Origin of the sequence: Nocardioides sp. NPDC047086 (genome assembly GCF_040643685.1) — a bacterium.
Classification (GTDB): Bacteria; Actinomycetota; Actinomycetes; order Propionibacteriales; family Nocardioidaceae; genus Nocardioides.
In genome coordinates this window covers 1-54,680 of record NZ_JBEYUV010000038.1, presented here as the reverse complement: position 1 = coordinate 54,680, position 54,680 = coordinate 1, and the positions used below count along the sequence as shown (strand labels likewise).

Annotated in this window: 58 protein-coding genes and 3 tRNA genes; 39 read left to right on the top strand and 22 right to left on the bottom strand. The window is 69.4% G+C overall.

Going from position 1 to position 54,680, the window contains the following annotated elements:
• The first annotated feature begins 189 nt into the window (after positions 1-189).
• From ABZ796_RS22925 to ABZ796_RS22910, 4 genes are read left to right on the top strand one after another with little or no spacing between them, the layout of a single operon-like run.
• Positions 190-1,062 (top strand): fumarylacetoacetate hydrolase family protein, encoded by an 873-nt coding sequence (locus tag ABZ796_RS22925; protein WP_357340043.1) that lies wholly within the window; start codon positions 190-192, stop codon positions 1,060-1,062.
• Positions 1,059-2,426, top strand: a complete 1,368-nt coding sequence (gene allB / locus ABZ796_RS22920) for an allantoinase AllB (RefSeq protein ID WP_357340041.1) — start codon at positions 1,059-1,061, stop codon at positions 2,424-2,426. Before ABZ796_RS22925 ends, allB begins: the two co-directional genes overlap by 4 nt.
• Positions 2,423-3,271 (top strand): bifunctional allantoicase/(S)-ureidoglycine aminohydrolase, encoded by an 849-nt coding sequence (locus ABZ796_RS22915; RefSeq protein ID WP_357340039.1) that lies wholly within the window; start codon positions 2,423-2,425, stop codon positions 3,269-3,271. Before allB ends, ABZ796_RS22915 begins: the two co-directional genes overlap by 4 nt.
• A complete protein-coding gene (locus tag ABZ796_RS22910) occupies positions 3,271-4,005 on the top strand; it encodes an SDR family oxidoreductase (RefSeq protein ID WP_357340037.1) in 735 nt (244 codons plus the stop codon). Before ABZ796_RS22915 ends, ABZ796_RS22910 begins: the two co-directional genes overlap by 1 nt.
• A 79-nt stretch (positions 4,006-4,084) precedes the next feature.
• Here ABZ796_RS22910 and ABZ796_RS22905 read toward each other — a convergent pair whose 3' ends face one another.
• Positions 4,085-4,579 (bottom strand): GNAT family N-acetyltransferase, encoded by a 495-nt coding sequence (locus tag ABZ796_RS22905; protein ID WP_357340036.1) that lies wholly within the window; start codon positions 4,577-4,579, stop codon positions 4,085-4,087.
• A gap of 145 nt (positions 4,580-4,724) precedes the next feature.
• Here ABZ796_RS22905 and ABZ796_RS22900 point away from each other — a divergent pair, with 145 nt between their 5' ends.
• Positions 4,725-6,728: an FAD-dependent oxidoreductase gene (locus tag ABZ796_RS22900; RefSeq protein WP_357340034.1), complete on the top strand. Its 2,004-nt coding sequence runs from the start codon at positions 4,725-4,727 to the stop codon at positions 6,726-6,728.
• Entirely contained in the window at positions 6,725-7,963 is a 1,239-nt protein-coding gene (locus ABZ796_RS22895) for a class I SAM-dependent methyltransferase (RefSeq protein WP_357340032.1), read from the top strand. The genes ABZ796_RS22900 and ABZ796_RS22895 overlap by 4 nt, the downstream gene beginning before the upstream one ends.
• 24 nt (positions 7,964-7,987) lie before the next feature.
• Here the strand turns inward: ABZ796_RS22895 and ABZ796_RS22890 are convergent, their stop codons facing one another.
• On the bottom strand, positions 7,988-9,319 hold the full coding sequence (locus ABZ796_RS22890) for a hypothetical protein (RefSeq protein WP_357340030.1): 1,332 nt from the start codon (positions 9,317-9,319) through the stop codon (positions 7,988-7,990).
• Between the two features lie 466 nt (positions 9,320-9,785).
• On the opposite strand from ABZ796_RS22890, the gene ABZ796_RS22885 reads away from it, so the two are divergent.
• A complete protein-coding gene (locus tag ABZ796_RS22885; protein ID WP_357340029.1) occupies positions 9,786-10,058 on the top strand; it encodes a hypothetical protein in 273 nt (90 codons plus the stop codon).
• A 16-nt stretch (positions 10,059-10,074) separates the two neighbouring features.
• Here the strand turns inward: ABZ796_RS22885 and ABZ796_RS22880 are convergent, their stop codons facing one another.
• A complete protein-coding gene (locus ABZ796_RS22880; protein WP_357340028.1) occupies positions 10,075-10,461 on the bottom strand; it encodes a hypothetical protein in 387 nt (128 codons plus the stop codon).
• 142 nt (positions 10,462-10,603) lie between these two features.
• Here ABZ796_RS22880 and ABZ796_RS22875 point away from each other — a divergent pair, with 142 nt between their 5' ends.
• From ABZ796_RS22875 to ABZ796_RS22865, 3 genes are read left to right on the top strand one after another with little or no spacing between them, the layout of a single operon-like run.
• Complete coding sequence (locus ABZ796_RS22875; protein WP_357340027.1) at positions 10,604-10,951, top strand: hypothetical protein; 348 nt, start codon at positions 10,604-10,606, stop codon at positions 10,949-10,951.
• On the top strand, positions 10,951-13,383 hold the full coding sequence (locus tag ABZ796_RS22870; RefSeq protein ID WP_357340026.1) for a hypothetical protein: 2,433 nt from the start codon (positions 10,951-10,953) through the stop codon (positions 13,381-13,383). The genes ABZ796_RS22875 and ABZ796_RS22870 overlap by 1 nt, the downstream gene beginning before the upstream one ends.
• Complete coding sequence (locus ABZ796_RS22865; RefSeq protein WP_357340025.1) at positions 13,380-14,006, top strand: hypothetical protein; 627 nt, start codon at positions 13,380-13,382, stop codon at positions 14,004-14,006. The genes ABZ796_RS22870 and ABZ796_RS22865 overlap by 4 nt, the downstream gene beginning before the upstream one ends.
• Before the next feature lie 65 nt (positions 14,007-14,071).
• Here ABZ796_RS22865 and ABZ796_RS22860 read toward each other — a convergent pair whose 3' ends face one another.
• Both ABZ796_RS22860 and ABZ796_RS22855 read right to left on the bottom strand, forming a co-directional pair.
• Positions 14,072-15,352 (bottom strand): ankyrin repeat domain-containing protein, encoded by a 1,281-nt coding sequence (locus tag ABZ796_RS22860; RefSeq protein WP_357340024.1) that lies wholly within the window; start codon positions 15,350-15,352, stop codon positions 14,072-14,074.
• Positions 15,349-16,344: a gluconolaconase gene (locus tag ABZ796_RS22855; RefSeq protein ID WP_357340023.1), complete on the bottom strand. Its 996-nt coding sequence runs from the start codon at positions 16,342-16,344 to the stop codon at positions 15,349-15,351. The genes ABZ796_RS22860 and ABZ796_RS22855 overlap by 4 nt, the downstream gene beginning before the upstream one ends.
• A 176-nt stretch (positions 16,345-16,520) precedes the next feature.
• Here ABZ796_RS22855 and ABZ796_RS22850 point away from each other — a divergent pair, with 176 nt between their 5' ends.
• Positions 16,521-17,759, top strand: a complete 1,239-nt coding sequence (locus tag ABZ796_RS22850) for a sensor histidine kinase (RefSeq protein ID WP_357340022.1) — start codon at positions 16,521-16,523, stop codon at positions 17,757-17,759.
• Positions 17,752-18,387: a response regulator transcription factor gene (locus ABZ796_RS22845; protein ID WP_357340021.1), complete on the top strand. Its 636-nt coding sequence runs from the start codon at positions 17,752-17,754 to the stop codon at positions 18,385-18,387. The genes ABZ796_RS22850 and ABZ796_RS22845 overlap by 8 nt, the downstream gene beginning before the upstream one ends.
• Before the next feature lie 25 nt (positions 18,388-18,412).
• On the opposite strand, the gene ABZ796_RS22840 is transcribed toward ABZ796_RS22845, so the two are convergent.
• Together ABZ796_RS22840 and ABZ796_RS22835 are read right to left on the bottom strand one after the other, a co-directional pair.
• Positions 18,413-19,660, bottom strand: a complete 1,248-nt coding sequence (locus ABZ796_RS22840) for a serine hydrolase domain-containing protein (protein WP_357340019.1) — start codon at positions 19,658-19,660, stop codon at positions 18,413-18,415.
• A 96-nt stretch (positions 19,661-19,756) separates the two neighbouring features.
• Positions 19,757-20,707 carry a metallophosphoesterase gene (locus tag ABZ796_RS22835; RefSeq protein WP_357340017.1) on the bottom strand — a complete coding sequence of 317 codons (951 nt, stop codon included), beginning with the start codon at positions 20,705-20,707 and terminating at the stop codon, positions 19,757-19,759.
• Positions 20,708-20,818: 111 nt separating this feature from the next.
• Here ABZ796_RS22835 and ABZ796_RS22830 point away from each other — a divergent pair, with 111 nt between their 5' ends.
• Complete coding sequence (locus tag ABZ796_RS22830; protein ID WP_357340015.1) at positions 20,819-21,985, top strand: Fic family protein; 1,167 nt, start codon at positions 20,819-20,821, stop codon at positions 21,983-21,985.
• A gap of 115 nt (positions 21,986-22,100) precedes the next feature.
• Here ABZ796_RS22830 and ABZ796_RS22825 read toward each other — a convergent pair whose 3' ends face one another.
• Positions 22,101-22,667 carry a type III effector gene (locus ABZ796_RS22825; RefSeq protein ID WP_357340014.1) on the bottom strand — a complete coding sequence of 189 codons (567 nt, stop codon included), beginning with the start codon at positions 22,665-22,667 and terminating at the stop codon, positions 22,101-22,103.
• A gap of 335 nt (positions 22,668-23,002) precedes the next feature.
• Positions 23,003-23,548 carry a type III effector gene (locus ABZ796_RS22820; RefSeq protein ID WP_357340013.1) on the bottom strand — a complete coding sequence of 182 codons (546 nt, stop codon included), beginning with the start codon at positions 23,546-23,548 and terminating at the stop codon, positions 23,003-23,005.
• A gap of 326 nt (positions 23,549-23,874) precedes the next feature.
• Here ABZ796_RS22820 and ABZ796_RS22815 point away from each other — a divergent pair, with 326 nt between their 5' ends.
• On the top strand, positions 23,875-24,762 hold the full coding sequence (locus tag ABZ796_RS22815; protein ID WP_357340012.1) for a DMT family transporter: 888 nt from the start codon (positions 23,875-23,877) through the stop codon (positions 24,760-24,762).
• Here the strand turns inward: ABZ796_RS22815 and ABZ796_RS22810 are convergent.
• Both ABZ796_RS22810 and ABZ796_RS22805 read right to left on the bottom strand, forming a co-directional pair.
• Positions 24,759-25,010: a hypothetical protein gene (locus tag ABZ796_RS22810; protein ID WP_357340010.1), complete on the bottom strand. Its 252-nt coding sequence runs from the start codon at positions 25,008-25,010 to the stop codon at positions 24,759-24,761. The genes ABZ796_RS22815 and ABZ796_RS22810 overlap by 4 nt on opposite strands.
• Positions 25,011-25,036: 26 nt before the next feature.
• Positions 25,037-26,221 carry a glycosyltransferase gene (locus ABZ796_RS22805; protein WP_357340008.1) on the bottom strand — a complete coding sequence of 395 codons (1,185 nt, stop codon included), beginning with the start codon at positions 26,219-26,221 and terminating at the stop codon, positions 25,037-25,039.
• A gap of 71 nt (positions 26,222-26,292) precedes the next feature.
• Between ABZ796_RS22805 and ABZ796_RS22800 the strand changes: the two genes are divergently transcribed.
• The 11 genes from ABZ796_RS22800 to ABZ796_RS22750 all read left to right on the top strand — a co-directional run bounded on the left by ABZ796_RS22800 (position 26,293) and on the right by ABZ796_RS22750 (position 33,347).
• Positions 26,293-27,324 (top strand): pirin family protein, encoded by a 1,032-nt coding sequence (locus ABZ796_RS22800; protein WP_357340006.1) that lies wholly within the window; start codon positions 26,293-26,295, stop codon positions 27,322-27,324.
• 32 nt (positions 27,325-27,356) lie between these two features.
• A complete protein-coding gene (locus tag ABZ796_RS22795) occupies positions 27,357-28,292 on the top strand; it encodes an ROK family protein (RefSeq protein WP_357340004.1) in 936 nt (311 codons plus the stop codon).
• Positions 28,289-28,678, top strand: coding sequence for a CidA/LrgA family protein (locus tag ABZ796_RS22790; protein WP_357340003.1), 390 nt, complete (start codon positions 28,289-28,291; stop codon positions 28,676-28,678). The genes ABZ796_RS22795 and ABZ796_RS22790 overlap by 4 nt, the downstream gene beginning before the upstream one ends.
• Complete coding sequence (locus ABZ796_RS22785) at positions 28,675-29,352, top strand: LrgB family protein (RefSeq protein ID WP_357340002.1); 678 nt, start codon at positions 28,675-28,677, stop codon at positions 29,350-29,352. The genes ABZ796_RS22790 and ABZ796_RS22785 overlap by 4 nt, the downstream gene beginning before the upstream one ends.
• A 27-nt stretch (positions 29,353-29,379) precedes the next feature.
• Positions 29,380-30,810 carry an amidase gene (locus ABZ796_RS22780; protein WP_357340001.1) on the top strand — a complete coding sequence of 477 codons (1,431 nt, stop codon included), beginning with the start codon at positions 29,380-29,382 and terminating at the stop codon, positions 30,808-30,810.
• Between the two features lie 74 nt (positions 30,811-30,884).
• Positions 30,885-30,957, top strand: a tRNA-Thr gene (locus ABZ796_RS22775).
• Positions 30,958-31,007: 50 nt separating this feature from the next.
• Positions 31,008-31,081 (top strand) — tRNA-Met (locus tag ABZ796_RS22770).
• 46 nt (positions 31,082-31,127) lie between these two features.
• Entirely contained in the window at positions 31,128-31,298 is a 171-nt protein-coding gene (gene rpmG / locus ABZ796_RS22765; RefSeq protein ID WP_091042824.1) for a 50S ribosomal protein L33, read from the top strand.
• Between the two features lie 234 nt (positions 31,299-31,532).
• The gene (locus tag ABZ796_RS22760; protein ID WP_357340000.1) at positions 31,533-31,940 is read left to right on the top strand and encodes a MaoC family dehydratase N-terminal domain-containing protein; all 408 of its coding nucleotides are present in this window, start codon (positions 31,533-31,535) and stop codon (positions 31,938-31,940) included.
• Positions 31,940-32,338, top strand: a complete 399-nt coding sequence (locus ABZ796_RS22755; RefSeq protein WP_357339999.1) for a MaoC/PaaZ C-terminal domain-containing protein — start codon at positions 31,940-31,942, stop codon at positions 32,336-32,338. Before ABZ796_RS22760 ends, ABZ796_RS22755 begins: the two co-directional genes overlap by 1 nt.
• The gene (locus ABZ796_RS22750; protein WP_357339997.1) at positions 32,331-33,347 is read left to right on the top strand and encodes a UDP-N-acetylmuramate dehydrogenase; all 1,017 of its coding nucleotides are present in this window, start codon (positions 32,331-32,333) and stop codon (positions 33,345-33,347) included. Before ABZ796_RS22755 ends, ABZ796_RS22750 begins: the two co-directional genes overlap by 8 nt.
• On the opposite strand, the gene ABZ796_RS22745 is transcribed toward ABZ796_RS22750, so the two are convergent.
• Positions 33,325-33,996 (bottom strand): response regulator transcription factor, encoded by a 672-nt coding sequence (locus ABZ796_RS22745; RefSeq protein ID WP_357339995.1) that lies wholly within the window; start codon positions 33,994-33,996, stop codon positions 33,325-33,327. The genes ABZ796_RS22750 and ABZ796_RS22745 overlap by 23 nt on opposite strands.
• The gene (locus ABZ796_RS22740) at positions 33,993-35,102 is read right to left on the bottom strand and encodes a sensor histidine kinase (RefSeq protein ID WP_357339993.1); all 1,110 of its coding nucleotides are present in this window, start codon (positions 35,100-35,102) and stop codon (positions 33,993-33,995) included. The genes ABZ796_RS22745 and ABZ796_RS22740 overlap by 4 nt, the downstream gene beginning before the upstream one ends.
• A 171-nt stretch (positions 35,103-35,273) precedes the next feature.
• Here ABZ796_RS22740 and ABZ796_RS22735 point away from each other — a divergent pair, with 171 nt between their 5' ends.
• Complete coding sequence (locus ABZ796_RS22735) at positions 35,274-35,639, top strand: DUF6223 family protein (RefSeq protein WP_357339991.1); 366 nt, start codon at positions 35,274-35,276, stop codon at positions 35,637-35,639.
• A gap of 77 nt (positions 35,640-35,716) precedes the next feature.
• On the opposite strand, the gene rlmC is transcribed toward ABZ796_RS22735, so the two are convergent.
• Genes rlmC through ABZ796_RS22710 form a run of 5 tightly spaced genes read right to left on the bottom strand, consistent with a single transcriptional unit; the run spans position 35,717 to position 40,296 of the window.
• Complete coding sequence (rlmC, locus tag ABZ796_RS22730) at positions 35,717-36,844, bottom strand: 23S rRNA (uracil(747)-C(5))-methyltransferase RlmC (protein ID WP_357339989.1); 1,128 nt, start codon at positions 36,842-36,844, stop codon at positions 35,717-35,719.
• A 3-nt stretch (positions 36,845-36,847) separates the two neighbouring features.
• A complete protein-coding gene (locus tag ABZ796_RS22725) occupies positions 36,848-37,246 on the bottom strand; it encodes a DUF4190 domain-containing protein (RefSeq protein ID WP_357339987.1) in 399 nt (132 codons plus the stop codon).
• Positions 37,247-37,249: 3 nt separating this feature from the next.
• Positions 37,250-37,936 carry a DUF4190 domain-containing protein gene (locus tag ABZ796_RS22720; RefSeq protein ID WP_357339985.1) on the bottom strand — a complete coding sequence of 229 codons (687 nt, stop codon included), beginning with the start codon at positions 37,934-37,936 and terminating at the stop codon, positions 37,250-37,252.
• 15 nt (positions 37,937-37,951) lie between these two features.
• A complete protein-coding gene (locus ABZ796_RS22715) occupies positions 37,952-39,001 on the bottom strand; it encodes an adenosine deaminase (protein ID WP_357339984.1) in 1,050 nt (349 codons plus the stop codon).
• 11 nt (positions 39,002-39,012) lie between these two features.
• The gene (locus ABZ796_RS22710; protein ID WP_357339982.1) at positions 39,013-40,296 is read right to left on the bottom strand and encodes an aminotransferase class I/II-fold pyridoxal phosphate-dependent enzyme; all 1,284 of its coding nucleotides are present in this window, start codon (positions 40,294-40,296) and stop codon (positions 39,013-39,015) included.
• A gap of 129 nt (positions 40,297-40,425) precedes the next feature.
• On the opposite strand from ABZ796_RS22710, the gene ABZ796_RS22705 reads away from it, so the two are divergent.
• The 3 genes from ABZ796_RS22705 (at position 40,426) to nusG (ending at position 41,677) form a co-directional block, all read left to right on the top strand.
• Positions 40,426-40,498 (top strand) — tRNA-Trp (locus ABZ796_RS22705).
• Between the two features lie 16 nt (positions 40,499-40,514).
• Positions 40,515-40,790 carry a preprotein translocase subunit SecE gene (gene secE, locus ABZ796_RS22700; protein ID WP_350663303.1) on the top strand — a complete coding sequence of 92 codons (276 nt, stop codon included), beginning with the start codon at positions 40,515-40,517 and terminating at the stop codon, positions 40,788-40,790.
• Positions 40,791-40,852: 62 nt separating this feature from the next.
• A complete protein-coding gene (gene nusG / locus ABZ796_RS22695) occupies positions 40,853-41,677 on the top strand; it encodes a transcription termination/antitermination protein NusG (RefSeq protein WP_357339979.1) in 825 nt (274 codons plus the stop codon).
• A 210-nt stretch (positions 41,678-41,887) separates the two neighbouring features.
• Here the strand turns inward: nusG and ABZ796_RS22690 are convergent, their stop codons facing one another.
• Positions 41,888-43,060: a lytic transglycosylase domain-containing protein gene (locus ABZ796_RS22690; RefSeq protein ID WP_357340051.1), complete on the bottom strand. Its 1,173-nt coding sequence runs from the start codon at positions 43,058-43,060 to the stop codon at positions 41,888-41,890.
• A gap of 237 nt (positions 43,061-43,297) precedes the next feature.
• Between ABZ796_RS22690 and rplK the strand changes: the two genes are divergently transcribed.
• The 5 genes from rplK to ABZ796_RS22665 all read left to right on the top strand — a co-directional run bounded on the left by rplK (position 43,298) and on the right by ABZ796_RS22665 (position 47,072).
• The gene (rplK, locus tag ABZ796_RS22685; protein WP_141802520.1) at positions 43,298-43,726 is read left to right on the top strand and encodes a 50S ribosomal protein L11; all 429 of its coding nucleotides are present in this window, start codon (positions 43,298-43,300) and stop codon (positions 43,724-43,726) included.
• Between the two features lie 62 nt (positions 43,727-43,788).
• Complete coding sequence (rplA, locus tag ABZ796_RS22680) at positions 43,789-44,505, top strand: 50S ribosomal protein L1 (protein WP_357339977.1); 717 nt, start codon at positions 43,789-43,791, stop codon at positions 44,503-44,505.
• Positions 44,506-44,704: 199 nt separating this feature from the next.
• Positions 44,705-45,496: an ABC transporter substrate-binding protein gene (locus ABZ796_RS22675; RefSeq protein WP_357339975.1), complete on the top strand. Its 792-nt coding sequence runs from the start codon at positions 44,705-44,707 to the stop codon at positions 45,494-45,496.
• The gene (locus ABZ796_RS22670; protein ID WP_357339973.1) at positions 45,493-46,305 is read left to right on the top strand and encodes an amino acid ABC transporter permease; all 813 of its coding nucleotides are present in this window, start codon (positions 45,493-45,495) and stop codon (positions 46,303-46,305) included. The genes ABZ796_RS22675 and ABZ796_RS22670 overlap by 4 nt, the downstream gene beginning before the upstream one ends.
• Positions 46,305-47,072: an amino acid ABC transporter ATP-binding protein gene (locus tag ABZ796_RS22665; protein WP_357339971.1), complete on the top strand. Its 768-nt coding sequence runs from the start codon at positions 46,305-46,307 to the stop codon at positions 47,070-47,072. Before ABZ796_RS22670 ends, ABZ796_RS22665 begins: the two co-directional genes overlap by 1 nt.
• An 81-nt stretch (positions 47,073-47,153) precedes the next feature.
• On the opposite strand, the gene ABZ796_RS22660 is transcribed toward ABZ796_RS22665, so the two are convergent.
• A complete protein-coding gene (locus ABZ796_RS22660; protein ID WP_357339969.1) occupies positions 47,154-48,329 on the bottom strand; it encodes an MFS transporter in 1,176 nt (391 codons plus the stop codon).
• Between the two features lie 64 nt (positions 48,330-48,393).
• On the opposite strand from ABZ796_RS22660, the gene ABZ796_RS22655 reads away from it, so the two are divergent.
• Genes ABZ796_RS22655 through ABZ796_RS22645 form a run of 3 tightly spaced genes read left to right on the top strand, consistent with a single transcriptional unit; the run spans position 48,394 to position 50,556 of the window.
• Positions 48,394-48,933: a CGNR zinc finger domain-containing protein gene (locus ABZ796_RS22655; protein ID WP_357339967.1), complete on the top strand. Its 540-nt coding sequence runs from the start codon at positions 48,394-48,396 to the stop codon at positions 48,931-48,933.
• 26 nt (positions 48,934-48,959) lie between these two features.
• Positions 48,960-49,835: an aminoglycoside phosphotransferase family protein gene (locus ABZ796_RS22650; RefSeq protein WP_357339965.1), complete on the top strand. Its 876-nt coding sequence runs from the start codon at positions 48,960-48,962 to the stop codon at positions 49,833-49,835.
• Between the two features lie 10 nt (positions 49,836-49,845).
• Positions 49,846-50,556, top strand: coding sequence for a maleylpyruvate isomerase family mycothiol-dependent enzyme (locus tag ABZ796_RS22645; RefSeq protein ID WP_357339964.1), 711 nt, complete (start codon positions 49,846-49,848; stop codon positions 50,554-50,556).
• Here the strand turns inward: ABZ796_RS22645 and ABZ796_RS22640 are convergent.
• Together ABZ796_RS22640 and ABZ796_RS22635 are read right to left on the bottom strand one after the other, a co-directional pair.
• Positions 50,536-51,765 (bottom strand): MFS transporter, encoded by a 1,230-nt coding sequence (locus ABZ796_RS22640; RefSeq protein ID WP_357339962.1) that lies wholly within the window; start codon positions 51,763-51,765, stop codon positions 50,536-50,538. The genes ABZ796_RS22645 and ABZ796_RS22640 overlap by 21 nt on opposite strands.
• Positions 51,766-51,894: 129 nt before the next feature.
• Positions 51,895-52,884 (bottom strand): aldo/keto reductase, encoded by a 990-nt coding sequence (locus tag ABZ796_RS22635; protein WP_357339961.1) that lies wholly within the window; start codon positions 52,882-52,884, stop codon positions 51,895-51,897.
• A gap of 245 nt (positions 52,885-53,129) precedes the next feature.
• Between ABZ796_RS22635 and rplJ the strand changes: the two genes are divergently transcribed.
• Positions 53,130-53,711, top strand: a complete 582-nt coding sequence (gene rplJ, locus ABZ796_RS22630; RefSeq protein WP_357339960.1) for a 50S ribosomal protein L10 — start codon at positions 53,130-53,132, stop codon at positions 53,709-53,711.
• Between the two features lie 92 nt (positions 53,712-53,803).
• Entirely contained in the window at positions 53,804-54,190 is a 387-nt protein-coding gene (gene rplL / locus ABZ796_RS22625; protein WP_357339959.1) for a 50S ribosomal protein L7/L12, read from the top strand.
• The last annotated feature ends 490 nt before the right edge of the window (positions 54,191-54,680 follow it).

Sequence of the window (54,680 nt, the reverse complement as noted above, 5' to 3'; positions counted from 1 at the left end):
TTCGTGGAGTTCCGCGAGGGAACCGCAACGAGACCGAGGTAGCTCGGTCGGCATCCGAGGAGGCGGCATGAGCGAGCGGCGGAGTGTTCACCGAGGTAACTCGGTGAGCGGTCACTTCTTTCGTGGAGTTCCACGAGGGAACCGCAACCAGACCGAGGTAGCTCGGTCGGCATCCGAGGAGGCCGCGGCATGCGACTGCTGAGTGTGGGACCGGCAGCACAGGAACGCCCAGCAGCGCTCGACGACCAGGACGTGCTGCGTGACCTGTCGACGGTGGTGCCGGCGATCGACGGCGACCTGCTCGGAGACCCCGAGCGGCTCGCTTCGATCCGAGAGGCGGTCGCATCGGGCGTACTTGCGAGAGTCCCCGACGGCACCCGGATCGGACCCCCGGTCGCGAGGCCCGGCAAGGTCGTCGGGATCGGGCTCAACTACCACGACCATGCCGAGGAGGCCGGGGTCGCGATCCCGGACGAGCCGGTCGTGTTCCTCAAGCCGTCGACATCGATCGCCGGTCCCTACGACGCGATCGAGCTTCCACCGGGGTCGACGATGACCGACTACGAGGTCGAGCTGGGTGTGGTGATCGGGCGAAGGCTGTCTCGCTGCCCGGATCCACGACAGGCGCTCGCCGCGGTGGGCGGCTACCTCACCGCCGACGACGTCAGCGAGCGGGCGCGGATCGCGGCCGGGCCGACCTGGGCCAAGGGAAAGTGTGCCGACACGTTCACCCCGATCGGCCCCTGGCTGGTCACGCCCGACACCGCGGGCGACCCACAGGCCCTCGGCCTGGAGCTGTGGGTCGACGGCGAGCGGCGCCAGCAGGGGACGACCGCCCGGATGGCCTACGGCGTCGGCGAGCTCCTCGCCTTCCTCAGTACGCTGATGACACTCGAGCCCGGCGACCTGGTGCTGACCGGGACCCCTGGTGGGGTCGCAGCGTCGCGACCCGAGCCCCGGCCCTTCTTGCGGGAGGGGCAGGTGGTGGAGGCCGAGGTGAGCGGCCTGGGCCGCCAGCGGACGCGGGTGGTGGCAGTCGATGATGCGGAGGTGACGGTGTGACTCGAGATCTCGATGTAGTGATCCGGGCGGCGCGGATGGTGACCCCGGAGGGCGAGACAGCGGGCAGCGTCGGCGTACGCGACGGGAGGATCGTCGCGGTCGAACCGACCGGTCTCACCGCGGCCCGTGTGGTCGAGCTCGCCGACGACGAGGTGCTGATGCCCGGGGTCGTCGACGCGCACGTGCACGTCAACGACCCGGGCCGGACCGAGTGGGAGGGCTTCGCCTCCGCGACCCGGGCAGCGGCCGCGGGCGGGGTCACGACCATCGTGGACATGCCGCTCAACAGCATCCCGCCGACCTGCGATGTGCCGGCGCTCGACCTCAAACGGCGGGTCGCTTTTGGAGGGCCAGCGGCGAGCCAGGCCTTCGTCGACATCGGCTTCTGGGGCGGCGCCGTACCGGGCAACGTCGCCGACCTGCGGCCTCTGCACGAGGCGGGCGTCTCCGGGTTCAAGTGCTTCCTGCTGCACTCGGGCGTCGACGAGTTCCCGCCGCTCGACCCGGAGCAGCTCGAGCTCGCGATGCGCGAGATCGCGACCTTCGACGGCCTGCTGATCGTGCACGCCGAGGACGCGCACGCGATCGAGCACGCGCCCGCGGCGGGTGGTGGGACGTACGAACGATTCCTGCACAGCCGCCCGCGGGGCGCCGAGAACCTCGCGATCGCCCAGGTGATCGAGCTGGCCCGGTGGACCGGCTGCCGCGTCCACATCCTGCACGTCTCCAGCTCCGACGTGCTCGCGATGCTGGCCTCGGCCCGCCGCGACGGCGTCCCGATCACGGCGGAGACCTGTCCCCACTACCTGACCTTCGCCGCGGAGGAGATCCCCGACGGCGCGACGCAGTACAAGTGCTGCCCGCCGATCCGGGAGGCGACCAACCGCGAGCTGCTCTGGGAGGGCCTGCGCGACGGCGTCATCGACATGGTCGTCACCGACCACTCGCCCTCGACGCCCGACCTGAAGGCTCTCGACACCGGCGACTTCGGCGTCGCCTGGGGCGGCATCTCCTCGCTCCAGCTCGGCCTCTCGGCGGTCTGGACCGAGGCCCGTGCCCGCGGGTTCGCGCTCGACGACGTCGCCCGCTGGATGTCCGAGGCGCCGGCCGGCCACGCAGGGCTGACGACCAAGGGGCGGATCGCGGTCGGCCACGACGCCGACTTCGCCGTCCTCGCCCCCGACGACTCCTTCGTCGTCGATGCCGCGAAGCTCCACCACAAGAACGCCGTCACGCCCTACCACGGCCGATCCCTCGCCGGTGTCGTCCGCGCGACCTGGCTGCGTGGCGAGACGATCGACATCGAGGCCGCGCCCCAGGGCCGGCTGCTCAGCAGAGTCACCACAGAAGGAGCCCGACCATGAGCGCAGCACACAACCCTCCTGGCCGCTACTACGCCCCGACCGGCGGACACCCGTCGCAGCGGGAGCTGACCACCGACCGGGCGGTCTTCACCGAGGCGTACGCCGTGCTCCCGCGGGGCACCATGCGCGACATCGTCACCAGCAAGCTGCCGTTCTGGGAGGGGACCCGGCTGTGGGTGATCGCTCGGCCGCTCTCGGGGTTCGCCGAGACGTTCTCGCAGTACATCGTCGAGGTCTCGCCCGGCGGTGGCAGCGACAAGCCCGAGCTCGACGCGGGTGCCGAGGGAGTCCTGTTCGTGGTCGAGGGCGCGCTGACGCTCTCGATCGAGGGGGAGAAGCACGACCTGGCTCCCGGCGGCTACGCCTTCCTCCCGCCCGGCTCCGCCTGGACGCTGCACAACACCAGCGACCAGGTCGCGCGGTTCCACTGGATCCGCAAGGCCTACCAGGCGGTCGAGGGCATCGACGTACCCGAGCCGTTCGTCACCAACGAGGTCGACGTGCCCGGCGGCGAGATGCCGGGCACCAACGGCGCCTGGAAGACGCAGCGCTTCGTCGACCCCGATGACGTACGCCACGACATGCACGTCAACATCGTCAGCTTCGAGCCGGGCGGCGCGATCCCGTTCCCGGAGACGCACGTGATGGAGCACGGGCTCTACGTCCTCGAGGGCAAGGCCGTCTACCTGCTCAACAAGGACTGGGTGGAGGTGCAGGAGGGCGACTTCATGTGGCTGCGGGCGTTCTGTCCGCAGGCCTGCTACGCCGGTGGACCCGACCGGTTCCGCTACCTGCTCTACAAGGACGTCAACCGGCACGCGGTCCTGTCTCGGCAGTTCATCTGATGCCGGTCGCGGTCGTCACCGGCGCCGGCTCGGGCCTGGGGCGAGTGATCGCCCAGGCTCTGGACGGCGCCGGCTTCCAGGTCGCCCTGCTCGGGCGCACCAAGACCTCGCTCGAGGAGACCGCGTCGGTGATGGCGTACTCCCTCGTGCTGCCCACGGACGTCGCTTCCGCCACCGAGGTGGAGACGGCCTTCGCCGCCGTCGTGGGGATGTGGGGGCGCGTCGACCTGCTGGTCAACAACGCGGGCACCTTCGGGCCGAGCGGAGATCCTGACGAGATCCCGGTCGAGGAGTTCGCGGCGACCCTCGCGGTCAACGTCGCCGGCTCCTTCCACTGCGCCCGCGAGGCCTTCGCGCAGATGAAGCGGCAGGACCCGCGCGGCGGGCGGATCATCAACAACGGCTCCATCTCCGCCCACGTACCCCGCCCGGGCAGCGTCGCCTACACCACCTCCAAGCACGCGATCACCGGCTTCACCCGAGCCCTCGCCCTCGACGGCCGGGCTCACGACATCGCGGTCGGCCAGATCGACATCGGCAACGCAGCCACCGAGATGACCGCCGGCATCGCCGAAGGCGCCCGTCAGGCCGACGGCACCGTACGCCCCGAGCCGACCTTCGACCCGCAGCACGTCGCCGACGCGGTCGTCGCCATGGCCCAGCTTCCGCTCGGCGTCAGCGTGCCCACGATGACCATCCTCGCGACGGGGATGCCGTACGCCGGCCGCGGCTGACCCCGCCCGATCTGGGAGGCGCGAACGAATTTTCGTTCGCTGTAGAGCTGCCGATGACGACCTGCCCGTACGTCAGTTGTCAGGCGAGGTCGAGGCTGAGCGATCTCAGCCCTTCGACCGTTCTGAATCCGAGCCGCCGATAGAGGCCGAGCGCGGCTCCGTTGTCGGTTTCGGTCACGAGGGACAGCCGGGTGGCGCCTGCGGTGAGCGCCGCGTCGCGGACGGCGCCGACGAGAGCGGCCGCCGCTCCCTGGCGGCGGGCTCCTGGGAGCACGAACAGGTCACGCAGTTGCCAGAACCGTCCCATGGCCAGGGATGCCGGGACCTCATGGCTGGTCGCCAGACCAATCGGAGGTGAGCCGGCGGGCGGTTCAACGGATGCGGTGAAGACTGTGAGCATGTTCGATCGGACCATCTCGGTAAGCCAAGCGACGGTGCGTTCGCCGGTGTCCTCCGGCGGCACGCCGTAGTGGCGCCGGTAGTGGTCGAACAGAACACCGGCCGCGGCGAGCGCCTCCTCGGTGTCACACGTCGTGACCTGCAGCGTCGCCGTCGGGACTGATCTGTCGCTCATCTCTGCCTCCTCCGGACCCGAAAGACCATGATCCACGCCCTGACGAACTCGTCGGCCTGAAGAACAAATCCGATTCGCCTCGGTGACCGAAGACCGGGTGACAGCGCCTCTGCGCCGATCGCCCCCTTCGACCACGAGGAGCCCGATGAGCAGCCCCGACCCCGAACGCCGCCGGATCGCGGTGGTCGGAAGCGGCGTCGCCGGCCTGACCGCGGCGTACATCGCGTCGCTGCACGGCACGGTCACGCTCTTCGAGGCCGACGACAGGCTGGGCGGCCATGCCGACACCCACCGCGTCACCGCGCCGGACGGGAGCGAGCTGGCGATCGACACCGGGTTCATCGTGCACAACCGGCGTACGTATCCGACGCTGCTCCGGCTCTTCGCCGAGCTCGGCGTGCCGACCCAGGTCTCCGAGATGTCGATGTCGGTGCGTTCGCAGAGCGCCGAGGTGGAGTACGCCGGTGCGCGCGGGCTGCGCGGGGTGCTGCCCGACCGCCGTGCGCTCCGCCCGGCGCACCTGCGGATGCTCGCCGAGATCCCTCGGTTCCACCGGGCGGCCCGGGCGCTGCTCGCCGGCGACGAGCCCGACGATCGAACCCTCGAGGCGTTCCTGGACGAGCACGGGTTCACCGCGCACTTCCGTCGCCACTTCATGGCGCCGCTCGTCGCCGCGGTGTGGTCCTGCGACCCGGCCACGGCGCTGAGCTACCCGGCTCGCTACCTCTTCGAGTTCCTCGGGCACCACGGGATGCTGCAGGTCTTCGGGTCGCCGCGCTGGCGCACGGTCACCGGCGGGTCGGCGACGTACGTCGAGAGGGTCGCCGCCGCGATCCGCGCCCGCGGCGGCCGGGTGCTGACCTCGGCCAAGGTGGTGAACGTGGTCGAGACCGGCGTGGGTGTCGAGATCACCGACGGCAACGGGCGCACGGAGCTCTTCGACGCGGCCGTGCTGGCGACCCATCCGGGACAGTCGCTGGCGATGCTCGGCGCGCCCACGCACGCCCAGCGCGAGATCCTGGGTGGGTTTCCGTACTCCGCCAACCAGGCGCAGCTGCACACCGACACCAGCCTGCTGCCGGACAGCGAGCACGTCCGGTCCTCGTGGAACTACCTGGAGCGCCCGGGCCGCGGCCAGGTCACGGTCACCTACGACCTGACCCGGTTGATGCGGCTGCCGGCTCCCGGCGGCGTACGTCATCTGGTCACGCTCGGCGGGGCCGACCTGATCGACCCGGCGAAGGTCATCGCCACCATGGAGTACGAGCACCCGCTCTACACCCCGGAGTCGGTGGCCGCGCAACAGCGCGCCGGCGAGCTGGACTCCGACGCGCTGGTCTTCGCCGGCGCCTGGCGTGGCTGGGGGTTCCACGAGGACGGCGCCCGATCCGGGGCCCAGGCCGCCCAGCGCCTGGGGCTGCCTTGGACGGCCCCCACGGAACGTCCGGAGACCGCGACCGGGGTGTATCGCACCACGGTCAGCCACACCCGGCGAGGACCGCTGCGGAACCGGTTCGTGCACCGTTCCTCCTGGCAGGTCGTCGACCTGGACCGGCTGCCCGATCACGGGCTCCTCGGCCGCTTCGAGGCACGCGACCATCTGGGCGACCCCGAGCTCTCGATCCGGGAGAACCTCGCCGCGTTCCTGAAGCTCCACGACCTCGACTTGGGCGAGGCACGCGTGCTGATGGCGGCCCAGCCGAGAGCCTTCGGGTTCTGCTTCAACCCGATCAGCGTCTACTGGTGCACGGCGGCCTCCGGGGAGCCGCTGGCCACCGTCGTCGAGGTGCACAACACCTACGGCGATCGGCACGCCTATCTCGTCCACCCCGACGAACGGCATCGGGCCCAGGTCACGAAAGCGATGTACGTCTCGCCCTTCCACGGCGTCGACGGCCGCTACGAACTCACCGTTCCCCCGCCCGACGGACGGCTCGCGGTCGCCGTCCGGCTGACCACCGAGGACGGGACCGTCTTCGACGCCGCCGTCCGCGGCGTCCGGATCGAACCGCGGTTCGGGGCCACGCTCCGGTCCGCTCCGTCCGCGCTCCTCGGCGCGGCCTGGATCCGCATCCATGGCGTAGCGCTGTGGCTACGACGCCTGCCGGTCCACAGAAGGCCGTCGCACCACCAAGAAGGAGTCCGATGAAGACCATCGAAGCCCCCGCCGCCCCCACCCTGGTGGCCGAGCGTTGGCCGATGCTGCAGGAAGCGCCCAACGGCCCGGTGACCCGGGGCACCGCGGCTGCCGCAGCGGCCGTCTTCGGCGCCGCCACGAAGCGGCTCGGGATCAGCGTGAGCCGGGAGGGCAGACCCGCCGACATCGTGCTGCACCGGCCCGAGGAGTTCTACGCCAGACTCGGCCGGCACGGGCTGATCGGCTTCGGCGAGGCGTACCTGACCGGTGCCTGGGACGCCCCGGAGCTGGGGGAGACCCTGACCGTGCTGTGCCGGGACCTCGACGGCCTCCTCCCCGGGTGGGCGCAGCGGCTGCGTGGGGTCTACGAAAGGCGCCGGGGTGCGAAGGACCTGAACACCCCGGAGAACGCGCGCGAGCACATCGGCCACCACTACGACCTGTCCAACGACTTCTTCGCGCTCTTCCTGGACCCGACGATGAGCTACTCGGCGGGTCTCTTCTCCTCGCTGCCCTCGGCGGAGGGCCTGGCGCTCGCCCAGCACCGCAAGATCGACCGGATCCTCGACGAGGCGGGAGTCGGCGCAGGCACCCGTCTGCTCGAGATCGGGACGGGCTGGGGAGAGCTGGCGCTGCGAGCCGCCGCCCGGGGCGCCCAGGTCACCTCGGTGACCCTCTCCGTCGAGCAGGCCGAGCTGGCCCGGCGCCGGATCGGCGCCGCCGGTCTGGACCATCGGGTGGACGTGGAGCTGCGCGACTACCGGGCGGTGGAAGGGACGTACGACGCGGTGGTCTCGGTCGAGATGATCGAGGCGGTCGGCGAACGGTTCTGGCCGGTCTACTTCGCGAAGATCGACGAAGTCCTCGCCCCCGGCGGCACCGCGGTGATCCAGGCGATCACCATGCCGCACGACCGGATGCTCGCGACCCGGAACACCGAGACCTGGATCACCAAGTACATCTTCCCCGGCGGGCTGCTCCCCTCGACCGAGGCGATCACCGGCGTCACCGAGGCGCACACCGGGCTCCGGGTGCGGAGCCGGCTCTCGTTCGGTGCCCACTACGCGGAGACCCTGCGGCGCTGGGACCTCGCGCTGCTCGATCGTGCCGAGGACGTCCGGGCGCTCGGGTTCGACGAGACCTTCCTGCGGATGTGGCACTTCTATCTGGAGTACTCCCGGGCCGGGTTCGCCGCGGGCTACATCGACGTCCAGCAGCTCACGTTCACCCGGGACGAGGGTCGCTGATCCGTGCTGCCGTAGCGCAGGTGATTACTCGTCGGCCCCTTCGTGCCCCAGAGCCCGCTTGCGCTGCTGCTCCTCCTGGCGCTGCCAGGCGACCCGCTTCTCGTACTCGTCGTCGCTGTAGTCCTGGGAGTAGTCGGCCTGGTAGTCGATGGCGGCGTCGGTCTTCTCCTCGTCCCGGCCGCGGCCACCCCGGCCACCAGCCGCACCAGTACCACCGCGCCCTCCCTTCGTCATGCCCTGGCGGCTGCCGGCCCCGGCCATCCCCGACCTGCCACCTCGGCCGCCCATCGCGCCAGCACGTCCAGCCGATCCGCGGGCACCGGCCGCGCCCGCCCTCGATGCCGGAGCGGCCGTACGCGCACCACCGGCCGCACTCCTGGCCGCTGCGGTCGCCTTCGCGGGTGCGCCGGCAGCACGGGCCGCTCCGAGCCGGCTGGCGACCGCCTTGGCGATCCCTGCCCCCAGCGCCAACCCGCCACCGGCAGCGAGCGCGCCGATCCCCGGACCACCCGCCATCGGGGCCAACCCCTGCGCGGTTTCCACCATCGCGTACGACGTGGCCGGAGCGGGGTTGCCGTAGGCATCGATCCACTGCGTGCCGTCCCACTCCGGCTGGTTCGCGGCCTCTTGAGCCTTGATGTTCGCGCGCTCCTGCTCGTGGATCTCGTGGCCCATCCCGTCGGGATACAGGGTGCCGGAGTTGGTCGCCGCGATCCGTGCTTTCGACGCCTGGATCTGGCTGTAGGAGCCTGGCTGCGACGTCGAGGTCCCCGCCGGCTGCGGTCGGGAGTCGGTGCCGTCGTCGTACAGCGCCCGGATCTTCGGCTCGTCCTCGCGCACCGCATCATCGACATAGCCGACCTGCGCGGCCGCCTCGGTCTCGGCATGCGCGATCGCCGCCTCGGCCGCGGCATGCTCGGCCTGCTTCGCCTTGAACGCCGCCTTGTTCGCATCACCATCGACCCCGACGCCGGTGGTCGGATAGTCGGCCTGGTCCGGTGCCGGGCCATGCGTTGCGGGCAGGGTCGCTGCCAGCTTGGCGTACTGGGACCTCGCGGTCGACAACGTGCCGCGGAAATGCATCATCGCCGCGACGGCGTCCTTCAGTACGTCGCTCTTGTCGCTCGTCTTCTCGCCCGCTTCTTGCATACCCCGCCGCGCTGCCGGGCCGGACTCCGACGCCGAGGAGAACCCGTCCTCGACCTTTTTGCCGTTCTCGTGGAGGGTGCGACCTGCGCTACGGAACGTGCGCTCGCCGTCGTTCCAACGGTCGATCACTGCGTCGATAACGCCCTCATCAACCCCTTCGACATACGCCTTGAGTCGCTGCATCCAAGGACCCTGTACGCCACTCATGTCGTGTCTCCTCCCGAGAATGGTTCCAGGGCCGTCGGCGGAGCCCCAATGTCAGCAAGTAGACCGTGCGGCTGTGGGATCTGCCAAGCGAATCCCGAGACCTGCTCTAAGGTCGTGGCCCATGAAGACGTCTCGGGCGATCCCTCTTGCCGCGTTGGCCACCGCATTCAGTATCACCCTTGCAGGATGCGGTAGCGGCGAAAGCCCTAGCACTGACCCCACGTCGACCACCTCCACATCGGGGGCTTCTGCGGGCCCGAGTTCCAGCGCTCCGAGTGTGCCGACGGACTGGCAGGTCGCATCAGTCGACGTCGCTCAGCTCCATGTGCCCGAAGACTGGACCCTTTCGTCCAACCGTAAGCAGTCCCAGACCATGCGTGCACCGAAGAACTCCGTCGGGTTGTCCCCTGGCGCTGGCGGACTCATGGCCGATGCGTACGGCGCTGATGGGGATCTAGAAGATGCCGTGGAGGGCCTTGCGAAACTCGTGAACGACCAGCTCAAGGGCGACTCCAGCCTCGCCAAGCTCGAACGGCTTCCTGACGAGACCATCAACGGGAATCTCTTCTACCACTTCCGTGCCGAGACCGAGTTCACCTGGCAAGACCACTACGGCACCGTCGCATCGACGACTCGCGATCAGGTCACGGTCACCTGGGAGTTCAACAAGTCCGACATCGACCGCAAGGGCGCCGAGGCGCTGATCGCACCGATCATGGCGACGTACGAGGTCCTCTGAGGCCAGTCGGGGGCTCTCAGATCGGCATGTTCTTGCCGATTCCGGTGCCGCTCTTGTTGAACATCACCAACGGGTTGCTCAGCATCTGCAGGGCCTCGGCCATGGTCTGGGCGATCGCGACCTGACCCTCATCGGTCGCCATGATGTCGCTCTGAGCCTTCTCGGTGGCGTCGGCGTACTTGCCCAGGCCCTGGGCCGTCTCCTTCTTCGCCTTGATCAGGTTCGCATGCGCCAGGGCAACCGTCTGCGCCATCCCCTGCGCCAACGCCGACCCGCCGAACACCGCGGCAGCAGGGGCATCACCGAGGTCAAGGCTCTGCACCAGATCCTGCTCCGCCAGCAGGTTCTGGTTGGCCTCTCGCAACTTGTCGAAGTCGGCCCTGATCTCGTCGCTGTCACCCATGAGGATCCTCCCGAGGAGCACTTAGGCGCCCCCGTCCGAGCGCTCCGCGTCAGTACATCACGTTTGCGAATTGGCATGTTTAGGGCGCCGAAATCGGGGTATGAGTGTGGTGACACCACACGCAGCTCTCGGGGGGCACCACATGAACGTGCAGATCATCAGATCAGAGGTGGAGAGGTCGGCCAGGTCGATCAAGTCGGCTGCTGATCAGGTGGCGAAGATCGATTTCGGTTCGCCATTGGTGAAGATCGCGCGTGCTCTGGCCGGCGGAGTCTCCCCGGGTGCTGCCAACGGGTTCAAGGGTGAGTGGAAGGCTGATCAGGACAGGTGGGTCAGGGCCGCGAACGGCCACCATGCCCGAACCTTGGATGATGCCAATCGGATCGTGGAGACGGATGACACCGTCGCCCACCGGGGCTCGGGACAGGTGAATGCACTCAATCAGGACGGCGCGACTCACCTGCCGAGGCGGATGGGCGGACCGCTCTGATGGCGATCACCTACGAGCAGTTGCAGGGCTGGGAGCCGGGTGAGCTGGATGCCGCCGCTGAGGAGCTGAACGCCTCCGTACGCAAGAAGCTCAACGACCAACAAGACGAGATGGACGCGGGCAAGGTCCCCGGATCGTGGGTCGGAGCCTCTGCCGATGCAGCGTCGCTCCGCCACGACAAGCTGACCGAGGAGCTCAATGACATGGCGGCCCCGGTCGCCGAGGTCATCAACGTCCTCGACCAGGTCGCAACGCAGGTCAAGTCCGCCAAGGCTGCGGCCAAGTCGGCCTATGCGGCTATCACGGCCAAGAGCTACAAGGTCGAGGTCGCGACCAGCGCGACGGTGGCGACCTCCCCGCCGGCCAAGACGGACGAGGACATGTCCGAGGAGGAGGCCGACGCGATCAAGCGCCAAGTCGAGGAGCTCCAACGTGATCTCCTGGACGCCCTGCAGAAGGCCGCGGGTGCTGACGCCGATCTGGCTGAGGTGCTGACCTCGGCCACCAAGAACCAGTTCGACGGCGGCACCGGCTCGATCCAGCAGGCCGGTCTCCCGCCCGATCTGCGCGGTCTCTCGGATGAGGAGATCGCGCAGAAGATGGTGGATGACCCCAAGGCGTACGATGGTTATCTCGGCTCCCTCAGCCCCGAGCAGCAGGCGGTTCTCGGGCAGGCGATCGGCGAACGTGGGAACGACATCCGTAACGACACCGACGGGATCGAGACCGACCAGATCGAAGACTTCACCGTTCTCCTGAAGGCTTACGGTGAGGACCCGGAGGTCTCGACCGGGTTCCTCAACAAGGTCGGACCCAGGGGCCTGCTCGAGCTCAATGCACGCGCGGCGCTCGAGGGTGAGGGTGATGGCGACGAGGCGTACGCAACCGTGATGCGTGACCTCCAGCGAGGTCTTGGTGCGACCCTGGCAGCCGGCACTCACAACATCGGCGCCGCCGACCCAGGAAGCCTGAGCAACGTCTCCCATGACTGGCAGCAAGACCTTCTGAGCGCGGGCGAGAAGGAGATCGAGCTCGGCGACGGCGCCACCATCCGCGGGTTCCAGGCACTTGCCCCGCTGTTGTCCGACGGGAAGGCGTACGACCCGGAGTTCCTCTCCTCGACGGGTGAGGCGATGCTCGACTACGAGCGGAACTGGGACTGGGAAGAGGACCGCAACGGCCCGTGGCGCTCCGGAGGCTTCAACAGCACCGCCCGCCTCGACTACACCGACGGCTGGGGTCCCAAGGACACCCTCGGACGCGACCCGATCACCGGCCTCATGCGCGGCCTGGAGGACAACCCGGAGGCCTCGCGGCAGTTCTTCTCCGACTCGGCCACCGACAAGGACGGCAAAGGCACCAACCTCGACTATCTCCTCTACGAACGCAACGACGAGAACCGCTGGATCCCCGACGGCGAGCACCCCAGCCACAAGTCACCTCTCACCGGTCTCGACAGCCTAGGTGGCGCCCTCGAAGCCGGCACCATCGGCGAAGGCGCCGACGAGCGGTCGGTCAGCATCGTCGAAGACCTCGTCAACAGCAGCTACGAGAACTTCAAGAACGCCGACCCCGGCGACAAGTTCTCGACCACCGACTTCATCCCCAAGGAACTCCGTGAGGACTTCGCCAACATCACGAGCCGATACATGGGGTCGGTGCATAACGAACTGGGGGTCAACCCAGGCGGAGGCGATTCCACAGATGGCTATATCTTCGACGATGCCCGCTTTACCTCAGGCGACCCAGGCGATGCCAGTCGCTCTGCCCGCTTCTGGCTGGCCGAGTTGGCGAAGGACGACGTCGGGAGAGAGCAGTTGCGAGTAGCGTCCAACTCTTGGATGGCCGACCAGCTCACTCGAAGCCTCGACGGTATCCACGACCCTAACGAGGCTCGCGACGAACTCCTGCCAGCGGTCACCGCGAACTACAACGCGCTTGGAGCAATCGACTTCGGCGCGTCCTCGGCTGTAGCAGAGGAGGCACTCTCAGCGGATGAGCGGCACAACGCACGAGTCGATCTTGGCGTAGGAGCCGTCTCCAAGGCCTTGGGCGCGACGCCCGTAGGGGCGAACCCTGCCGGTGGATTCTTGCTCGATCAAGTATTGGGAGACATAGGGAAGAGTCTCCAGCAAGACAGCACGGGGCAGATCAACAGCGAGGTCGGCGACTTGTTCTCGGACAGCGATGTCACAGTCAAGCAGTTGATCCGTGACGCGTACTGGCACAACCTCCCACCGGATGCTTATCCGGATGGTCTGGGCCCCGAGACGAACCTGAGTGACCTCAGCGCCGACCAAGCAGATGTGTACCGAGCCTGGCTGGACGACAGCCCCTGGGGCGAAAAGTTGGCGACAGAGCTTGCTGCCATTTCAACGAGCCACGAAGGAAGCCTGGACCGGGCCCGACAGGAGCTGGAGCACATCAGGTGAGATCTGGAGATCAGAAGAAGGCTCTCGGTTGCCTGCTCAGCGTGCTGGGCGGGGCGCTGCTGACTGGTTGCTCGAGTGAGCCTGAAGATCCTGGCTTCATCAATCAAAGCGAGGTATCCGGCAGTCTCACACCAGTCGGTGGCTTCGAACCGGAGGCCGGTCCACCTTGCGACCTGGAGTCCGCGACGGTGCTGCGAGATCGCAAGGCTACCGATTTCAAGGCTTGGACCCGCGTAGTCGATGGACACGAGGAAGAGGTCGTTGTCGGGATCTGGAGGGTCGAGGAGGCGTCTGCTGACGATGCGTTCGACGAGTTCCAGACACAGATGGGTTCCTGCGAGACATCGTCCGCCGGTCGCGCCGCGCGCATCACTCCCATTGCCACGGATGGTGATCGGTCTGTCGGATTCACGGCGGAGAGCAGCGACCCTGAGGGTTACTCGATTGCGCGAGCATACGCATGGGCGCAGGCACACGAGGGGACTGACGATGGCCTCCGCGGGAGGCCGTTGGATTATGGATACATGGCCACCGTATGGCTCGAGCGCGCGGATGGAAGCTCGGTGTCGAGCGACCTGAAGGAGATCATGAGCGCCCAACTCAGAGAGATCCCAGGGTATTGAGCAACGCGAGTCGAGGCCCCGGCCGGCGGGGGAACCGGTCGGGCCCAGAGCTGGGAGCCCGCGGATCAGCCGCCGTGCTGTTCGATGATGTAGGCGATCTCGGTGAAGCCGCGGTTGCGGGCGTGCTCGAGCGGGGTGACGCCGTCGCGGTCGGCGATGCCCGGGTTGGCACCGTTCTCGAGCAGGCTGGTCACGACGCGCTGCCAGCGCTCGGACCCCTCGCCCAGGATCACGGCCTCGAGGAGCGCAGTCCAGCCGAGGTCGTTGACGTGGTCGAGGTCGATGTCGGTGCGGGCGACCCGCTCGACGTAGTCCGCGTGGCCGCGCTCACTGGCGGGGATGATCGAGAGGCCGCCGTAGCGGTTGCGTACGGTCAGGTCCGGGTCGACGCTGAGCAGCAGCTCGGCCATCGGGACGCTCCCGGTGACCCCGGTGACCAGCCAGGGGGTGTCGTGCTGGCCGTCGAGCGCGTCCGGGTCGGCGCCGAGGTGGACGAGCAGTCGAGCGGTGGAGAGGTGGTCGCTGGTGACCGCGAGCAGCAGCGGCGTACGCCGGTTGCCGTCCCGAGCCTCCAGATCGGCGCCACCGCGGAGCGCTGCCGCGGCCGAGTCCGCATCACCGGAGGACGCCGCTCGCAGCAGCTGAGCGTCACCATCGGCGACCTCGGAAGAGGCCGTACGCAGTGTCGACACGATCGCGTCGAAACCCCGTTCCTCGGCGTGCTCCAGGGCGGTCTTCCCGTCCCGGCCGGCCTCGATCGAGACGTCCACGCCGGCCGCGACGAGCACCCGCACCGTGCCCGCCGCGTCCGCACCGTCGTCACCGAGGACGATCGCCTCGTGCAGCGCGGTCCAGCCCAGGTTGTTGACGTGGTCCAGGTCGATGCCTGCCTGCACCAGCCGCCCGACGATGTCGGCGTGACCGCGCTCTGCGGCGCGGATCAGCGCCGTCCCGTCGTAGGAGTCCTTGGCGTTGATCTCGGCACCATGGCGGAGGGTCAGGTCGAGCAGGTCGACATAGCCCTCGCTCGCGGCGATGAGGTACGCGCTCTGCCGGGTGTCGTCGGCGTAGTTCACGTCGGCGCCCGCCTGGACCAACTCGCGCGCACGGGCGACGTCGTTGTCCCATGCGGCTTTGATCAGCTGCTCGTTCATCCGCTGTTGCTCCTCGGGGTCGGGGGTGTTCTTCGGCGCCTCGGAAGCGGAGGCCGAACCCGAGGGAGAGGTCGTCGGAGACGGTTGGGCGGTCTGCGACGGCGCCGCGGCGCAGCCCGCCAGAAGCACGGCCACCGCCGCGGCGGCCATCGACCACCGCCGCTGTGGCCGCGCTGATGTGGACAGCGTCATCGGGGCATCCGGGCGGTGACGATCTCGTACGGCCCCTGCGCGGTCTGCTCGTCGAAGTGGCTGTCGACCAGCAGCAGCCGGCCGCCGAGCAGCTTGCCGGTGGTGAGGACGCGGTCGGGGTCGGTCGCGCGTGAGGAGACGTGGTCGGCGGAGGTGGCGGACCGGTTGAGCTCGAGGTGCACGATCTGCTTGTCGAAGTTGCGGATCACGACGAGGTCGCGGCCCTGCCGGATCAGGCCGTCGGCGTTGCGCAGGTCGGTGCCGTCGGCGTCGATCGCGCTGACCGCGCCGGTCGCGGTCGAGAAGCGCCACAGCTGCCCGGTGTTGCCCTGGGCGACCACGAAGGCGGAGCGGTCCTGGCTCAGCACGATGCCGCCGAGGTTGAAGCCCTCCTGCCGGGTGATCAGCGAGCTGCCGTCGGCCCACTCGGTGGCCGCCCAGCCGGAGGCACCCTCGGCGACGCGGATGATTGTGGGGTCGTTGGAGTTGGTGAAGTACGCGGCACCGTCCGGCCCGATCGCGACATCGTTCAGGAACGCGTCGTTGTCGGGCACGCGGAGCGCGGTCAGCAGCTCGCCCGAGGGGCTGTAGACCCACAGGTCGGGGCGGTCGTTGCCGGTGCCGTTCGGGCCGCCGGCGATGTAGACGCGGCCCTCGTCGTCGACGGTGATGCCGCGGGCGGTGTAGCGGCCGTCGGTGCCGTCGCCGGCCAGCCACTCCTCGGCCTGGACACGGTCGGCGGAGCCGCGTTGGATCTCGCCCCCGGTGACCTCGCTGACGTAGAACCTCCCGGACTCCCGGTCCACGCCGATGCCCTCGAACTTCGAACCGCCCTGGGCCGACGGGTCACCCTCGAGCAGGTAGCTCGCCGGGCGGCCGTGACCCTCGGCGGCGTTGGCCGCGGTGCCCGTGCCGAGGGTGGTGAAGGACAGGGTCGCCGAGGCGGCGATGCCGGCCAGGCCGGCGAGGGCGGCGATTCGGGACGTACGCATGGTGGTGCTCCTCAGGATGATCGGTCCGGTTGTTCGGGCTGATGCCTCAACCATCGCCGTCGGGGAGGGGTCCGGACATCGGGCGACCGGCGACGTCTGGACAGCCGTTCGGCGACACCCCGGATAGCCGATCGGATGATGCCGGGACGCCGCGACCGGCCTAGCCTGGAACGACCATGTCGACCGAACCCGCGCCAGCTCCAGGGCCCGTCTCGAGCGCCGGTGGGATCCTGGCCGGCCAGACGTTGCTCGACCGCTGGCTCCACATCTCGCTGGTGGTGCTCGTCGTCGCCTCGGTCGCACGCTACCTGCAGGGCCACGGCTTCGGCGACCAGGCCGAGGTGGTGCTGCCCGGCGCCGCCGTCCTCCTGATCGCGTACGCCGCGGGCCGCCGTCTCACCGGCACGGCCGCGGTCATCTGGCTGGCCACGGTGATCGCCTGCTGGACCGTGCTCGCCCTGATCGCCCCGTCGTTCTCGTGGGCGGCGGTGCCGCTGGTCTTCCTGGCGCTGAGGGTGCTGCCGTTCCGCTGGGCCGTGGCCGTCACGGTGTTCCTGGTCGCGGTCGTCGCGGTCGCCTGGAGCCGGATGACCGGCCTGGCCGACCCGACCGTGCTGCTCGGCCCGGTCTGCGTCGCCGTGCTCGCGGTGACCGCCTACCGTGCTCTCGAGCGCGACGCGGTCACCCGGCGCGCGCTCCTCGCCGACCTCGAGGCGGCCCAGGACGAGGTCGCCGACGCCGAGCGTCGCGCCGGTGTCGTGGCCGAGCGCGCGCGGCTGAGCCGGGAGATCCACGACAGCGTGGCCCAGGGCCTGACCAGCATCAACCTGCTGCTCCAGGCGGCCGACCAGGAGTGGGAGTCGCGTCCGGCCGATGCCCGCGACCATGTCGACCAGGCTGCCGCCATGGCCCGCTCCTCGCTCGACGAGGCGCGTCGGGTCGTACGCGACCTCGCGCCCACCGAGCTGACCGGTGGATCGGCGCTGGTCACCGCGGTGCGCCAGGTCGCCGAGGACGTCGCCACCACCACCGGTCTCAGCGTCCCTGTCCACGTCCACGGCGACCCCCACGAGGTCGGCGGACGGGTCGCGACGGCCGTCGTACGCACCCTGCGGGGCGCGCTCGCCAACGTCGCCGAGCACGCCGGCGCGAGCACGGCGGTCGTCTCGCTCACCTTTCATGAGGGCGGCGTCGCCCTGGACGTACGCGACGACGGGGCCGGCTTCGACCCGGCCGACCTGAAGGACGAGCCGGACCGGCTGCGCGGACACGGCCTGGCCGGAATGCGGGCTCGTGCTCTGCTGCTGGGTGGAGACTTGGTCATCGAGAGTGCCCCGGGCGAGGGCACGGTGGTCGCGGCCTCGTTCGCGGCCGGACAGACAGCATCCACTCAGGGGGAGGAACGTCGTGGCTGAGCAGCGCATCCGGGTGGTGCTGGTGGACGACCATCCGGTGGTCCGGGCAGGCGTACGTGCCCTGGTGGACGCCCAGGACGACCTGGACGTGGTCGGCGAGGCGGCCGACTCGGCCCAGGCCGTCGCGGTCGTCGCAGAGACGAGGCCGGACGTGGTGCTGATGGACCTCAGCCTCGGTGACGGACCGGGCGGTGCGGCGACCACCCGACTGGTCCGCGATCTGCCTTCGCCACCGCAGGTGCTGGTGCTGACGACGTACGACACCGAGGCCGACGTCCTCGAGGCCGTCGACGCCGGCGCGGCGGGCTACCTGCTGAAGGACGCGCCGCCCGACGAGCTGTTCCGTGCCATCCGCGGCACCGCACGAGGAGAGACGGTGCTGGCCCCGTCGGTCGCCACCCGGCTGCTGCAGCGCGCCGCCTCGCCGACGCCGAAGGTGAGCCCGCGCGAGGTCGAGATCCTCCGCCTCCTCGCCAAGGGCCTGGGCAACAAGGAGATGGCCCGCGAGCTACTGGTCAGCGAGGCGACGGTCAAGTCCCACCTCTCCCACATCTACACCAAGCTCGGCGTCGACACCCGCGCCGGCGCCGTCGCCACGGCCATCGAGCGACGCATCCTGCGACCCTGACCCCGGCGACGGCGTCCGTCACGTCTCAGCAGGTCGCGAGCAGCATCGGCTCGAGCAGGAGACCCAGGTCGTAGATCGGGTCGGTGCTGTCCCAGTTGCGACCGGTCCAGCCGAGCGTGATCTGCCGGGTGCCGTCCGGTGAGCCCCAGCTGATCGACTGCGCACCCATGTGGGCGCCGTCGTGGCCGTAGAGGTACTTGCCGGGGTTGCACGGGTCGGCGACCCGGTAGATCCCGAACCCGTAGTCCTGGTCGGTGCTGCCCTCGATCGGCGGCAGCATCTTCTCGACCGATGCCGGGCTCACCAGGGCTCCGGTGAGGAGCGACTCGTTGAGGTCGGCCAGGTCCTCGGTCGTGCTGGTCGCGGCACCGGCCGCGTGGAAGATGCTCGGGTGCAGGTCGGTCATCGGCCGCCAGCGACCCTCGTAGTGGCCCGCGTCCTCGAGGAACGGCCCGCGGTTGCGGGCATCGGTGGGGTAGGCGCTCCGACGCATGCCGGCGGGTTCGAGTACTCGGTCGCGGACGAGATCCTCGATCCGCTCCCCGGTCTCCTTCTCGAGCATGACCCCGAGCGCGACGTAGCCGTAGTTGGAGTAGGAGAAGTCGGTGCCGGGCTCGAAGAGCCAGCCGGCGTCGCGCATGTAGGCGAGGTGCTCGGCTTCGGAGTAGTACTGCCCGAGCGCGTCGATCAGCTGGTCCCACGAGGTCGGATCCTCGACACGGTCGAAGAGGATCTCCTCGGGCCCGCGAGGGGCGCCGGAGGTGTGGCTGAGCAGGTGCTGGATCGTGACGCCCTCGGGGAACGTGCCCGGGAGGAGGTCGTTGGCAGGCGTGTCCAGGGTCCAGCCGCCACGCTCGACCTCCTGCATCACCAGGGTCGCGATCAGCGTCTTGGTGTTGCTGGCGATGTGGAACCGGTCGCCGGGCCGGACCGGCTTCTTCTTCCCGACCTCCCGTACGCCACCCGCCCCCGACCACTCCAGCCCGGGAGTCTCGACCCGGGCGGACACGCCCACGGCACCATCGGCGACGAGCGCGTCGACGGCACGGTCGAGGTCGGCGGCGGTGGGAGTCGCCGACCGGGCCCGGAGACCCTTCCGCTCGGCGGCGGCCTGCTCGGCGATCGCGGTCGCCTCCCGGGTCAGCGCGGTCGGGTCCAGCGCTACGCGTGCCGGCTCAGGCTCCGGATCGGCGTACGCCGCCGGTACGGCGGTCAGTGGAAGGAGCACCGCGGCGATCGCTGCGGTGCCCGTGCGGACGATGGTCCGAGACATGGCTGCTCCTGTCGTCGTCGACATTTGGCAGCCATCGTTCCGGGCCTGGGCGTAGGCCCGCATCAGCCTGGAGTCGGAGATCGAGGCCGTTCTCGGTCAGTCTCGGAGCTGACGCCGCAGGGCGCGAGCGGCCTTGCCCTTGCGGGAGAAGAGGTCACGGCGCTCGGCCGGGCTCATCGGGGCGAGCTTCTCGAGGACCGAGGCGGGGAAGCCGGCGACCTCGAGAGCCTCGCCGGTCGGCACGGTGGTGTGGACGACCGGGGCGCCGGGGACGCCGCCGGCGCCCTCGTCGTAGAGGTGGACCAGCGAGATCGCCTGGTGGCCGTCGACGGAGGCGGAGTAGCGGTCGAGGGTCGCGGGCGCGGCGGTGTAGCAGCTCGCGGAGGCGACCGAGACGGGGATGCCGGCGAACGTGGTGCTGGTCGAGTAGTGCAGGTGACCTGCGAGAACGGCGCGTACGTCGGTTCCGGCCAGCACCGGGGCGAGCCGGTCCTGGCCGTCGAGCTCGATGATCACGCTGGCCTCGTTGAGGGGGAGCGGGACCGGCGGGTGATGCATGGCGAGCAGGGTGCCGTGCGGCGCCGGCTCGGCGAGCACCTCGGCCAGCCACTCCAGCTGGGGCTCGGTGATGTCGCCGTGGTGCCAGCCGGGCACGGTGGTGTCCAGGGCGATGATCCGCAGCCCGTCGATGTCGTAGACCCGGTCCTGCGGTTCGTCCGAGGCCTCGCCGAAGAGCACCTCGGAGTAGACCTCGCGCTCGTCGTGGTTGCCCATCACCCAGATGATCTCGGCACCTAGGTCTGCGGCGACCGGCTCGACCTGCTTCCGGAGACGTGCGTAGGCATCGCGCTCACCCAGGTCGGCGAGGTCGCCGGTGAAGACGATCGCCTGCGGCGGGGTCGTCATCCCCCGCAGCCGGTCCAGCGCCCGCTCGAACCCGGGCGCCGGGTCGACCTTGCCGAAGATCCGCCGGTCCCCGGCGTAGAGGTGGGGGTCGGAGAGGTGGGCGATCGTATGACGGGGCGAGGGATACTGGCCGAACTGCACGATGTCCAGCGTAGGACCCACTTGGAGGTTGGCGGGGAACTCTCAAGTCCCGCTTGGAAGTTCCCGTCAACTTCCAACTCAACCAACCTCTGAGTGGTAAGTTGACCGGTCATGGATCCGGAGAGGTACGACGCTCCGCAGTTTGGCAGGGCGACCCGGGAGCCGGGGAACAAGTGGGCCTACTGGTACTACCGGCCCGCCGACATCCCGCGTGACCTGCCCCTCCAGCCGCTCACCGTGAAGGCGCTCTCGGACGCCGACGCCGCGCTGGGGCGGCTCCAGGGGGTGAGCGCGCTGATCCAGGATCCCGAGCTGCTGATCGGGCCCTACCTGACCCAGGAGGCAGTCGCCTCCTCCCGGATCGAGGGCACCCAGACCTCCCTGGAGGAGGTGCTCCAGGACGAGGTCAGCGGCCAGGCGACCAGGAGCGAGGACGTCGCCGAGGTCAAGGCCTACCTCGCCGCGACCCGCCAGGGCTTCGAGCTCATCAGGAGCTGGCCGCTCAGCCAGCGGCTCGTCCTCGAGCTCCACAAGACCCTCCTCACCGGCGTCCGGGGTCAGGAGCGCCATCCGGGTGAGTTCCGGCGCACCCCGGTCTGGGTGGGGTCGCCGACCGACAACCCCACCACCGCCGCGTACGTCCCGCCCCTCCCGTCCGACCTGCCGGAGCTGATCGCCGACTGGGAGGCGTACGTCAACGTCCCTGACCTCAGCCCGACGCTGGTGCGGTGCGCGCTGATGCACTACCAGTTCGAGACGATCCACCCGTTCCTCGACGGCAACGGGCGCATCGGGCGGCTGCTGATCAACCTGATGCTGATGGAGGAGGGGCGGATGACCACACCGCTGCTCTATCTCTCGGGCTACATCGAGGCCCACCGCCAGACCTACTACCAGCGGCTGCAGAGCGTCCGGGAGCGCGGTGAGATGCAGGAGTGGCTGCAGTTCTTCCTTACCGCGGTGCGGCGCTCGGCCGAGGACGCCACGACCAGGTCCGAGCGCCTGGTCGCGCTCCGAGAGAGGTATCTCGACGAGGCCGCCACCTCACGCGCCAACCTGTCCGGGCTGGTCACGCTGCTGTTCGCCAACCCGTACCTGACTGTCAGGCGCGTCCAGGACGCGACCGGCCTGACCAACCAGGGCGCGCGCAACCTGATCCAAGACGCCGAGCGGCGTGGGTGGGTCGAGGCGGCCGGCCGGTCGGGCCGCGGCGGCCGCCACTACTGGATCGCCCGAGCGGTGATGGGCGTGATCGAGGAGCCACTGGCGTACGAGTGATCCTGAGGGAAAACGTGCAGGTGGCCCCAGTCGCGCACATGTGCACGCCCAGGGCCACCTGTGCGACGTTGCCGAGCAGTCGGTAGGGGTGATCACTCGGCCACGGTCAGCTGCCTCAGAAGGAGCCGAGAGGAGCCATCGGGTTCGGAATCGCGCCGACAGGGAGGCCGTCGAGCGCCGCGTTGTCCATCGGGAGCAGGAACGAGACCTGGTCCATCTCGCGGTCGGACAGCTCGGACGGCAGCGCACCGCCCATGATCTTGTCCATCACGATGCTGGGGGCACCGACGTAGGCGCCGGAGACGACCAGGGCGGCACCGTTGCCGACCTGGTGCGCGCCGCCGTCCCAGTTCACCCAGGCCTTCTTCTGCGCCGGGCTCAGCTCGTTGCCGGTGGCGCCCATCAGGATGAGGCCGGGGGCGCCGACCCAGGCACCGCTGGCCATGCGAGCGGCGCCGCCGGTGGCCTGGCCGGCGCCACAGATGAAGCTGGCCCAGGCCTTCCGGCTCGAGGGCGAGAGGTCCGAGGCGCCGGAGGAGTTCTCCGCGATGCACTCGGCCTCGGTGCGGTTGTGGTGAGTGCCCTCGGCCGCCGTGGCGGTGCCGGTGGTCAGTGCGATGGCGACACCCGAGAAGGCGGCGACGGCCGCGGCGCGGCGGAGCAGCCCTGTCATCTTGTTCATTTCGTACCTTTCATCGATCAATTCGAATTGAAACATCACGCACGGACGCGACCCCCGGATCGATAACTGATGCCATCGATACGTTCGCATCCGGGAAGTGATGCTAAGAGAGTCAACGGTTTCCAAGGCAACTCGACACGGCAGTTTCTATGGCAAATAGTGACGAATGAAATGTAATGACGTAATTTCCGACAACCTGCAACGTTCTTGTCTGAACGTGCGTAAATGCGCAGATGGCCCGGTCGTGCGCGAAGGCACGGCCGGGGCCATCTGGGGGCGGCGCCGATCGGATCGTGGTGGGAGCTACGCTCGGTCGGCGGTCGTCGTGTCGACGCTCAGAAGGACCCGAGAGGAGCCATCGGGTTCGGGATCTGGTCGGTGGAGACACCGTCGAGCGCCGGGCTGTCCTGCGGGATGAGGAACGTGACCTGCTCGAGCTCGCTCGGCGACAGGTCGCTCGGGGTCGCCCCGCCCGCGATCTGGTCGAGGATGATGCCGGGGGCACCGACGTAGGCACCGGCGACCATCATGGCGGCGCCCTCACCGATCTTGTGGCCACCCTCGTCCCAGTTCTCCCAGGCCGCGAGCTGCTCCGGGGTCAGGGGCGAGCCGGTGGCGCCGGCGAGGATCAGGCCCGGGGCGCCGACCCAGGCACCGCTGACCATCTGGGCAGCGCCGCCGGTGATGTAGGAACCGCCGAGGATGAAGTCCTCCCAGGCCTTCTGCGAGGAGGGGGAGAGGTCCGACGTCGCGGTGCTGACGGCGGTCGTGGTGTCGTCGACGGGAGCGGCCGTGGCAGCTCCGGTGGTCAGTGCGAAGGCGACACCCGAGAAGGCGGCGACGGCCGCGGCACGGCGGAGCAGCCCTGTCTTCTTGCTCATTTCATACCTTTCGTCGTCAATTCGAATTGAACGCAACGCGGTCTATGGGTCGGAAACACTCGCTTACGACACGTCCACGTGCGCTCCACGACGCTAGGGACACCCAGCGACGGGGTGTCCGTGCGACACGGCATCGCGATTACCAAGTCAAGGTAAACGTTCCATACCGCCTGGTAATACCGTGCCGGGTTGGGTTAATCGCTTCTCGGCGTGGGCCGGGCAGGATCATCCGGACTGAAGAGCTGACCCTCAGGGTTCATCCGCTGATCGCACGATGCTCGCGTGAGCGGCGGGTGGGCTTTCCTCCCGAGGCCTAGCGTCGAAGCATGGATCATGCTGCGGCCGTGAGCCTGGCCACCGGCGCATGCGTCCTGTTCTCGCTCTCCGCGGCTGTTCAGCAGCGCGCGAGCGCGCTCGCGCCCGGTCGCAGCGGCGGGATCTCCGGGGTCGAGCAGCTGATGCTGGCGCTGGTGCGCAATCCGCTGTGGGTGGCCGGTGCGGTGATCAACGCGATCGGCTTCGGGGGGCAGGCGGTCGCGCTCCACCTGGGGTCGGTCTCGGTGGTGCAGTCGGTGATGCCCACGCAGCTGCTGTTCGCGCTCGTCTTCGCCTCGATCGCCGCACGCCACTGGCCGACGCTCACCGACTGGGTCAGCGGGGCCGCGATCTGCGGCGGCGTGATCCTGCTGGTCACCGACGACCATCGCGGTGGCACCTATGCCGACGTCGGCCGGGTCGCGCTCTTCGCCGGGTGCGTGGCAGTCGTGATCTGCGTACTCCTGCTGGTGGCCCACCGGTTCCCACCGCCGGTCGCAGCGGCGACCACGGCGGTCGCGGCCGGGTGCTCGTTCGCGACGACCTCGGTGCTGCTGAAGATCACCGCCGACCGGGCCGCCGCCGACGGCTTCCGCGGGCTGCTCACGCTGCCGGCGTTCTACGGGCTGCTGTGCACCTGCGGCCTCGGCATCGTGCTCACCCAGGCGGCCCTCGCCGCCGGTCCGCTGCCCTGGGCGATGGCGGCGATGACGATCACCAACCCCACCGTCTCGTACGTCGCCGCGGTGGTCGCCTTCGGCGCCTCGGCCCCCACGTTGTGGGTCGCGGTGAGCGCCGGAGCGCTGCTGTTCACCGGGATCGTGGGGCTCGCCCGGTCACGGTCGGCGGGGAGATGGACGCCGGTGCAGCCGGAACGGAGCGGGATCCGAGTCTCCTAGGCCCGGTCCTGCATCGATCGCGGCCACGAGCGCCGCCGGGTCGACCTGGGCTTGAGGTGCTCGGGCAGCGCGCTGATGTAGGGCGCGGCGTGCCGGCAGTCGCTGCAGGTGACGTTGCGGTAGTCGTACGTCGTCGGCGGATCTTCTCCGTAAGCGCTGCACGCCGGGCCGAACGAGTCGGCGAAGTGGGTGGGTTGCTGCAGTGATACCTGGTCGGCTTCAGAGGTGACCTTCGTTGAATCGCTCATGGTGAAATCCCTAACGAGACAACGGCTCATGCGTAACGCCGAGCTCGCCGGGCCGCCTGCCGCTGCCGCGAACGAGCGAGGAGATAGGTCGGCGCGGTCTCCCGCGAGAGGCTCTCGTGGAGCTCCAGCATGTGCTCGATCGTGCGCGACCAGGGGAACTGCTCGGCCCGCTCGCGTGCCGCGTGCCGGGTCTCCACCACCGGTCGCTCGGCGACGTCGATGACCGCGTCGGCCAGCGCCGCCGGATGGGCGGCGGCCCAGGCTCCGCACCTGGCGTCGATGAGCTCGCGGGCGCCGCCGCGGTCGGCGGTCACCACCGGCGTACCGCTGGCGAGGGCTTCCAGGACGGCCAGGCCGAAGGTCTCGCGGGGGCAGACGGAGAGGGCCACGTCGGCCTCGGCCAGCGCCCGGGCGATCCGGTGGCGGTCGGAGACGTGCCCGTGGAAGACGACCGGCGCTCCGGCGGCGAGGGCCTCGATCTCGGCACGGTGCGGCCCGTCGCCGTAGACGTCCATGCGTACGTCGAACCCGCGGCGGTGCAGCTCGACGGCCGTGGCGACGGCGAGGTCGGGGGACTTCTCCCGGGAGAGGCGGCCGACGTGGACGAGCCTCAGGGCGTCGTCGCGGTGGCCGTGAGAGGGCGAGAAGTTGTCCAGGTCGACGCCCAGCGGCACCTGCGCGATCGGGCAGTCCACCGCCGCGGCCAGCGGCTCGAACTCGCGCCGGGCGTAGTCGGAGGTCACCAGCACCTGGTCGAAGGAGCGCACCAGCATCCGGTTGAGCAGTGCCGTCGAGACCTTCGAGGTGGTGTCCATCCCGGTGTAGGTGGGCATGTACTCGTCGAGCCGCTCGTGGGAGAAGAGCACCGTCCCGATGCCCTGGCGCCGCGCCCAGCGGGAGACGGGCAGCATCGTGAACTTGTCGCTGACCTCGAGGCTCGTCGGGTTGAAGCGGGTCAGTACGTCGGAGACCCGCCATGGCTCGATGATCAGCCGGTAGCCGCCGCCCACGCGCGGCGCTCTCAGCTGCACCACCTCGCCGAGGTCGGTCGAGGTGACCGAGTCGTACGGGCCGGGGACGACGAGGAGCCGGTCGTGGCCCGCCTCCAGGTAACCACGGGCGAGGGCCTCCAGAGCCGTCTTCATCCCGCCGGAGGTGGGGCCGACGAAGTTCGCGAGCTGAGCGATGAGCACGGCCACATCGTGTGGCATCGAGGTAGCCCCTCGGCGACCTCGATGTGACGTCGGTATGGCGGGGCAACGTACGAGATATGGTTGAAGATATGACCAACCTGGACGCGCACCCCACCCCCGTCGAGTGCGTCGGCGGAAACGGGGACGAAGGCGTCGAGATCCGGATCATCACCCCGCGAGACGTGCCGCTGGGCGGTCCCCGGGCGATGAACGTACGCCGCACCCTTCCCGCGCGCGCCCGTTCGCTGATCGGCGCGTGGTGCTTCCTGGATCACTACGGTCCCGATGACGTCGTGGTCTCCGGCGGGATGGAGGTGCCGCCCCACCCGCACACCGGGCTGGCGACCGTCTCCTGGCTGTTCACCGGGGAGATCGAGCACCGCGACTCGGTCGGTACGGTGGCGATGGTGCGCCCCGGCGAGGTCAACCTGATGACCGCCGGGCGCGGGATCTCCCACTCGGAGAACTCCACCCCCGAGACCACTGTCCTGCACGGCGCGCAGCTGTGGGTCGCGCTGCCCGACGAGCTCCGCGACGTCGAGCCGGCGTTCCAGAACCACGTCCCCACGCCGATCGAGCGTGACGGGGCGACCGTGCGGGTCTTCATGGGGTCGCTCCTCGGCGTCACCTCGCCGGTGCGGACCCACTCCGAGATCCTCGGTGCCGAGATCCTGCTCGAGCCCGGCACCCGGCTCGAGATCCCGGTCGACGACCGGTTCGAGCACGGCGTACTCGTGGACACCGGCGAGGTGTCGATGACCGGCCTGGGCGCGTCCGGACCGGCCTCGGCCGACGTGGAGAAGGACTCGCTCGCCTACGCCCCTCCGGGCGCCACCACGCTGATCCTGCAGGCCGGTGAGGCCTGGACCCGGCTGCTCCTGCTCGGCGGTCCGCCGTTCGGCGAGTCGATCATCATGTGGTGGAACTTCGTCGGCCGCACCCACGACGAGATCGTCGGCTACCGCCAGGAGTGGCAGGACCAGGTCACCCGCGGTGGCGGCGAGGTGGTCGAGGACTCCCAGGACCTGGCCGAGGGGCGTTTCGGAGTGGTCGAGGGCAACCACCAGCGGCCGATCCCGGCGCCTCCGCTGCCCAACGCGCGCCTCCGCTCGCGGTCTTAGGCGGGGCCGAGGCTCGTGCTTAGACTGCAGTCGTGAGCGACGAATCCTCAGACCCAGGAGTCGTGCTGGCGGTGGCGGTGGGCCGCAGCCGCAGCCAGGCGGCGGTCTTCGACCTCGCCGGGCGCGAGCTGGCCGGTGACACCCGCGACCACGAGGTCGGTATCTCCGCCGAGGTGCTGATGCCCGAGATCGTCGAGCGGATGACCAAGATGGTGACCTCGATCGACCTGCCGGTGCTGGCGATCGGGATGAGTCTTCCGGGCGTGGTCAACCCCGAGCTCGGGATGAGCATCGACACCCCGGCGATGGGCGGCTGGGACGGTGTCCAGCTGGCCCCTTACTTCACCGCGCTGACCGACGCTCCGCTGATCCTCGCCCACGACGCCCACGCGCTGGCGCGCTCGGAGCTGTTCAACTCCGACCATCCCGTACGCAACGCCCTGGTCGTCAAGGCCTCGACCGGTCTCGGCATGGGCATCATCGTCGACGGCAAGGTCGTCACCGGTGCCCTCGGGGCGGCCGGCGAGATCGGCCACACCCGCATCGACGCGGCCGGGGACCGGCCCTGCCGCTGCGGTTCGACCGGCTGCCTGGAGACCGTCGCGTCCGGCTGGGCGCTCGCCCAGCGGCTGACCGACTCCGGCGTCCCCGCCGGTCACGTACGTGACCTGGTGGCAGCCGCGCTCGCCGGCGACGCCGTCGCGCGCGGGCTGCTGCGCGAGGGCGGACGACAGCTCGGCGAGGTCGTGGCGACCGCCGTCAACCTGCTCAACCCGGAGGTCGTCGTCATCGGCGGTGACATGGCCGGTGCCTTCGACCTCTACACCGCCGGGGTGCGCGAGAGCGTCTACGCCCGCTCCAACCCGATCGCCACCCGCGACCTCACCTTCATGGCCCAGCTCCACGGTGACTCCTCGGGTCTGGTGGGCTGCGCCGCGATGGCGATCGAGTCCATCGTCGCGCAGTGATCGTCGGCCTGCTCTGGCTGCTCGGATGCCAGCTGGCCGGAACCGCGATCGTCGAGCTGACCGGGATCCCGCTGCCCGGGCCCGTCGTGGGGATGCTGCTGCTCTTCGTGGTCCTGGTCCTGCGGCGCCGCGACGGCGACGATGACCCGGTCATCCAGGTCGGCGACTACTTCCTCTCCCACCTGCAGCTCTTCTTCATCCCGGCCGGTGTCGGCGTGGTCGCCTACCTCGCGGTCATCCGTGAGGCGGCGGTGCCGATCGTCGTCGCGCTCCTCGGCTCGTGGTTCCTCGGGCTGGCCACCGTCGGCTGGGTGCTCACCCTGTTCCTGCGCCGTCTGCCGGAGGCCGCCGGCAGCGAAGGCGCGCCGGGGGAGGAGATCGAGTGAGCGTCATCCTGTGGCTGTTCGTGACGGTGGCTGCGTACGAGTTCGGGCGGTGGCTGCGCAAGCGCACCCGTTCACCGCTGGCGCAGCCGGTGGCGGTGGCGATCGTGATCGTCGGCTCGCTGCTAGCGATCAGCGGCACGTCCTATGACGACTACGCCGACGCCACCACGCTGATCAGCTTCCTGCTCGGTCCGGCGACCGTGGCGCTGGCGATCCCGCTCTACCACCAGCTCGCCCGGCTGAAGGGGATGGTGGTGCCCGTCCTGGTCGCGCTGACCGCCGGCGCGGTGGTCTCGATGGGCAGCGGCATCCTGCTGGTGCGCTGGTTCGGCGGCGGCGACGTGCTGGAGCGGACGATGGCCACGAAGGCCGTCACCGCTCCGGTGACGATCGCGCTGGCCGAGCGGCTGGGCGGCTACCCGGAGCTGTCGGCGTGCTTCGCGATCGTGATCGGCACCTTCGCCGCGATGGTCGGCCCGCGGGTCCTGACCCTGCTCCGCATCCGCGACCCGCGAGCCCGCGGCATCGCCGTCGGCGCCGTCTCCCACGGCATCGGCACCGCCCGGATGCTGGAGGAGAGCCGTGTCGAGGGGGCCTTCTCCGGGCTGGCGATGGGGCTCACCGCGGTTGTGACATGTCTCCTGGTCCCGTTGGTGGCGTACTTCCTCCACTGAGGCCGCCACCGGCCTACCGTTGGTCACATGGCCCGTGTGCACGCCTTCACCGACGACGTACTCGGCACTCTCGACGCGGTCGGGGTCGCCGAGGCCCTGCGGCGCGGTGACCTCAGCACCGCCGAGGCGGTCGAGGCGGCCATCGCCCGGATCGAGTCGGTCGACCCTGCTCTCGGCGCGATGGCCTACCGGACCTTCGACCGGGCCCGGATCCAGGCGCGCGAGCCCCGGGCGGGGTTCTTCGCGGGTGTCCCCACCCTGATCAAGGACAACACCGACGTCGCCGGTGTGCCCACCAGGAACGGCACGGACTCGTACGCCATGCCGCCGGCGTCGCGCAACGGCGAGATGACCAAGCTGCTCTTCAAGCTCGGCCTGCTCTCGCTCGGCAAGACCCAGCTCTCCGAGTTCGGCTTCTCGGGCACCGCCGAGCACGCGCGACTCGGGGCGGTGCGCAACCCGTGGGACACCGCCCGCGTGGCCGGTGCCTCGTCGGCGGGGTCGGGTGCGCTGGTGGCCGCAGGCGCCGTGCCGATCGCCCACGGCAATGACGGCGGCGGCTCGATCCGGATCCCGGCCGGGGCCTGCGGGCTGGTCGGACTCAAGCCGACCCGCGACCGGATGCCGCAGGACCCGCTCTACGGGCTGCTGCCGCTCAAGATCGTCACCGACGGTGTGCTGACCCGCTCCGTACGCGACACCGCCGCCTTCTTCCGGGAGGCGGAGAGGGCCCACCACACCCCGCTGCCGCCGATCGGGGACGTCACCGGACCCGGGTCCAAACGGCTCCGCTTCGCCGTCTTCACCGGCGCGCTCGGGCGCGAGGCCAGCCCGGAGGTCGCCGAGCTGACGCTGAAGACGGCTGCGGTGCTGGAAGAGCTCGGACACGCCGTCGAGACCGTGCCACCGCCGGTGCCGGGGACCTTCGCCGACGACTTCGTCCTCTACTGGGGGACCCTCGCAGTCGCCCTGGTCAACGCCGGCCCGCTCCGTGGCAAGAGCTGGGACCGGACCCGGCTCGACAACCTCACGATCGGTCTCGCGCAGCACACGATCAAGAACGCCAAGTACGTCCCGGCCGCGATCGTCCGGCTGCGCAAGGCGCAGGCGATCGCGGAGGGGTTCCACGCGGCGTACGACGTCGTCCTGACGCCCACCGTCGCGCACGAGACCCCGGAGATCGGCCGGCTGGCGCCGAGCCAGGCCTACGAGCTGGTCATGAAGAGGCTGATGGACTGGGTCGCGTTCACGCCGTGGCAGAACGTCACCGGTGGCCCGGCGGTGTCGCTGCCGGTGCAGCAGACCCTCACCGGGCTCCCGCAGGGGATGATGTTCGGGGCTGCTCCGGGACGCGAGCGAATGCTGCTCGAGCTGTCCTACGAGCTCGAGGAGGCGATGGGTTTCGCGCCCATCTGGGAGCCCGATCGAGGCGCCGAGGACCCCGCTGACCTGGGATGATGCGGCCGGTGACGCGAAGGGCCTTGTCGATTTGTTGAGCACGGCGCCCCTACCGTAATGTTCTCTTTCGCAACGCCCCTTTAGCTCAGTCGGCAGAGCGTCTCCATGGTAAGGAGAAGGTCTACGGTTCGATTCCGTAAAGGGGCTCTGGAGTTCGGGACCCGCAGTAGGAATACTGCGGGCCTGATTCCTGTTGAGGCGGGGTAGCTCAGGCGGTTAGAGCGCACGACTCATAATCGTGAGGTCGCGGGTTCGATCCCCGCCCCCGCTACCGCCAAAGACCGCACCACCTCGATCAGTACCGTAAGGAAACTCCTGTGGCCAGCAAGAGCAGCGACGTTCGCCCGAAGATCACCCTCGCTTGCACCGAGTGCAAGGAGCGGAACTACATCTCGAAGAAGAACCGTCGGAACGACCCCGACCGCATCGAGCTCAACAAGTACTGCCCGCGTTGCCGCAAGCACACCGCGCACCGCGAGACCCGCTGAAGTTTGGCTTCTTGATAGAGCGCGACGCTGATCGGCGCTCCGAACGCCCCGCCCCCGCCACTGAATTCCAGATGGCCGGGAGGCGGGGCGTTCGTCATTTGCCGAGACGTCACTCCGGTCGGCCGAGTTGGCACCGGTCTGCCAACTCGGCGGACCTACGTGACGCTTCGGCCGACCGGGGTGACGCCTCGGCCGACGTGGGTGACTTCTCGGCAGGCCACTAGAGTTGCCCGCATGGCAGTTGATGGGTCGCTCGTAGGGCGCGCGTTTCCTCCGACCAGGCCCTATCGGGTCACCGACGAGAAGGTGCGGGAGTTCGCTGCCGCCACCGGCGTGGGCTGGGAGAGCGGGGACCCGGTCCCGGCGACGTTCCCGATCGTGCTCGCCTTCGACGCGATGAACGCCTTCCTCGAAGACGTCGAGGTCGAGCTGTCGCGGATCGTGCACGGCGAGCAGAAGTTCTCGTACGCCCGGCCGATCGCGCCGGGAGACGTGCTGGTCGCGACCCTGAGCGTCGCCTCGCTGCGACAGATCGGCGGCAACGACATCATCGGTACGGTCTCGGAGATCACCGACGACTCCGGGGCGGTCGTGTGCACGACCTCGGCCACCCTGGTCCACCGAGCGGCGGAGGTCGCCTGATGACGCTCGAAGCAGGCGCCGAGCTGGCTCCGAAGACCTACCCCGTGACCCGGGCCTCGCTGGTGCGCTACGCCGGCGCGAGCGGCGACTTCAATCCGATCCACTGGTCCGACCGGATCGCCACCGCCGTCGGCCTCCCCGGCGTGATCGCCCACGGCATGTTCACCATGGCGCTGGTCGCCCGAGCGGTCTCGGAGTGGACCGACGGAGCCGAGGTCGTCGACTTCGGTGCCAAGTTCACCAACCCGGTCGTCGTGCCCGATGACGACGAGGGCACCTCGGTGACCGTCAGCGGCACCGTGAAGTCGGTCGAGGACGGGCTGGCGACGATCGCCCTGACGGTCGTCTCCGGCGACCAGAAGGTGCTCGGGATGCCGAAGGTGACCGTGCGTGCCTGAGCTGCTCTCCCGCTACACCACCTTCCATCTCGGCGGCCCCGCGGCGGAGTTCGTCACCGCGACCACGGAGGCGGAGATCATCGAGGCCGTGACCACGGCCGACACGGCCGGGACGGACGTGCTCGTCCTCGGCGGCGGCAGCAACCTCGTCGTCGCCGACGCCGGCTTCCCGGGCACAGTCGTCAAGCTGGCGACCACGGGCGTCGTGGCGGAGCCGGTCGAGGGTGGCGTACGCGTCGCGGTGGCTGCCGGCGAGACCTGGGACGACTTCGTGGCGACCGCCGTCGACAAGGGCTGGAGCGGCGTCGAGGCGCTCTCCGGCATCCCCGGCAGCGTGGGCGCGACCCCGATCCAGAACGTCGGGGCGTACGGGCAGGACGTCTCTCAGACCATCACCTCGGTCAAGGTGTTCGACCGCGAGCTTCGCGAGGTGCGGAGCTTCACCGCCGAGGAGTGCGGGTTCGGCTATCGGTGGTCGCGCTTCAAGGCTGTGCCCGGGCGCTACGTGGTCCTCGAGGTCACCTTCCGGCTCGGCACCGACGGTGAGACCGGCTCCCCGATCGCCTACGCCCAGCTCGCGGGCGCCCTCGGCGTCGAGCAGGGCACTCGGGTGCCGTCCAAGCAGATCCGCGAGGCCGTCCTGTCCCTGCGCCGCAGCAAGGGCATGGTCATCGACGAGGTCGACCACGACACCTGGTCGGCGGGCTCGTTCTTCACCAACCCCGTGGTCGCTCCCGAGGACGTGCCCGAGGGGGCGCCGGCCTACCCCCAGCCCGACGGCACGGTGAAGACCTCCGCGGCCTGGCTCATCGACCACGCCGGGTTCAAGAAGGGCCACGGCAACGACAGGGTCTCGCTCTCCACGAAGCACACCCTCGCCCTCACCAACCGTGGCGAAGGCACGACCGAGGACCTGCTCGCTCTGGCGAGAGAGGTGCGTGACGGGGTGGAGAAGGCGTACGGGATCATGCTCGTCAACGAGCCCGTCATGCTCGGCGTGGAGCTCTAGGAGAGACCAGCCCCGCCTCGTACGCCACGACGACGAGCTGCGCGCGGTCGCGCGCGTGCAGCTTGGTCATCGCGCGGTTGATGTGGGTCTTGGCGGTCAGCACGCTGATCACCATGGCCTCGGCGACCTGGTCGTTGGTCAGGCCCCGGGCGACCAGGGCGACCGCTTCGCGCTCGCGATTGGTGAGCTCGGCGAGCCCGCGGGGAGCGTCGGCAGGGGATGGCTGGCTGACGTAGTGGTCGATGAGCGCACGGGTCACCGACGGCGCCAGCAGCGCGTCGCCTCGCGCGGCGACCCGTACCGCGTGCACGAAGTCCTCCGGCTGGACGTCCTTCACGAGGAACCCGGCAGCGCCGGCGCGCAGGGCCTCGAGGACGTACTCGTCCATGCCGTAGTTGGTCAGGATCACCACGTGTACGTCACCCAGCGCCGGGTCGGCGGCGATCCGCCGGGTCGCCTCGAGCCCGTCGGCCACCGGCATCTGGATGTCGACCATCGCCACGTCGGGCAGGTGCCGGCGGGCGAGCGCCACCGCCTCGACGCCGTCGGCGGCCTCGGCGACCACCTCGATGTCCTCCTCGATGTCGAGAAGGGCCCGGAAGCCGCTGCGGATGAGCGGCTGGTCGTCGACCAGGAGCACCCGGATCACGACGTACGTTCCACGGGCAGCCGCGCCTCGACCATGAAACCGCCCTCCTCGCCGGGCTGGGCCCGCAGCTGGCCGCCGAGGGCGGAGACCCGCTCGCGCATCCCGAGCAGCCCGATGCCGGGCACGGTCGTCGCCGGGGCAGCGGTGCCGTTGTCCTCGACCCGGATCCCGAGGGAGTCGGGCCGATGGTCGATGTGGACCGACGCGGTGGTGGCCGCGGCGTGGCGGGTCACGTTGGTCAGCGCCTCCTGGACGATCCGGTAGGCCGTCCGGCCCACCGCGACCGGCACCGCGCCGGGCTGCCCGTCGACGGTCAGCGTGACGTGCAGCCCGGTGGACTCGGCGGACCCCACCAGGTCGCGTACGTCCTCGAGCCCCCGTGGCGGGTTCGGATCGTCGTCGCGCAGCGCCGTCAGCGTCGCGCGCAGCTCGCGGGCCGCCTCGCGTCCGGCCTCCCGGATCGCCAGCAGCGACTCGGGGACCTCCTCGCCGCGCCGCTGGGCCACGTGGACGGCGGCCTCGGACTGGACCTTGATGACCGAGATCTGGTGGGTGAGGGAGTCGTGCAGCTCACGGGCGATGTGGAGCCGCTCGTCGTCGGCGCGGCGCTGGGCCGCGGCCTCGCGGGTGCGCTCTGCCTCGTCGGCACGCCGCTCGGCCTGCCGGAGCGCCTCGCCGGCGGCGCCTGCCGCGATCAGCCAGGCGATCTCGAGGGCCCCGCGCGCCTGCTCGGAGGCCGCGCCGACGTCCCCCGTGGAGGCGTAGGCCACCAGGAACAGCCCGCTCTGCATCACCACCGCGGCGATCACCGTGACCAGCCGATGACCTTCCCGCACCGCGGCGTAGACCGCGACCAGGAACGCGATCACCGCGACGTCGAACCCAAGTGCCTGGAAGGCGAGTCCGCACGCCCCGCTGACCACCAGCACGGCGACGGGCGCCCGGCGACGGACCACCAGGACCAGAGCGCTTGCGACCAGCGCGGCGTAGCCGAGAACGACGTTGCCGGATCCGGGCTGACCACCGCTCAGCGCAGCGGCCACCTGGGCCACGGCCACACCAGCGGCGATGACCCAGTCCCCGACTGTGATCCGCCGCCTGGCCATGCGAGCAGGATATGCCCGCCGTGCCGCCCGCGAGTCCCACTGTCGGAGGACCTCCGGCTACCACGTACGCAGTAGCGGCGGCGCCGAAGAGTCCGCGCCGGCAGGACGACTCCGGCGGCCGCCGACGAGACGATCGAGTCATCCGGTCGACCTCGAACCAAGGAGTCCTCGATGTCCCTGAACGACCTGCTCATCAGCGCCGCCGAACCTGATGTCGGCGCGTACACACTGACCACCGCCCGGCTGTGGGCGACCCTCGCCGCGTTCGTCGGCCTGACCGGAGCGGTGGCCGGCGCAGCGGCGCTGACCCGTGCCGTACGCGGCGTCGGCAACCGTGGCCGCAACGGCGCTCTCGTGGCGCTCGGCTGCGGCGCGATCGCCCTGGTCATCGGCGTCGTCAACCTCCTCGTCGCCGACGGCGGGCCTGGCACCGGCAACGGCGTGGTCGGCGGTGGCATGGCGATCGTCCTCGGCCTCGCCGCCCTGGCCCTGGGCGCCCTCACCCTGACCCGATCGCGCCGAGTCGGCGCGAACTGACCGGATCCGCCGCCGAGTCGGCTCGTCATGACGAGCCGACTCGGCAGGATTTCATGTCAGTTCGAGCCGACTCGGCATCAGGCTCGTTGCAGGAGGACGAGCACCTCGTGGTGGTCGGTGTTGGGGAACATGTCGAGCAGTCGGGCGGAGACGGGACGCAGCGACGGCATGTCGCGCAGGTCGCGGGCGAGGGTGTCGACGTTGCAGGAGGAGTAGACGACGTGCTCGACCCCCGACCGCTCCAGCCAGCCGGCGAGCGCGGAACCGATCCCGCGACGCGGCGGGTTGACGATGACCAGGTCGGGGGCGGAGCCGGCCGAGAGGGCGTACGCCGCGGCATCCCCGGCCACCCAGCTGGTGCCCGGGAGCCCCAGCTCCGCGGCGGTCGAGGCGGCGGCTTCGACGGCCTGCTCGCTGGACTCGACACCGAGCACCTCCCGCCCGGGGGCGGCCACGTGCAGCCCGAAGCCGCCGACGCCGCAGTAGAGGTCCCACACCGACCTCGGCGACGCCGCGGAGACCAGGTCGCGGGCATGGCGGTAGAGCGCGGCCGCGACGTCGGTGTTGGTCTGGAAGAACGAGTGGGGTCGCAGCCGAAGGCCGATCCCGTTGACCTCCATCGTGAGCGCCTCGCGGGCGGTCAGGAAGATCTCCTCGGGGCCCTCGATGACGGCCTTGTGCTCCGGCTGGATGTTCGCCGATGCCACCGCAACCGGAAGCTCGTCCAACAGCGCCGGAAGATGCTTGCGCAGCCGCGCCAGCGCCTCGGTGGACCGGAGCACCCAGCGCACCATCAGCTCGCCCCCCGGAGCCTCGGTGACGATCACGTGCTTGAGCTCACCACGCCGCTCCGGCACCGAGTAGGGGGTCAGCCGCGCTGTCGAGACGAACCGGGACAGGACCGGCAGCGCGGCCTGCAGCCCCGGTGTGTGCAGCCCGCACGCGAGCAGGTCCACCCCGAGACCGTCGTGCGACAGGATCCCCAGCGTCGGTGCCTCCACCGAGCCGGCGACGACCATCTTCGCCTTGTTGCGGAAACCGGCCTCCGGGCTGGAGACCGGTTCCTCCCAACGTACGTCACCCAATCCTGAGGAATTGAGCACAGCGGCGACCCGCCGCTGCTTCTGCGCGAGCTGGTCGGCGTAGGCCATCTCCAGCCAGCGGCAGGAGCGGCAGGCGCCGGAGGTGAAGTAGCCGCAGTCCATCCGTCAGATTCGGCCGCTCAGCATCGCGTTGACGCTGTCGAACGTCGTGGTGCCGGTCTCCTCGGAGACCACGACGAGCATCACGATGACGAAGATGACGTAGGCGACCCAGAAGAGCAGGTAGAGCGCCCCGAAGATCGTTCCGATGAGGCCGGTGATGAAACCGGCCTGAGCGTTGCCGCGCCCGCCGTAGGCCTGCGGATTGGCGTCGATCTCGGCCATCACCCGCTTGCCCTTGATCCATCCGAACGGTGCGACGAAGACGCCGATCCCGCCGCACATGACCGAGAGGCACAGTCCGACGATCCCGAAGACCATCGCCGAGTTGGCCTCGGGGTGCGGAGGAGGCTGCGGGAACCCGTAGGGCGCCGGCTGATAGCCCGGCGGCGGCGTGCTCGTCATCGCTCAGAACTCGCTGTCGTACGAGTCGTAGCCGCTGTCATAGCCTGAGTCGAACCCGCCGCTGACCCCGATGATGACGATGATGACGATGGCGAGGATGCTCAGGATCATCAGGACGGTGCCGATGATGCCGAGGATGAAGCCGGCCTGCGCGTTGCCACGGCCGGTCAGGGCGCCGGCGGCAGCATCGATCCGCTTCTTCGCGGACAGACCCATGAACAGGGCGAAGGGGGAGAGCACGATCGGGAGGCCGCAGAAGAACCCACCCGCGAGCCCGATGATGCCTAGCACCATCGCCGTGGTCGCGCCCGAGTCCGGCTTGCCCACCTGAGCCGAGTACGCAGCCGGAGCGCCGTAGGGCGCCTGGCCGTAGCCCGGCTGATTGCCGTAGCTCGGCTGACCACCGTAGGCCGGCGGCGGAGGCGTCTGTCCGTAGCCAGGCGTCGGCGGCGCCGGCGGCTTCTGGTCGAAGGTCGCGCCACCGTAGGGGTTGGACGGCTGCTCACCGTAGGTCTGGCCGTACATCGGCTGGGTCGGCGCAGGCGGCGTCGAGGCAGGCGGAGTCGAGGCAGGCGGAGTCGCCACCTGGGTCTCGTCGCTCTGGGCCGGCTCGGACGGGGCCGGCGGAGGCGGGGTGGAGGCGTCGGCCGGCTTGTTGGGATCGGGCTGATCGTCGGACGGGTTCGTCATGGCCGACATTCTGTCTTAACTTGCCGGATCCGTGGGGTGCGAGGGCGTGCTCAGCCAGTCGTCGACCTCGGCGAGCAGACCCTTCTTCGTCGATTCGGGCGCGGTCGAGGCGGTGATCGACATCCGCGCCAGGTCGGCGAGGGTCTCGTCGGTGAGCTCGTGGGCCGCCCGCATCGTGGCGTACTGCGCCGCCAGCCGGGACCCGAACAGCAGCGGGTCATCGGCCCCCAGCGCCACGGTCGCACCCGCGTCGAGCAGCTGCGGCAGCGGCACCGACGTCAGATCCGAGTAGACGCCGAGCGACACGTTGGAGGTCGGGCAGACCTCCAGCGCGACGCCCGCCCGCACGATCTCCTCGAGCAGCGCCGGATCCTCGGCAGCGCGTACGCCGTGACCCAGCCGGGTCGCGTGCAGCGACCGCAGCACGGTGCGGATGTGCTCGGGCCCGCGCAGCTCACCGCCGTGCGGCATCAGCCGCAGACCGGCCCGCTCGGCGATCCGGAAGGCGTGGTCGAACTCCTCGGTCCGTCCGCGCCGCTCGTCGTTGGAGAGCCCGAAGCCGACCACACCCTGGTCGACGTACTGTCCTGCCAGGCGCGCCAGCGTGCGCGCGTCCATCGGGTGCCGGGTGCGGTTGGAGGCGATGATCACCGCGATCCCGAGCCCGGTCTCCCGCTCCGCGTCGCGGACGGCGTCCAGGACCAGATCCGTGAACGCGGTGATCCCGCCGAACTTCGCCGCATAGCCCGAGGGGTCGACCTGGATCTCGAGCCACCTGCCGCCGTCGCGTACGTCGTCCTCGGCGACCTCCATGACGAGCCGCCGGATGTCCGCCTCGGTGCGCAGCACCGAGCGCGCCACGTCGTAGAGGCGCTGGAACCTGAACCAGCCCTTCTCGTCGGCCGCGCTCAGCGTCGGCGGCCAGTCGGCGACCAGCTGCTCGGGCAGCCGGATCCCGTCGCGGGCGGCCAGCTCGAGCAGCGTCTCGTGGCGCATCGCACCCGTGAAGTGCAGGTGCAGATGCGCCTTCGGCAGCGTACGTAGGTCGCGTCGGTCGGCACTCATATGCTCAACATTCACGCGAGCAGCTTCTCCGCGGCGGCCAGCTTCACGCACACCGTGACGACCTCCATGGCCCCGCTGACCTGCTCCAACGGCGGGAAGGACGGCGCCAGCCGGATGTTGGTGTCCTCCGGGTCGTGCTTCCCGGGGAACGCCGAACCGGCCGGGGTCAGCGCGACGCCGGCAGCCTTGGCCAGCTCGATCACCCGGGTCGCGGTGCCCGGGAGCACGTCGAGGCTGACGAAGTAGCCACCGGCGGGCTTGGTCCAGGTCGCCACCCCGAGCGCACCGAGCTCGTCGGTGAGCGCGTCCTCGACGGCCGCGAACCGCGGCGCGAGCAGCTCGCGGTGCTTGGCCATGTGCTCACGTACGCCGGCGGCCGACCCGAAGAACTCCGCGTGCCGCAGGTGGTTGACTTTGTCGGGGCCGATCGCGCCGCTGCTGAGGTGGTCGAGCCACCAGGCGACGTTCTCCTTCGAGCCGCCGAAGAAGCCGACGCCGGCACCGGCGTAGGTGACCTTGGAGGTCGAGGCGAAGACCAGCGGACGGTGCGGGTTGCCGGCCGCGTTGGCCAGCGAGACGATGTCGGCGGTCTTGGTCTCGGCCGGGGTCAGGTGGTGCAGCGCGTAGGCGTTGTCCCAGAAGATCTTGAAGTCGGGAGCCGCGGTCGGCATCGAGGTGAGCCGCTCGGCGATCTCCTGCGAGGTGGTGTCACCGGTCGGGTTGGCGTAGGTCGGGACCAGCCACATGCCCTTGATCGTCGGGTCGTCCTTGACCAGGGCGGCGACGGCGTCGGCATCGGGCCCGTCGGCGCGCATCGGCACGGTCAGCATCTCGATGCCGAACCACTCCAGGAGCGTGAAGTGACGGTCGTAGCCCGGCACCGGGCAGATGAACCTCACGGTCTCCTCGCGGCCCCAGGGGCGCTCGCTGTCGACGCCACCGTGAAGCCACAGGTACATCAGCGTGTCGCGCATCATCGTGAGGCTCGAGTTGCCGCCGGCGATGAGCTGGTCGGTGTCCAGGCCGAGGAGCTCGGCGTAGATATCGCGGATCTCGATGCCGCCCGCCAGGCCACCGTAGTTGCGCGTGTCGGTGCCGTCCGGGGCGGTCGTCGTCTTGGGGAGATGGAGCAGGCCGTCGGAGAGGTTGAGCTGGTCCGCGGAGGGCTTGCCCCGGGTCAGGTCCAGCTTCAGGCCCTTGGCCACCAAGTTGTCGTACGCCGTGCGCTGCTCCGTTGCGAACGCTTCGAGTTCCTCGCGCGAGAGCTCGGCGAGGGGACGGGGATCTGAGGTCATGCCAGCAATCCTATGGGTCAACGCACCCCGGTTTTGGAGGGGCCATTGCCCAGTGCGTAGACTCACCGTTGGTGGTCTTCCCACATGGTTAGCCGCGCCCTCAACCGCGCGTCTGATGCAGACCTCCGTAGGGCACTAGCTCAACTGGCAGAGCATCGGTCTCCAAAACCGAAGGTTGGGGGTTCAAGTCCCTCGTGCCCTGCAAAGCCGGACCAGCGATGGAAACGTTTTCGAGAGAAGGTGGCGGCGTGACGGACAGCAAGGCAGTCCCGACTCCGAACGACAAGAAGACGGAGAAGCGCACCAGTCTCCCGACGTTCTACCGCCAGGTCGTGGCCGAGCTCCGCAAGGTCGTCTGGCCGACGCAGCAGCAGCTCACGACGTACTTCATCGTGGTTCTGGTCTTCGTCCTGGTCATGATGGCGATCACCGCGGGCCTTGACCTCGGGTTCGGCAAGTTGATGTTCTGGGTGTTCGGCGGCCGCGACGCGTGATCGCGTGGGCCCCGGCCCGCGGAGCACACCCGAAATACACATTCAACGGTTTGGAGCAGGACGTGTCTGAGCAGGACTACACCGAGGAGACCGAGGTCCTCGAGACGGCCGAGGCCGCCTCCGACGTGCCTGCAGAGGCCGAGTTCGACGAGGCCGGCGAGTCCGGTGACACCGACGACGCCAGCGACGCAGCCGAGGACGAGTCGTCCTTCGACGAGATCGTCGAGGGCGAGGCCCCCGAGGCCGCGGACGACGACCCGCTCGAGGCGTTCCGCCGTGAGCTGTGGGCGAAGCCGGGCGACTGGTTCGTGATCCACACCTACTCCGGCATGGAGAACCGGGTGAAGTCCAACCTGGAGAACCGCATCGTCTCCCTCAACATGGAGGACTACATCCACGAGATCGTGGTCCCCACCGAGGAGGTCCCGGAGATCAAGAACGGCCAGCGCAAGATGGTCAAGCGCACCGTTCTCCCGGGTTACGTGCTGGTCCGGATGGACCTCACCGACGAGTCCTGGGCCGCCGTACGCCACACCCCGTCGGTCACCGGTTTCGTCGGCCACAGCCACCAGCCGGTGCCGCTGTCGATGACCGAGGTCGAGAACATGCTCGCCCCCGCCGTCGTCGCCCAGGCCGAGGCCGAGGCTGCCGCCGCCGGTGAGGCCGCGACCGCCAGCTCCGGCGCCACCGGCACCGCCAAGAAGCCCGTCGAGGTCGTCGACTTCGCCGAGGGCGACTCGGTCACCGTCGTCGACGGCCCCTTCGCCACCCTCCACGCGACCATCACCGAGCTCAACGCCGAGTCCCAGCGCGTCAAGGCGCTCGTCGAGATCTTCGGCCGCGAGACCCCCGTCGAGCTCTCGTTCAACCAGATCGAGAAGGTCTGAGCCTGTGACCTGCGACGAAGTCGCAGGTCACAACGCGAAGAGGTCGAGCGAGCGTCACCGCTGAGCTTGCGAAGCGGTGTAAGCGGGTCGAGGCAGCCAGAGAAGCCACATCACAACGAACGCCCGGGTGTACTAGACCCGGGCGTTCGGCGATTTTCGTACCCTGCCGAGTCGGCTCGTCATAACGCGCCGACTCGGCGTGGGTGACGTCTACGGCAGCGACTTGATCAGCCACTCGACGTACCCGGTGATGTCGGTGACGACTCCGGGGACGGCCGCGTTGGCCTGGGTGACGGTCTTGCCGAGCAGCCGGATGCTGCAGGAGTCGACGGCACGGTTGGTGTCCCAGCCGGCGGCGAGATCGGGGAACCGGGAGGACAGCTCGGCGGCACAGATGCCGCGACGTTCGGAGATCGTGGCCCAGCTGCCGTCGTCGGTGGGCGTAGGGCTGGGGCTGGGGGCCGTCGACGGGCTCGAGCTCGGTTTCGCCGAGGGCTTGGTCCCGGCGCTCGGCTTCGGTGCGGTGGAGTGGTGCTTCTTCTCCGCGGGCTTCTTGTCGGCCCTCTTCGTCGCGTTCGGCCCCGGGCGACCGGAGTTCGGCTCGGCGTGCGCAGGTGCGGCGGCGAGCTCGATGTCGTCACCGCCGTAGGGGCTGTCGGCGTAGCCCTTGGCGATCTTCAAGACGGTGGAGACGTACGCCTCGCTGCGGTTGTAGCGGGTGAGCGCGGCCTGCTTCCCGGCATCGGTGGAGACGTCCTCGTCGCCGGAGCAGAGGTAGAGGGCGGCAGCGAGGGCGGCGTCGTCGATGTCCTGCGGGTCGCGTACGCCGTCGCCATCGCCGTCGACAGCCACCAACGGCCACGTCGAGGGGATGAACTGCATCGGTCCGACCGCTCGGTCGCCGCTGGTGAGCTTGTCGACGGCGCCGGCATCGGTGTCGGGCGCGGGGTCGCCGGCGGCGGTGGTCAGCGCGGGGCCGTAGATGGCGGGGGACGCCTTGCCCGAGTCGTCGAGACGGCTGCTCTTCAGACGCCCGTGGTCGGACTCGACCATCCCGACGGCGGCGAGCAGCGTCCAGTCGAGGGCACAGGCCCGATCGGCGGTGGTGACGACGGCGGCGGCACGCTGGTAGGCGGCCAGTGCCGGCATCGGGATGTCGCTTCCCTGCGCCATCGCGACGGCGATCGTGCCGGTTCGGGCGCCCTTGCGGGCGCCTTGCGCGGGCGCGGGCTCGGTGACGCTCGCGGGCTGGTCGATCACCGACGTCACCAGGGTCTCGCCGCCGGGCAGCGTCACGGGTTCGACCGGATCGAAGCCGGTGCCGGTGGCGGCGGCGGTCCACCCGGCCGAGAGCGCGGCCAGCGGCACCAGTGCGGCGAACATGGACAAGCGACGTCGATTGAACAATTGAGCTCCCTTTGTAAATCCCGGGGGGAGTATGCCAAGGGGAGTGGTGGCCGTCACTCGGGGGGTCCCGCTCAGTGGTCCGCACCGCGCTGATTTCGTGAACCCGGACGGATCACGGACAATTGACCAGTTGCGAGAGCAACACAGCAGGTGGCAGAGGCCGCAACGTACCAGCGGCTTCGTCATGACCACGAGAAGGAAGAGATCTCAAGAATGCCTCCGAAGAAGAAGATCGCAGCGCTCGTCAAGGTGCAGCTGCAGGCTGGTGCCGCGACCCCGGCCCCGCCGGTCGGTACCGCGCTCGGCCCGCACGGCGTCAACATCATGGAGTTCTGCAAGGCGTACAACGCCCAGACCGAAGCCATGCGCGGCAACGTGATCCCCGTCGAGATCACCATCTACGAGGACCGCAGCTTCACCTTCATCACCAAGACCCCGCCGGCCGCTGAGCTGATCAAGAAGGCCGCCGGCCTGAAGAAGGGCTCGTCCGTCCCGCACAAGGACAAGGTCGGCAAGCTGACCAAGGACCAGGTGCGCGAGATCGCGACGACCAAGCTTCCTGACCTCAACGCGGAAGACATCGACGCCGCGATGAAGATCGTCGAGGGCACCGCCCGTTCCATGGGCGTCACCACCGACTGATACGTGGGAGAGCCGCGCTGGCTCGCTAACCACATCTCCTCTTAACTACCTAAGGAATCACCATGCAGCGCAGCAAGACCTACCGCGCGGCGTCGGAGGCGTTCGACAAGAACGAGCTCTACGCCCCGCTGGCCGCGATCAAGATCGCCAAGTCCACCAGCAAGAAGAAGTTCGACGAGACCGTTGACGTCGTCATGCGTCTCGGCGTCGACCCCCGCAAGGCCGACCAGATGGTGCGCGGCACCGTCAGCCTGCCCCACGGCACCGGTAAGACGATGCGCGTCATCGTCTTCGCCGCTGCTCCGGACAAGGCCGAGGCCGCTCGCGAGGCCGGCGCGGACGTCGTCGGTGGCGACGACCTCATCGAGAAGGTCTCCGGTGGCTGGCTCGACTTCGACGCCGTCGTCGCGACCCCCGACATGATGGGCAAGGTCGGCCGCCTCGGCCGCGTGCTCGGCCCCCGTGGCCTCATGCCGAACCCGAAGACCGGCACCGTCACCCCGGACCCGGCCAAGGCCGTGACCGACATCAAGGGCGGCAAGATCGACTTCCGGGTCGACCGTCACGCCAACCTTCACTTCATCATCGGCAAGGCCTCCTTCTCCGAGGCCCAGCTCGCTGAGAACTACGCCGCTGCTCTCGAGGAGGTGCTTCGTCTGAAGCCGTCCTCCTCCAAGGGCCGCTACCTGAAGAAGGTCACCCTCTCGACCACCATGGGCCCCGGTGTCCAGGTCGACCCCAACCGCATCAAGAACGTCGCGGGTGAGGACGAGGCCTGAGCCTGCGACCCTGTGAGGAACGAACAGGGTCGCAACGCGAGGGGATCGAGCGAGCGCAGCGGCTGAGCTTGCGAAGCCGCGAAGCGGGTCGAGATCCACGTCGCAGGGCGCAGTCCCCTGATCCTCCTGTCGCATCGATGGCCCGCCACCCCGAGGGGTGGCGGGCCATTGTCGTATAAAGCGTCGTAGAGTTCGGCGCATGAATCTGCGGAAGCTTGCTGCTGCCCTGACCGTTCCTGCCCTGGGGCTGGCGCTCGCCGCCTGCGGTGGCGGCGACGAAGGTGGCACCTCGACATCGGGTGCGAAGCTGGTCAAGGCCGACACCCTGACCATCTGCACGCACCTTCCCTACAAGCCGTTCGAGTTCAATGAGGGCGGCGAGGTCGTCGGCTTCGACATCGACGTGCTCAAGGTCGCGGCCGACGCGGAGAAGCTCGAGACCGAGGTCGTGAACATCGGTTGGGAGACCATCGTCTCGGGTGAGGCGCTCAACTCCGGCAAGTGTGACGTCGCCGCAGGCGCGATGACGATCAACGAGGAGCGCGAGAAGGTCATGGACTTCACCGAGCCCTACTTCGAGGCGACCCAGGCCCTGATGACGAAGAAGGGCTCCGGTTACGCCTCGCTTGAGGACCTGGCTGGCAAGACCGTCGCTGTCCAGGAGGCGACTACCGGAGCCGAGTATGTCAAGCAGAACGCTCCCAAGGACGCCAAGATCATCACCCTCGAGGACTCCGCGCTGATGATGCAGGCGGTCAAGTCCGGCAAGGCCGACGCAGGCGTCAACGACAACGGATTGCTCTACGACTTCGTCAAGGACAACCCTGATGTCGAGGTGACCAGTGAATTTCAAACTGGCGATGCGTACGGCTTCTCGGTCAAGAAGAACGGCAACGACAAGCTCCTCGACGTGCTCAACAAGGCCATCAACGACAAGGCCGCCTACGACGAGGTCTACAAGAAGTGGTTCGGGGAGGCTGCCGCCCAGTGACGGGCACGGCCGTAGTTCCCAAGAAGCGGATGTCGCCGCGCAAGCGCGCGGCGCTCGTCCGCTACGTCCAGTACGCCCTCCTCCTGCTGCTGGTCGTGGTCCTGGCCCTGATCGCGGACTGGGGTGAGATCCGGCGCGCGTTCCTCGACCTGGACATCGCGCGGGCACAGCTCCCCGATGTCATCGTGATCGCCCTCAAGAACACGATCATCTACACCGCCTGCGGCTTCGCCTTCGGGCTCGCGCTCGGCCTGGTGCTGGCGCTGATGCGGCTCTCGAGCGTCGGTCCCTACCGGTGGATCTCCACCGGCATCATCGAGCTCTTCCGTGGGCTGCCGGCGCTGGTGGTCTTCCTGGTGCTCGGCCTCGGCCTGCCGTTGGCCTTCGGACTGAACCTCGGCAACCTGGTTACGGTGACGCTGGCGCTCGGTCTGGTCGGTGGCGCCTACATGGCGGAGACGATCCGGGCGGGCATCCAGGCGGTGCCGAAGGGGCAGTACGAAGCGGCACGCACGCTTGGTATGACCCACACCCGGGCGATGGTCACCATCGTGATCCCGCAGGCGTTCCGGATCATCCTGCCGCCGCTGACCAACGAGCTGATCCTGCTCACCAAGGACTCCTCGCTGGTCTACATCCTGGGGTTGTCGCTGGACGAGTACGAGCTCACCGCCTTCGGTCGCGAGGCGATGAACGCCAACGCCAACCTGACCCCGATGGTCACGATCGCGCTGTGCTACCTGCTGATCACGGTGCCGCTCTCGATCGTCGTACGCCGCATGGAAGCCAAGTCCGGGAAGGCCCGCTGATGACCCAGACCGAGACGACACCGGCTGCCGACCGCGGCGCGGCGGTAATCGACGTACAGAACCTGCACAAGTACTTCGGCGACAACGAGGTGCTCAAGGGCATCGACTTCCACATCGGCCGGGGCGAGGTGGTCTGCGTGGTCGGGCCCTCCGGGTCCGGGAAGTCGACGTTGCTGCGCTGCGTGAACCTCCTCGAGCAGCCGACCAGCGGCACGATCCTGGTCGAGGGCGAGGAGATCACGGATCCGGACGCCGACGTGGATGCGCTGCGGGCACGGATCGGGATGGTCTTCCAGCAGTTCAACCTGTTCCCGCACATGACCGCGCTGCGCAACCTGACGGTCGCTCAGGAGAAGGTGCTCAAGCGCGGCCGGGCCGAGGCCACGAAGATCGCCCGGGCCAACCTGGAGAAGGTCGGGCTCTCGGACAAGGCCGACGCCTACCCTGCCCACCTCTCCGGCGGCCAGCAGCAGCGCGTCGCCATCGCGCGGGCGCTGTCGATGAACCCCGACATGATGCTCTTCGACGAGCCCACCTCCGCGCTCGACCCCGAGCTCGTCGGCGACGTCCTGGCCGTCATGAAGGACCTGGCTGCCGAGGGTATGACCATGATGGTGGTGACCCACGAGATGGGCTTCGCCCGCGAGGTCGCCGACAAGGTCGTCTTCATGGACGGCGGCGTGATCGTCGAGGAGGGCCTCCCGGCCGACGTCCTCAGCAACCCCCAGCACGAGCGCACCCAGGCATTCCTCTCCCGGGTGCTCTGAGGCACGGATGCTCACCGAGTTACCTCGGTCCGCCTGCGCTTCCCTCGTGGAACTCCGCGAAGGAAGCAGGCGCTGACCGAGTTACCTCGGTGAGCAGACGGCCTCGACCGGCGAGGTGACGACCGCGAGGCCGAGGCAGAGCCCCGCACCTGCTAACCAGACCGTCGGTGTGCCGAGCGACATCAGCCCGGTAGCGAGCATCGGCCCGATGGTCTGCGCGATCCCCCAACAGGTCCCGTACGCCGCCAGGTAGCCCGCCCGCGAGCCGTCCGTGGCCGCCAGGCCGGCTACGAGCGCGATCGGTGGGCCAAGCAGAAGCACCTCGCCGAGGGCCACGATCGCCGAGCCGACCGCGAGCAGCGGCATCGGTGCTGCGTACGCGATGACGGCGAAGCCGACAGCCATCAGGACCAGTCCTGCGCGGATGAGCGTGAAGGGCCGGGCGGCGGCGCCACGGAGCAGACGCTGGCCGGCGATCGTGACCAGCGCCGCGACCACGAGCAGCCAGCCGGTGGCCGCGGCGTCGTGCCCGCGGGCGGAGACGGTGAGCGGGAGAGCGATCGTGCTCAGGATCCAGGCGGTGGCGAATCCGGTGCCGAGCGCGAGCATCGTCAGGAGCCGGCGGTCCCGCCAGGGGCTCGGCCCGGACCGCGGTGGACGCCCACGCCGCGTCGTGGTGTCAGGCACGAGTGCGAGGACGAGAACCGCGGCGCACAGACACGTGATCGCGTCGGCGACGAAGAGCAGGCGCAGGTCGATGCCGCCCACGAGGGCGGCCAGTGCTCCTGCCGCCACGCCGACGACAGCCATCGCTGCGCCGAAGAGTCCGTACGCCTGCGGCCGTCGCTCGACCTCCACCGACTCCGCGATCAGCGCCTGGGAGGCGGGCTCGTAGATCTCGTACGCCAGCCCGAGCAGCGTCGCGCCGACCAGCGCACCGACGATCCCGGGGGATGCGGCGATGGCCAGCTGGGCGACAGCGCAGGCGAGGAGTCCTGCGACGATGGTCGGCCGGCGGCCCACCGTGTCGGCCATCCATCCGCCGAGCAGCCGCGAGGGGATGGTGGCGACACCGAAGGCTGTCACGACGGCACCGGCCGTGGCGAGGGAGGCGCCATGCACCTCGACCAGCGCGACCGCCAGGAAGGCCATGGCGAAGGAACCCAGCCGGTTGACCGCTCGGGCGATGACCAGCACGACGAGGGATCGCGGCCACCGTGTACCTCGGTGACTGGTCAATGGTTGAATGACGGTCATGGCTGAGACGGTAGGACCCGAAGTCATGACTGGTCAAATACATTTCGACAGTCACGTGCATACGGTGACCGAGCAGGCCTGCAAGCTCGTCAACGCCCTGACCCCCGGGCATGACGGCACCCACTCGGTGCAGCCGCCTCCCTCCGGCCGGCGTGCGCAGGTCGTGAGTGACCTGCTGGCACGCCCCGACTACCAGCCCCAGGTCGAGGAAGCCGATGCCGACGGGATGGTCGTGCTCGCCGAGTCCCTCCGCGTCGTGTTCGAGGCAGCGGCCGGCGGCGACCTCGACACCGCCGCCACCGCGGTCAACGCGCTCATGCGCGAGATGGGCTCGGTCCCGCAGCTCGACCGGGCCCGCGGGGGAGGTTGGGCCCTGCACTTCCACGGACGCGACCCCGGCCTCGTCGTCGGCTGGGGCGCGGGAATCGCCGCCGGCCTCGCGCTCGCGATCGGCTCCGACCTGGCCGGCCGCCTCGGCGTCTGCCAGGCGGACCCGTGCGACCGCGTCTTCGTCGACACCTCCAAGAACGCTGGCCGCCGCTTCTGCTCCACCCGCTGCCAGAGCCGAGTGAAGGCGGCCGCCCATCGCGCCCGCCAGAAGTAGCTCGGGACGTTCTCTAGAGTTGCCGCGTGCGAACCGATCCCGGGGTTGACTGCTCTGCCGCGCTCGAGTGGGTCGAGGAGGTGCTGGGGGAGCGGGTCGCCGAGGTGCGACGCCTCTCTGGTGGCTGGACCTCGACCATGCTGGCGCTCACGGCGGGCGAGCACGACCCGGTGGTGCTCCGGCTGATGACCAACGAGCCGTGGCGTACGCACGGCGAGCCGCTGACCACGCGGGAGAGCGAGATCCAGCGGATGCTCGCGACCACGGAAGTGCCGGCGCCCCGATCGCTCGCGCTCGACGCCAACGGTGAGCGCTGCGGGCACCCTGCCCATCTGATGACGCTGCTCCCGGGCGCGATCGAGCCACAACGCGACGATGATGCTTCGCTCGCGCGGCTCGCGGAGCTGCTCGCGAGCATCCACGCGATCGAGCCGACGATCGACGTACGCAGCTACCAGTCGTGGGCCTGGGAGGCGAAGTTCGTCGTCCCTGCCTGGGCGAGCGACAAAGGTCTATGGGAGGACGCGTTCGCACTGTTGCGCACCGAGCCCCCGGCGTACGACCCCTGCTTCATCCATCGCGACTTCCAGCCGCGCAACGTGCTGTGGGACGGCGGGGAGATCACGGGTGTCGTCGACTGGGTGGAGACGTCGATCGGCCCCGCCTGGCTGGACGTGGCGCACTGCGCGACCAATCTGGCCATCGTGCACGGCACGGAGACGGCGGACCGGTTCGCCGATGCGTACGCCGGGACGACCGGCCGCCCGGCACAGCCCTACTTCGACGTGATGGACGTCGTCGGCTTCCTCCCGCCTCCCGGCAGGCAGTCGTTCCTGACCGACCGGGCCGAGCTCGTCCGCCTGGAGGAGAGACTCGCGGCGGTGCTGCCGCGCTGCCAGTAGGGTCTGCGACGTGCCGACCCCTGAGGAATACTTCGTGACGCTCGGTGTGCTGCAGGCCGAGTTCGTGGCCGCGCTGAAGCAGGCCGACCCGGACGTGCCGGTTCCGTCCTGCGATGACTGGTCGATCGGCGATCTGGCCGATCACCTGGCCGGGGTGCACCACTGGGCGGCGGCGATGGCGCGCGACGAGGACGAGGATCCGCTGCCGGTTCCGTTGGACCTGGTCGCGGCCTACGAGGAGCAGGCGGCCGAGCTGCGCGAGACGCTCTCGGCGCTGGGTCCGGAGGCGACCGGCCGGATCCTCAACGGGCTGACCGAGGACGGCTGTGGTCCGGTCTCGTTCTGGTTCCGGCGTCAGGTGCACGAGACCCTCGTCCACCTCTGGGACATCCGGGCTGCGCTCGGTCTCGCCGCACCCGAGGCGACGCCGGAGCTCTGGGCCGACACGGTCGACGAGGTGCTGACCGTGATGTACCCGCGGCAGGTCGCCCTGAAGCGCACGCGAAAGGTCGTCACCCGCATCGAGCTGACCGCGACCGACATCGACCGGTCCTGGGCGATCGGCGCTCCGAACGCGGTGCAGAAGGTGTCCGTCACCGGGTTCGCTCGTGACCTGGCACTGCTGCTCTGGGGGCGTACGTCGCCCCGGTTCGCCGAGCTGACCGTCATCGGTGACGAGGCGGCCCTGGCCGAGGCACTCTCACGTGCGCTCGTCCCGTAGCCGAGCCTGTAGCCGAGCCTCTAGCCGGGTACGGTCCGCGCGGCCGGTCCAGTAGCCGACCCAGACCGCCCCGGCGAGCGAGAAGAGCCCGAGCGCGACGGGGGCAGCGGCGATCGAGAAGAGCGCGGCGAGCCCCGAGACCAGGAGGGGTCCGCCGGTGTTGCCGAGGTCGCCGCACAGCCGCCAGCCGCCGAGGAACTGGGCGCGTCCGTCCTCAGGCGCGGCATCGGCGCCCAGCGTCATCACGATCCCCGAACCGAGGCCGTTGCCGATGGCGATCAGCGCCATCACCGCGCCCAGGCTGAGCGCGTCGTGGGTGAGCGGGAGCAGCAGGCAGCCGAGGCCGACGGCGACCACGACCGGGATCGCCACGACCTGACGCCCGCGGTGGTCGAGCAGCCAGCCGCCGGGGAGGGTGAGGGCGATGTCGACCAGAGCCGCCCCGGCGAAGAGCAGGGAGACCACCGAGGCCTCGAGGTGGATGTGGTCGGCCCAGAGCGGGAGCAGCCCGGTGCGTACCGAACGCGAGATCCCGATGATCACCACCGCCACCCCGAGCGTGGCGAAGGTCCGGCGGTGGGTCCACAGCACGCTGCGTACGCTCAGATGCCCCTGCTCACGCGAGCGGGTTCGGCCGAGCTCGGGCATCCAGCCGCCGATCACCGCCGAGCACAGCGACATCGCGGCCGCGAACAGGAAGACCACGGGGAGGCCGAAGAGGTGGATGAGCCCGGCGCCGATCAGCGGCCCCACGAAGACCCCGAGCCGGAACGACCCGCCCAGCAGCGACATCGCCCGTGCCCGGTGGGAGAGCGGGGTCGCGTCGATGAGGAAGCCCTGCCGCGCGATCAGGAACGCCGTCCAGCTCATCCCGCTCACGAACACGGCGATGGCGAGCACGGCGACCGAACTGCTGAGGAACGCCACGGTCATCGCGACCGCGTCGAGAGCTCCGGCGCCCATGAGCGTCCGACGTTCACCGATCCGCGCCACCAGCGACCCGGCGGGCAACGAGGTCGCCAGCGACCCGATCCCGAGCAGCGCGACCACGAAGGCAGCCATGGAAGCATCCGCCCCGAGATCGGAGGCCCGAAGCGCCAGGACCGGCATCGACGCACCGTGCCCCATGGCGCTGACGATCGAGGGCGCGTACGCCACCAGGGCGATGTCTCGGAACCGGAACTCCTCCGTGGTCGTCTCCGTCGTCACCCCTTTACTCTGCCTGATTCGTTACCGAGGCTCACTATTTGAACGCCGGTCGAGCCGTCACCCCCGTCGGCCGAAACGGCACCGCCGTGCCCATTCGGCCGACGCGGGTGACGCCTCGGCGGGGGATCGTCACCAGCGGGAGTGGACGGCCTCGCGGAAGTGGGTGTCGTAGATCCGGCGTACGCCGGAGAGCAGCTCGTCGGAGAGCGGCGGGAGCGAGCCGGCGGCGGAGTTGGCGTGGGCCTGGGACGGGTTGCGGGCGCCGGGGATGACGGTGGTGACGCCGGGCTGCTGGGCCACCCAGGCGAGGGCGACCTGCGCGGGCGTCGCGCCCTGGGGGCCGTGCTCGGCGACCAGGGCGGCGAACTCCTGTGCGGCCCTGACCCCGGTGGCGAAGTCGACACCGGAGAACGTCTCGCCGACGTCGAAGGCCTCACCGTGGCGGTTGTAGGAGCGGTGGTCGTCGGCGGCGAAGGTCGTCGACTCCGAGTAGCGCCCGGACAGCAGCCCGGAGGCCAGCGGCACCCGCGCGATGATCCCGACGCCGGCCTCCGCGGCAGCCGGAAGCACGAGATCCAGCGGCTTGAGCCGGAACGCGTTCAGGATGATCTGGACCGAGGCCACGTTGGGACGCGCGATGGCGGAGAGCGCCTGGTCACACGTCTCCACACTGACGCCGTACGCCGCGATGACCCCCTCGGAGACCAGCGTGTCCAGGGCGTCATAGGTGGCCGAGGAGTCGATCGTCTCCGACGGCGGGCAGTGCAGCTGGACCAGGTCGATCGTGTCGACCCCGAGGTTGGTGCGCGAGCGGTCCAGCCACTCGCGGAAGGCGGCGAGCGTGTAGTTCGAGGGCACCTGCTCGACCCGGCGTCCCATCTTCGTCGCGACGAAGATGCCGTCCTGCGACCGCAGGAACCGTCCGATCACCTGCTCGCTCCGGCCGTCCCCGTAGACGTCGGCGGTGTCGAGGAAGGTCACCCCGTCGCCCACCGCGGCCTCGAGCACCGCCAGGGCGTCCGACTCGCTGACCTCGCCCCAGTCGGCGCCGAGCTGCCAGGTGCCGAGACCGATGACCGACGCCGAGCGACCGATCCTTCCGAAGCTGTGGCTGTCCATGCGGCCAACGTACTGGAGCCCGCCGATTTGGCGGCGCCCCGCGGCGTACGCATAATTGTTCTTCGAAACCAGAGACCGCCGGTTGTCAGGTGCGCATGCACTCGATCGAAGGTTCCGCAGGATGCGGACGGCCAGCGTAGGTGAAGAGCAAGACGAGATCGTACGTCACGCCCTGAGCCTGCGCTCGGGGCGTTTGTCATGCAGGGCCCTCGCCGGTGGGATCGATTCCCGGAAGAAGGAGACCCATGGCGCGGGCTGACAAGCAGGCTGCCGTTACCGAGATCGCTGACGAGTTCAGCGCCTCGAGCGGTGTCGTGCTGACCGAGTACCGTGGTCTCACCGTCGGCGAGCTGAAGACTCTTCGTCGCTCGCTTGGTGAGAGCGCTAACTACGCCGTGGTCAAGAACACGCTGGCCAAGATCGCTGCCTCTCAGAGCGGCATCGAAGGCTTCGATGACCTGCTGACCGGCCCGACCGCGATCGCCTTCATCAAGGGTGACGTCGTCGAGGCGGCCAAGGGTCTGCGTGACTTTGCCAAGGCCAACCCCAACCTTGTCATCAAGGGCGGGTACCTCGACGGCAAGGCCATCGACGCTGCTGAGGTTGGCAAGCTTGCCGACCTCGAGTCGCGCGAGGTCCTGCTCGCCAAGCTTGCGGGCGCGTTCACCGCGTCGCTGTCGCAGGCGCTGTACGCCTTCAACGCTCTGCCCTCGAAGACCGCGCAGCTCGCTGCCGCTCTCGAGGCCAAGGCCGCGGAGGACCCCTCGATCCTCGCAGGTGGTGCCGCTGAGCCGGCTGCCGCCGAGGAGGCTCCGGCCGAGGCCTGATGGTCCCGGTCGTAACTAACCACCACCTGTAACCCGGTTCGCTGCGTACTCAACCAACAACGCAACGGGCCACCACGAAAGGAAATGCCATCATGGCGAAGCTCTCCACCGACGAGCTGCTCGACGCTTTCAAGGAGCTCACCCTCATCGAGCTCTCCGAGTTCGTCAAGGCCTTCGAGGACACCTTCGGTGTCACCGCTGCCGCTCCGGTCGCCGTTGCCGCTGCCGGCGCCCCGGGTGCCCCGGCCGCCGCCGCCGAGGAGGCCAAGGACGAGTTCGACGTCATCCTCGAGTCCGCTGGTGACAAGAAGATCAACGTCATCAAGGAGGTGCGCGCTCTGACCTCCCTCGGTCTGAAGGAGGCCAAGGAGCTCGTCGAGGGCGCCCCCAAGGCTGTCCTCGAGGCCGCCAACAAGGAGACCGCTGACAAGGCGAAGGAGGCCCTCGAGGCCGCCGGCGCCACGGTCACCGTCAAGTGATCTGAGGGCTTCGGCCCTTGAACCCGGGCTCGGCGGACTCCGCCGGGCCCGGGTTTCTCTACATCGTGGATACAGTTCCGCAACAGATCGGTCAGGCTGCAGCGCAGCACTGGGATCGTTCGAACGGTGGGTGGCTACTCCTGAGTAGCCACCCACCGTTTGTTTCGTTATCTTGAACACACACCGGGCGCGAAAGGTCGCAATCCGACCGTCGATGTGTTGGCTGGGGGAGTTCGTCTCGGGTGGTGATCACCGTCATCGTTCGCAGGCCACTATGGTTTACAAAAGTGTGACGCGTGTCGCAGGAAGTGCGTAACCCCCGTCACACTCTGCCGTTAGTCGGGCAGTAGGGGACTTGAGGGAGACCCCCGCGAACAGGAAGGGAGCCGGCCCGGATGGGTGTAGACGTAAAGATCGAAGGGCTGACCAAGAGTTTTGGTAAGCAGCTCATCTGGAGAGATGTCACGCTGACGCTGCCTGCGGGTGAGAT

Bases quoted from the DNA above. Each gene is read 5' to 3' on its own strand.
- ABZ796_RS22905 (WP_357340036.1), bottom strand. From the start codon at position 4,579: ATGAGCGACAGATCAGTCCCGACGGCGACGCTGCAGGTCACGACGTGT.
- rplA (WP_357339977.1), top strand. From the start codon at position 43,789: ATGCAGCGCAGCAAGACCTACCGCGCGGCGTCGGAGGCGTTCGACAAG.
- ABZ796_RS22880 (WP_357340028.1), bottom strand. From the start codon at position 10,461: ATGGGTGACAGCGACGAGATCAGGGCCGACTTCGACAAGTTGCGAGAG.
- ABZ796_RS22860 (WP_357340024.1), bottom strand. From the start codon at position 15,352: ATGACGCTGTCCACATCAGCGCGGCCACAGCGGCGGTGGTCGATGGCC.
- ABZ796_RS22810 (WP_357340010.1), bottom strand. From the start codon at position 25,010: ATGAGCGATTCAACGAAGGTCACCTCTGAAGCCGACCAGGTATCACTG.
- ABZ796_RS22910 (WP_357340037.1), top strand. From the start codon at position 3,271: ATGCCGGTCGCGGTCGTCACCGGCGCCGGCTCGGGCCTGGGGCGAGTG.
- ABZ796_RS22870 (WP_357340026.1), top strand. From the start codon at position 10,951: ATGGCGATCACCTACGAGCAGTTGCAGGGCTGGGAGCCGGGTGAGCTG.
- ABZ796_RS22840 (WP_357340019.1), bottom strand. From the start codon at position 19,660: ATGTCTCGGACCATCGTCCGCACGGGCACCGCAGCGATCGCCGCGGTG.
- secE (WP_350663303.1), top strand. From the start codon at position 40,515: ATGGAAACGTTTTCGAGAGAAGGTGGCGGCGTGACGGACAGCAAGGCA.
- ABZ796_RS22850 (WP_357340022.1), top strand. From the start codon at position 16,521: ATGTCGACCGAACCCGCGCCAGCTCCAGGGCCCGTCTCGAGCGCCGGT.
- ABZ796_RS22830 (WP_357340015.1), top strand. From the start codon at position 20,819: ATGGATCCGGAGAGGTACGACGCTCCGCAGTTTGGCAGGGCGACCCGG.
- ABZ796_RS22815 (WP_357340012.1), top strand. From the start codon at position 23,875: ATGGATCATGCTGCGGCCGTGAGCCTGGCCACCGGCGCATGCGTCCTG.
- ABZ796_RS22900 (WP_357340034.1), top strand. From the start codon at position 4,725: ATGAGCAGCCCCGACCCCGAACGCCGCCGGATCGCGGTGGTCGGAAGC.
- ABZ796_RS22675 (WP_357339975.1), top strand. From the start codon at position 44,705: ATGAATCTGCGGAAGCTTGCTGCTGCCCTGACCGTTCCTGCCCTGGGG.
- ABZ796_RS22740 (WP_357339993.1), bottom strand. From the start codon at position 35,102: ATGGCCAGGCGGCGGATCACAGTCGGGGACTGGGTCATCGCCGCTGGT.
- ABZ796_RS22635 (WP_357339961.1), bottom strand. From the start codon at position 52,884: ATGGACAGCCACAGCTTCGGAAGGATCGGTCGCTCGGCGTCGGTCATC.
- ABZ796_RS22800 (WP_357340006.1), top strand. From the start codon at position 26,293: ATGACCAACCTGGACGCGCACCCCACCCCCGTCGAGTGCGTCGGCGGA.
- ABZ796_RS22720 (WP_357339985.1), bottom strand. From the start codon at position 37,936: ATGACGAACCCGTCCGACGATCAGCCCGATCCCAACAAGCCGGCCGAC.
- ABZ796_RS22855 (WP_357340023.1), bottom strand. From the start codon at position 16,344: ATGCGTACGTCCCGAATCGCCGCCCTCGCCGGCCTGGCCGGCATCGCC.
- ABZ796_RS22820 (WP_357340013.1), bottom strand. From the start codon at position 23,548: ATGAGCAAGAAGACAGGGCTGCTCCGCCGTGCCGCGGCCGTCGCCGCC.
- ABZ796_RS22660 (WP_357339969.1), bottom strand. From the start codon at position 48,329: ATGACCGTCATTCAACCATTGACCAGTCACCGAGGTACACGGTGGCCG.
- ABZ796_RS22805 (WP_357340008.1), bottom strand. From the start codon at position 26,221: ATGCCACACGATGTGGCCGTGCTCATCGCTCAGCTCGCGAACTTCGTC.
- ABZ796_RS22825 (WP_357340014.1), bottom strand. From the start codon at position 22,667: ATGAACAAGATGACAGGGCTGCTCCGCCGCGCCGCGGCCGTCGCCGCC.
- ABZ796_RS22710 (WP_357339982.1), bottom strand. From the start codon at position 40,296: ATGACCTCAGATCCCCGTCCCCTCGCCGAGCTCTCGCGCGAGGAACTC.
- ABZ796_RS22715 (WP_357339984.1), bottom strand. From the start codon at position 39,001: ATGAGTGCCGACCGACGCGACCTACGTACGCTGCCGAAGGCGCATCTG.
- ABZ796_RS22760 (WP_357340000.1), top strand. From the start codon at position 31,533: ATGGCAGTTGATGGGTCGCTCGTAGGGCGCGCGTTTCCTCCGACCAGG.
- rlmC (WP_357339989.1), bottom strand. From the start codon at position 36,844: ATGGACTGCGGCTACTTCACCTCCGGCGCCTGCCGCTCCTGCCGCTGG.
- ABZ796_RS22875 (WP_357340027.1), top strand. From the start codon at position 10,604: ATGAACGTGCAGATCATCAGATCAGAGGTGGAGAGGTCGGCCAGGTCG.
- ABZ796_RS22925 (WP_357340043.1), top strand. From the start codon at position 190: ATGCGACTGCTGAGTGTGGGACCGGCAGCACAGGAACGCCCAGCAGCG.
- ABZ796_RS22755 (WP_357339999.1), top strand. From the start codon at position 31,940: ATGACGCTCGAAGCAGGCGCCGAGCTGGCTCCGAAGACCTACCCCGTG.
- ABZ796_RS22735 (WP_357339991.1), top strand. From the start codon at position 35,274: ATGTCCCTGAACGACCTGCTCATCAGCGCCGCCGAACCTGATGTCGGC.
- rplJ (WP_357339960.1), top strand. From the start codon at position 53,130: ATGGCGCGGGCTGACAAGCAGGCTGCCGTTACCGAGATCGCTGACGAG.
- ABZ796_RS22890 (WP_357340030.1), bottom strand. From the start codon at position 9,319: ATGAGTGGCGTACAGGGTCCTTGGATGCAGCGACTCAAGGCGTATGTC.
- ABZ796_RS22665 (WP_357339971.1), top strand. From the start codon at position 46,305: ATGACCCAGACCGAGACGACACCGGCTGCCGACCGCGGCGCGGCGGTA.
- ABZ796_RS22915 (WP_357340039.1), top strand. From the start codon at position 2,423: ATGAGCGCAGCACACAACCCTCCTGGCCGCTACTACGCCCCGACCGGC.
- ABZ796_RS22725 (WP_357339987.1), bottom strand. From the start codon at position 37,246: ATGACGAGCACGCCGCCGCCGGGCTATCAGCCGGCGCCCTACGGGTTC.
- rplK (WP_141802520.1), top strand. From the start codon at position 43,298: ATGCCTCCGAAGAAGAAGATCGCAGCGCTCGTCAAGGTGCAGCTGCAG.
- ABZ796_RS22690 (WP_357340051.1), bottom strand. From the start codon at position 43,060: ATGTTCGCCGCACTGGTGCCGCTGGCCGCGCTCTCGGCCGGGTGGACC.
- ABZ796_RS22895 (WP_357340032.1), top strand. From the start codon at position 6,725: ATGAAGACCATCGAAGCCCCCGCCGCCCCCACCCTGGTGGCCGAGCGT.
- rplL (WP_357339959.1), top strand. From the start codon at position 53,804: ATGGCGAAGCTCTCCACCGACGAGCTGCTCGACGCTTTCAAGGAGCTC.
- ABZ796_RS22780 (WP_357340001.1), top strand. From the start codon at position 29,380: ATGGCCCGTGTGCACGCCTTCACCGACGACGTACTCGGCACTCTCGAC.